At 69.2% G+C, this 57,671-nt stretch carries 48 protein-coding genes (1 of these 48 running past the window's edge); 24 read left to right on the top strand and 24 right to left on the bottom strand.

The window, feature by feature from the left end:
- The 5 genes from QQM39_RS45635 to QQM39_RS45615 form a co-directional block, all read right to left on the bottom strand.
- Positions 1-136: the start of an SAM-dependent methyltransferase gene (locus QQM39_RS45635; protein WP_302004016.1), read on the bottom strand. 668 nt of this gene lie to the left of the window's left edge; 136 of the gene's 804 nt are visible here — the first part of the coding sequence; it begins with the start codon at positions 134-136; its stop codon lies off the left edge, out of view.
- Between the two features lie 100 nt (positions 137-236).
- Entirely contained in the window at positions 237-722 is a 486-nt protein-coding gene (locus QQM39_RS45630) for a hypothetical protein (protein WP_302004015.1), read from the bottom strand.
- Positions 719-1,813: a helix-turn-helix transcriptional regulator gene (locus QQM39_RS45625; protein ID WP_302004014.1), complete on the bottom strand. Its 1,095-nt coding sequence runs from the start codon at positions 1,811-1,813 to the stop codon at positions 719-721. The genes QQM39_RS45630 and QQM39_RS45625 overlap by 4 nt, the downstream gene beginning before the upstream one ends.
- Positions 1,814-1,930: 117 nt before the next feature.
- A complete protein-coding gene (locus tag QQM39_RS45620) occupies positions 1,931-2,188 on the bottom strand; it encodes a hypothetical protein (protein WP_302004013.1) in 258 nt (85 codons plus the stop codon).
- 687 nt (positions 2,189-2,875) lie between these two features.
- On the bottom strand, positions 2,876-5,146 hold the full coding sequence (locus QQM39_RS45615; protein ID WP_302004012.1) for an NACHT domain-containing protein: 2,271 nt from the start codon (positions 5,144-5,146) through the stop codon (positions 2,876-2,878).
- Between the two features lie 472 nt (positions 5,147-5,618).
- Between QQM39_RS45615 and QQM39_RS45610 the strand changes: the two genes are divergently transcribed.
- From QQM39_RS45610 to QQM39_RS45600, 3 genes are read left to right on the top strand one after another with little or no spacing between them, the layout of a single operon-like run.
- Positions 5,619-6,218 (top strand): helix-turn-helix domain-containing protein, encoded by a 600-nt coding sequence (locus tag QQM39_RS45610; RefSeq protein ID WP_302004011.1) that lies wholly within the window; start codon positions 5,619-5,621, stop codon positions 6,216-6,218.
- Positions 6,219-6,241: 23 nt separating this feature from the next.
- Positions 6,242-8,314 (top strand): hypothetical protein, encoded by a 2,073-nt coding sequence (locus QQM39_RS45605; RefSeq protein ID WP_302004009.1) that lies wholly within the window; start codon positions 6,242-6,244, stop codon positions 8,312-8,314.
- Complete coding sequence (locus QQM39_RS45600; protein WP_302004008.1) at positions 8,314-9,033, top strand: helix-turn-helix domain containing protein; 720 nt, start codon at positions 8,314-8,316, stop codon at positions 9,031-9,033. Before QQM39_RS45605 ends, QQM39_RS45600 begins: the two co-directional genes overlap by 1 nt.
- Before the next feature lie 34 nt (positions 9,034-9,067).
- Here the strand turns inward: QQM39_RS45600 and QQM39_RS45595 are convergent, their stop codons facing one another.
- Complete coding sequence (locus QQM39_RS45595) at positions 9,068-9,700, bottom strand: hypothetical protein (RefSeq protein WP_302004007.1); 633 nt, start codon at positions 9,698-9,700, stop codon at positions 9,068-9,070.
- 192 nt (positions 9,701-9,892) lie between these two features.
- Complete coding sequence (locus tag QQM39_RS45590; RefSeq protein ID WP_302004006.1) at positions 9,893-10,489, bottom strand: hypothetical protein; 597 nt, start codon at positions 10,487-10,489, stop codon at positions 9,893-9,895.
- A gap of 647 nt (positions 10,490-11,136) precedes the next feature.
- Between QQM39_RS45590 and QQM39_RS45585 the strand changes: the two genes are divergently transcribed.
- The 3 genes from QQM39_RS45585 to QQM39_RS45575 all read left to right on the top strand — a co-directional run bounded on the left by QQM39_RS45585 (position 11,137) and on the right by QQM39_RS45575 (position 12,932).
- Entirely contained in the window at positions 11,137-11,400 is a 264-nt protein-coding gene (locus tag QQM39_RS45585) for a helix-turn-helix transcriptional regulator (RefSeq protein WP_302004005.1), read from the top strand.
- A gap of 171 nt (positions 11,401-11,571) precedes the next feature.
- Entirely contained in the window at positions 11,572-12,432 is an 861-nt protein-coding gene (locus QQM39_RS45580) for a DUF6083 domain-containing protein (RefSeq protein WP_302004004.1), read from the top strand.
- On the top strand, positions 12,429-12,932 hold the full coding sequence (locus QQM39_RS45575) for a hypothetical protein (RefSeq protein ID WP_302004003.1): 504 nt from the start codon (positions 12,429-12,431) through the stop codon (positions 12,930-12,932). The genes QQM39_RS45580 and QQM39_RS45575 overlap by 4 nt, the downstream gene beginning before the upstream one ends.
- On the opposite strand, the gene QQM39_RS45570 is transcribed toward QQM39_RS45575, so the two are convergent.
- Positions 12,916-14,106 carry an IS110 family transposase gene (locus tag QQM39_RS45570; protein ID WP_302004002.1) on the bottom strand — a complete coding sequence of 397 codons (1,191 nt, stop codon included), beginning with the start codon at positions 14,104-14,106 and terminating at the stop codon, positions 12,916-12,918. The genes QQM39_RS45575 and QQM39_RS45570 overlap by 17 nt on opposite strands.
- A 240-nt stretch (positions 14,107-14,346) precedes the next feature.
- On the opposite strand from QQM39_RS45570, the gene QQM39_RS45565 reads away from it, so the two are divergent.
- The 3 genes from QQM39_RS45565 (at position 14,347) to QQM39_RS45555 (ending at position 17,310) form a co-directional block, all read left to right on the top strand.
- On the top strand, positions 14,347-15,816 hold the full coding sequence (locus tag QQM39_RS45565) for a UvrD-helicase domain-containing protein (protein ID WP_302004001.1): 1,470 nt from the start codon (positions 14,347-14,349) through the stop codon (positions 15,814-15,816).
- A 276-nt stretch (positions 15,817-16,092) separates the two neighbouring features.
- Positions 16,093-16,863, top strand: a complete 771-nt coding sequence (locus QQM39_RS45560; protein ID WP_302004000.1) for a hypothetical protein — start codon at positions 16,093-16,095, stop codon at positions 16,861-16,863.
- 90 nt (positions 16,864-16,953) lie between these two features.
- On the top strand, positions 16,954-17,310 hold the full coding sequence (locus QQM39_RS45555) for a hypothetical protein (RefSeq protein ID WP_302003999.1): 357 nt from the start codon (positions 16,954-16,956) through the stop codon (positions 17,308-17,310).
- Between the two features lie 75 nt (positions 17,311-17,385).
- Here QQM39_RS45555 and QQM39_RS45550 read toward each other — a convergent pair whose 3' ends face one another.
- Entirely contained in the window at positions 17,386-18,315 is a 930-nt protein-coding gene (locus tag QQM39_RS45550) for a helix-turn-helix transcriptional regulator (RefSeq protein WP_302003998.1), read from the bottom strand.
- A gap of 10 nt (positions 18,316-18,325) precedes the next feature.
- Positions 18,326-18,589, bottom strand: a complete 264-nt coding sequence (locus tag QQM39_RS45545; RefSeq protein WP_302003997.1) for a hypothetical protein — start codon at positions 18,587-18,589, stop codon at positions 18,326-18,328.
- A 770-nt stretch (positions 18,590-19,359) separates the two neighbouring features.
- On the opposite strand from QQM39_RS45545, the gene QQM39_RS45540 reads away from it, so the two are divergent.
- Positions 19,360-19,548 carry a hypothetical protein gene (locus tag QQM39_RS45540; RefSeq protein WP_302003996.1) on the top strand — a complete coding sequence of 63 codons (189 nt, stop codon included), beginning with the start codon at positions 19,360-19,362 and terminating at the stop codon, positions 19,546-19,548.
- A gap of 235 nt (positions 19,549-19,783) precedes the next feature.
- Here QQM39_RS45540 and QQM39_RS45535 read toward each other — a convergent pair whose 3' ends face one another.
- Positions 19,784-19,933 (bottom strand): hypothetical protein, encoded by a 150-nt coding sequence (locus QQM39_RS45535; RefSeq protein ID WP_302003995.1) that lies wholly within the window; start codon positions 19,931-19,933, stop codon positions 19,784-19,786.
- 653 nt (positions 19,934-20,586) lie between these two features.
- On the opposite strand from QQM39_RS45535, the gene QQM39_RS45530 reads away from it, so the two are divergent.
- Positions 20,587-20,835 carry a hypothetical protein gene (locus QQM39_RS45530; RefSeq protein WP_302003994.1) on the top strand — a complete coding sequence of 83 codons (249 nt, stop codon included), beginning with the start codon at positions 20,587-20,589 and terminating at the stop codon, positions 20,833-20,835.
- Positions 20,836-20,899: 64 nt separating this feature from the next.
- Here the strand turns inward: QQM39_RS45530 and QQM39_RS45525 are convergent, their stop codons facing one another.
- The 3 genes from QQM39_RS45525 to QQM39_RS45515 form a co-directional block, all read right to left on the bottom strand.
- Positions 20,900-21,727: a hypothetical protein gene (locus QQM39_RS45525; RefSeq protein ID WP_302003993.1), complete on the bottom strand. Its 828-nt coding sequence runs from the start codon at positions 21,725-21,727 to the stop codon at positions 20,900-20,902.
- Between the two features lie 2 nt (positions 21,728-21,729).
- On the bottom strand, positions 21,730-22,005 hold the full coding sequence (locus QQM39_RS45520; protein WP_302003992.1) for a hypothetical protein: 276 nt from the start codon (positions 22,003-22,005) through the stop codon (positions 21,730-21,732).
- A 1,177-nt stretch (positions 22,006-23,182) separates the two neighbouring features.
- Positions 23,183-24,478: a helix-turn-helix transcriptional regulator gene (locus QQM39_RS45515; protein ID WP_302003991.1), complete on the bottom strand. Its 1,296-nt coding sequence runs from the start codon at positions 24,476-24,478 to the stop codon at positions 23,183-23,185.
- Between the two features lie 211 nt (positions 24,479-24,689).
- Here QQM39_RS45515 and rfbB point away from each other — a divergent pair, with 211 nt between their 5' ends.
- The 3 genes from rfbB to QQM39_RS45500 are packed head-to-tail and all read left to right on the top strand — an operon-like array spanning position 24,690 to position 27,452.
- Positions 24,690-25,688 carry a dTDP-glucose 4,6-dehydratase gene (gene rfbB, locus QQM39_RS45510; protein WP_302003990.1) on the top strand — a complete coding sequence of 333 codons (999 nt, stop codon included), beginning with the start codon at positions 24,690-24,692 and terminating at the stop codon, positions 25,686-25,688.
- Positions 25,681-26,814, top strand: coding sequence for a DegT/DnrJ/EryC1/StrS aminotransferase family protein (locus QQM39_RS45505; RefSeq protein WP_302003989.1), 1,134 nt, complete (start codon positions 25,681-25,683; stop codon positions 26,812-26,814). Before rfbB ends, QQM39_RS45505 begins: the two co-directional genes overlap by 8 nt.
- On the top strand, positions 26,811-27,452 hold the full coding sequence (locus QQM39_RS45500; RefSeq protein WP_302003988.1) for a formyltransferase family protein: 642 nt from the start codon (positions 26,811-26,813) through the stop codon (positions 27,450-27,452). The genes QQM39_RS45505 and QQM39_RS45500 overlap by 4 nt, the downstream gene beginning before the upstream one ends.
- Before the next feature lie 12 nt (positions 27,453-27,464).
- Here the strand turns inward: QQM39_RS45500 and QQM39_RS45495 are convergent, their stop codons facing one another.
- From QQM39_RS45495 to QQM39_RS45475, 5 genes are all read right to left on the bottom strand, one after another.
- Positions 27,465-28,652 (bottom strand): glycosyltransferase, encoded by a 1,188-nt coding sequence (locus QQM39_RS45495; protein WP_302003987.1) that lies wholly within the window; start codon positions 28,650-28,652, stop codon positions 27,465-27,467.
- Positions 28,653-28,767: 115 nt separating this feature from the next.
- A complete protein-coding gene (locus QQM39_RS45490; RefSeq protein ID WP_302003986.1) occupies positions 28,768-30,951 on the bottom strand; it encodes an RNA polymerase sigma factor in 2,184 nt (727 codons plus the stop codon).
- Positions 30,952-31,004: 53 nt separating this feature from the next.
- Entirely contained in the window at positions 31,005-31,655 is a 651-nt protein-coding gene (locus QQM39_RS45485) for a hypothetical protein (protein WP_302003985.1), read from the bottom strand.
- Positions 31,652-31,960 carry a hypothetical protein gene (locus QQM39_RS45480; RefSeq protein ID WP_302003984.1) on the bottom strand — a complete coding sequence of 103 codons (309 nt, stop codon included), beginning with the start codon at positions 31,958-31,960 and terminating at the stop codon, positions 31,652-31,654. Before QQM39_RS45480 ends, QQM39_RS45485 begins: the two co-directional genes overlap by 4 nt.
- Before the next feature lie 573 nt (positions 31,961-32,533).
- Positions 32,534-32,908, bottom strand: coding sequence for a hypothetical protein (locus QQM39_RS45475; protein WP_302003983.1), 375 nt, complete (start codon positions 32,906-32,908; stop codon positions 32,534-32,536).
- Between the two features lie 170 nt (positions 32,909-33,078).
- On the opposite strand from QQM39_RS45475, the gene QQM39_RS45470 reads away from it, so the two are divergent.
- Positions 33,079-33,219 (top strand): DUF6417 family protein, encoded by a 141-nt coding sequence (locus QQM39_RS45470; RefSeq protein WP_302003982.1) that lies wholly within the window; start codon positions 33,079-33,081, stop codon positions 33,217-33,219.
- A gap of 271 nt (positions 33,220-33,490) precedes the next feature.
- Here QQM39_RS45470 and QQM39_RS45465 read toward each other — a convergent pair whose 3' ends face one another.
- Entirely contained in the window at positions 33,491-36,682 is a 3,192-nt protein-coding gene (locus tag QQM39_RS45465; RefSeq protein ID WP_302003981.1) for an SMC family ATPase, read from the bottom strand.
- On the bottom strand, positions 36,679-37,962 hold the full coding sequence (locus QQM39_RS45460) for an exonuclease SbcCD subunit D (protein ID WP_302003980.1): 1,284 nt from the start codon (positions 37,960-37,962) through the stop codon (positions 36,679-36,681). Before QQM39_RS45460 ends, QQM39_RS45465 begins: the two co-directional genes overlap by 4 nt.
- 132 nt (positions 37,963-38,094) lie before the next feature.
- On the opposite strand from QQM39_RS45460, the gene QQM39_RS45455 reads away from it, so the two are divergent.
- From QQM39_RS45455 to QQM39_RS45415, 9 genes are all read left to right on the top strand, one after another.
- Complete coding sequence (locus QQM39_RS45455) at positions 38,095-38,937, top strand: hypothetical protein (protein ID WP_302003979.1); 843 nt, start codon at positions 38,095-38,097, stop codon at positions 38,935-38,937.
- Between the two features lie 40 nt (positions 38,938-38,977).
- Positions 38,978-40,126 carry a hypothetical protein gene (locus QQM39_RS45450; RefSeq protein ID WP_302003978.1) on the top strand — a complete coding sequence of 383 codons (1,149 nt, stop codon included), beginning with the start codon at positions 38,978-38,980 and terminating at the stop codon, positions 40,124-40,126.
- Complete coding sequence (locus tag QQM39_RS45445; RefSeq protein WP_302003977.1) at positions 40,123-41,595, top strand: hypothetical protein; 1,473 nt, start codon at positions 40,123-40,125, stop codon at positions 41,593-41,595. Before QQM39_RS45450 ends, QQM39_RS45445 begins: the two co-directional genes overlap by 4 nt.
- On the top strand, positions 41,592-42,926 hold the full coding sequence (locus QQM39_RS45440) for an AAA domain-containing protein (RefSeq protein WP_302003976.1): 1,335 nt from the start codon (positions 41,592-41,594) through the stop codon (positions 42,924-42,926). The genes QQM39_RS45445 and QQM39_RS45440 overlap by 4 nt, the downstream gene beginning before the upstream one ends.
- A gap of 16 nt (positions 42,927-42,942) precedes the next feature.
- The gene (locus QQM39_RS45435; protein ID WP_302003975.1) at positions 42,943-45,219 is read left to right on the top strand and encodes a DEAD/DEAH box helicase; all 2,277 of its coding nucleotides are present in this window, start codon (positions 42,943-42,945) and stop codon (positions 45,217-45,219) included.
- A 144-nt stretch (positions 45,220-45,363) separates the two neighbouring features.
- Positions 45,364-45,921 (top strand): restriction endonuclease, encoded by a 558-nt coding sequence (locus QQM39_RS45430; protein WP_302003974.1) that lies wholly within the window; start codon positions 45,364-45,366, stop codon positions 45,919-45,921.
- Between the two features lie 396 nt (positions 45,922-46,317).
- Positions 46,318-47,541: an ISAs1 family transposase gene (locus tag QQM39_RS45425; RefSeq protein ID WP_302003973.1), complete on the top strand. Its 1,224-nt coding sequence runs from the start codon at positions 46,318-46,320 to the stop codon at positions 47,539-47,541.
- 134 nt (positions 47,542-47,675) lie between these two features.
- The gene (locus tag QQM39_RS45420) at positions 47,676-49,490 is read left to right on the top strand and encodes a reverse transcriptase/maturase family protein (protein ID WP_302003972.1); all 1,815 of its coding nucleotides are present in this window, start codon (positions 47,676-47,678) and stop codon (positions 49,488-49,490) included.
- A 94-nt stretch (positions 49,491-49,584) separates the two neighbouring features.
- Positions 49,585-49,842: a restriction endonuclease gene (locus tag QQM39_RS45415; protein ID WP_302004087.1), complete on the top strand. Its 258-nt coding sequence runs from the start codon at positions 49,585-49,587 to the stop codon at positions 49,840-49,842.
- 171 nt (positions 49,843-50,013) lie between these two features.
- Here the strand turns inward: QQM39_RS45415 and QQM39_RS45410 are convergent, their stop codons facing one another.
- From QQM39_RS45410 to QQM39_RS45400, 3 genes are read right to left on the bottom strand one after another with little or no spacing between them, the layout of a single operon-like run.
- The gene (locus QQM39_RS45410) at positions 50,014-52,638 is read right to left on the bottom strand and encodes an RNaseH domain-containing protein (protein WP_302003971.1); all 2,625 of its coding nucleotides are present in this window, start codon (positions 52,636-52,638) and stop codon (positions 50,014-50,016) included.
- Positions 52,632-55,901 (bottom strand): hypothetical protein, encoded by a 3,270-nt coding sequence (locus QQM39_RS45405; protein ID WP_302003970.1) that lies wholly within the window; start codon positions 55,899-55,901, stop codon positions 52,632-52,634. Before QQM39_RS45405 ends, QQM39_RS45410 begins: the two co-directional genes overlap by 7 nt.
- Positions 55,898-57,055: a hypothetical protein gene (locus tag QQM39_RS45400; protein WP_302003969.1), complete on the bottom strand. Its 1,158-nt coding sequence runs from the start codon at positions 57,053-57,055 to the stop codon at positions 55,898-55,900. The genes QQM39_RS45405 and QQM39_RS45400 overlap by 4 nt, the downstream gene beginning before the upstream one ends.
- Positions 57,056-57,671: the final 616 nt, after the last annotated feature.

Below are 57,671 nucleotides of genomic sequence, written 5' to 3'. Positions count from 1 at the left end.
GCATGCTGGGGACGTGTTTGAGTAGCTCTTCGCAGGCCGCGCGGTCCGCGGGGTAGTTGTCCTGCCCGCCCAGGAGGCTGTCGTACATGCGGGCCACACTCGGAATCGTGACGTCCACCCCGTACGGCAAGCTCACGCGCGTTCTCCCCCTGCCCCCACACGCCCCGGTAGCGTGCGCCCTCAATTACGGAGTGTAGAGATAGATCGCAGTGGCACACCGTGCAACGGTCGGAAAATCACTCCTCGGGGGAGCGCGGCGGCAGACTGGGAAGGTCCCCCGGGCGTATCCCGAGTACCTCGGCGATGCGGTCACGGCTCAGGTGCATCTGCTCGTGCAGGAAGTGCGCGTCATGCTGCAGCCCTTGCACAACCTGACTGTCCGGAACGGCGGTTGGACCACATCCCAGCGCGCGGTCGACGTGGTCGTGCAGGATGCGCCAGGCGCATGCGGCAGGGCCGGCACTGCCCAGAATCACCGTCCAGGACACCGCCAGCTCGGTGAACGCGGCGGTGACGGCCCCTTCGGCCGCCCCGCGTCGGCCGATCCGCAACGAGGCGTACTGCAGGTACGGCTCGTAGTGGCGTTCACGGAAGGCGGTATAGGCCGCAAGCGCAGTGCGCGGGGCCCGATGATCCTGCACTTGGGCGGAAGCGGGCCGCCGTGCGATGACGGTTGCCGGTGCTGACTCCCTGGAGCGGGGCGCAGGGCGGGGGTCGCTCACGGCCCCTCTTCCGGCACGGCGATGTGCGCCGTGCCTTCCGGTAGACGGGGGTCATCGCACATCAGGAACGTGTAATGCACCGCTTCCCACAACGGCTTGAAATCGAGCGGTCGACCCCCCAGCGCGTACACGAGAGCGGCCAGCACTTCCCATTCCGGGACGTCGATGCCTGCCAGGACACGGCGCGCCGTAAGCGCGCTCACCGTTTTCGAGCTGAGGCGCTCGATCCGTTCCGCAGGAGGAGACTTTGCCGCCAGGTACAGTCCCCGCACTGCGGCGTGCAACTGCGCGATGGCGGCCGCAACAGGCTGGCGCCCGGGCGCCGTCATATCGTGCGCCGCCTCGAACAGCACACGCAGTTCGGCCGGATCAGCACCGAAGAGGACCGCCAGCGAGCACGTGAGATCCCAGGTCGGCAGGCGGTCTCCCGACAAGACGCGAGAGATGAACGACGGCGAGAGCATCGTGGAGTCGGCCACTTCCCGGATCGACAATCCGCTGGCCGCGTGCAGATGCGTCAGTGCCGACGCCAACTGGCCGACGGGAGAGATCACTTCAGCGCCTGGGCCGCTGACCGTGTCCTCCGGGGCATCGGCGAGCCGTGCGGGCTGAGAACCACGCCACCGGGCGGGGGCGGCCCGTTTCTCGTTGGCGTGGAGGTCCATCATCCGGGTTACCCGCTCGGGTGCCCATCGTGCGCGCGCTGTCTCCGGAGCGACGTGTGCGTCTCTGGCTACCGACTCCCATTTCTCACCCCGGTGGCGGGCATCTTGCACCGCAGCCGCGGTATAGATATCCAGCTCCCGGCGAATCGCTTCGGCCCTCTCCAGCAGGGTGCCCAGTTCCTCCTGGCGCATCTCGCTGTCCAGCAACTGCTGTGCCAGGCGGCGGACTTCCGCCGCCACCGGACCGCCCAAAGGTCCCTGCAGGGCGGCGACGGCCGGGGTCTTGCGCGCCTGCCGGTTGCGCTGGGCCCGCCGACGGCAGGTCGTGCTGCAGTAGCGGCGACGCCGCCCGGCCCCGATGTTCTGCACCAGTGGGCCCTCACACACCGGACACTGCTCCGGCCGCTGCGACGGATCAGTCGTCACGTTCGAAATCCTTCTCCTGTTTCCCACAAGAGCGGGCAGCACCCGCTGACACTTCTGAACACCGGGTCCGGGCGGGCTGGCGGCGGCTTTCACGGACCAGCCCACCCGGAGGCCGGGTCAGTCCAGTTGTGCCCAGAGGAATTCGATCCGCGAGGTGCGCGCTGCTGCCGCTGCTACAGCGGCGAACGCCACGCATGCGGCAGCGGGCCACTGGCCGGCGGACGGCAGGACAAAGGACAAAGCCAGCACCACGACAGGGCCCAAGCTGACCGTGACAGCGAAGGCACGCAGGCGTGCGTAATACCGGCCGGTATTGCTACCGTCCAGGCGCGTCCGGGACACCACGGTGCCGTGGACGACATTGGGGTCGGTCATCTTTCTCCTCACGGAATTGACGGCTGGTCAAAATGCGGAGGGGTCCTGGTCTGTTGGTGCCATCCTTAGGGCCAGGGCCCCCATTGGCGTGACCTTAGCGCGCCTGTGGATCGCACGGCCAACAGAGTGAGGCATTAACGGAAGATCCGGCCGCATCGATGTGCGAAAAATCCTCGGCAAGCAAGGATCTGCTCGAATAGGGCTGCACTGAACCGGAATGCGGCAATGCGTGATCGAAATTGACCGCTTCTGGTCGCGAGCTTTCTGATGCAGCGTTTCCCTGCGCGTGAAAAATCAGATGGGGCACACTCCGGCGCGCCCATGGGCGCACGCACGCCCCCGGTTGCATCCAACAGCTGACCGCGACGCAGGCGCGCCTGGGAAACCCTGTGGCGAGCAGTTCGTTGGCCGTGGGCCACGCACACCGCGACAGCACCCACTGCCCAACGCGCTTCCATGGACGGGTCAGCCGCTGAACCGCCCCCGCCGAGCGCCTACCGTATGCACGTCCGTATCGCCCGCACCAGCGCACCGGCCATCGCCCGTATGACGCTGGGACATCAGGACGTGGCACCGCACGCCAGCCGGGCCGCCAGGGAACAACCGAGTCCTCGTCTCACGCCCAGAACTCCAACTCGTCCGCTCCGGCGCACCGCTGCGGAACCTGGTTCCCCGCCTGCCGTTCGGTCAGGTCAGGCCATCGGCGGTAGAGGAAGACGGTGCTCCGCGGGTGGGGCTGGAGGTTGCACCGCTGCCCGGCACGCCGCCCCGGCTTCCCGGGTGAGCCGCCAAATGGTCCTGAAGCAGTGCGTGACGAAACTGGTAGACCGGCCCGACGCGGCGCAGGATGCCCAAACGATGGGCCTTCGTGAGGAACCGCATGGTGCGCAGGGGCAGTCGTTTACGCGTGAAGAGTTGGAGCCGAGCGGCGGTGAAGTATCCCCAACTGGTCGTGGATAGTGCCAAGATGATCCCGACTAATACCATGGCCAGCAGCTGCCAGCCCGCCGTCCGCGCCCCATCGAGCATGTTGTCCCAGGAACCAAAAAGAGGCAGAGGCGCACCAAGCAGTGACTGCAGCAGCATCAGAGCGGCTGCTGGGACGAGCATGATTGCTGCAGCGTATCGTCGGTCGGCCGCGAGAGCGGACTCTGGTGTGGCACTGCCGTCTGTGGCCAGGGGCACACGGATGAACCGCAGCAGCGCCAGACCGGCGGCGACGAAGCCGCCCAAGAGGAGCGGCGTGGTGTCAGCCGAGATCTTGCCCAAGACCTCCGCGAACCCGATGTGGGGGAGCAGGAACAGGAACGGCACGACGTTGAAGAGAAGGCCGAGGCCAACGGAGGCCGCAGGCACGGAAGCCAACTCGGCCATGAGTTGTCTTCCGCGCCCGTGCATCCTGAGCCGAGCCTGTGTGGGGAGAGCAGGCGGGCGCGGAGCACCGACCGCCAGCAGAGTCAGTGTGTAGGGGAGTGCACCCCATGCCATGCGATTGATCACGATCCATGGGTTTGGCGGGTAGGTGGGCTCGATCAATGGAATGCGGACCGCGATGTACAGGCTGCCATACACGATCCCGGCGATGCAGCCGGCTAACACGGCCACCCCGGGGGCCAACAGCCCAGCCCGACGGATGATCCGGTAGAGCCAGGGCGCTGTGCACGCCAGCAGGAAGACGGTGACCGTATGCGGAAGCGGTCGCAGCGTGAGCCATTGCAGGGACTCGGACAGCGAAGCGTTGGCCCATCGCTCTGGATCAGCCGCGTCAATGAGGGCCTGAACCAGGAACACGGCAAGCGCCAGCAGCAAGGCGCGGGGCAGCGTGCGGGCGAGCGCGGGGTTTGCCCGATACAGCTCCCACCAGGCGAAGTCGTAGGTGCCCCGGGACTGCAGGTGGGCAGCGAGGTGAGTGAGCCACCGTGGCATGTGGTCAAGCTGGCGGGCGCTTGGTGTGCGGGGATGCTGAGCGTCCCGGGAGATGAGCGCCGGTACGACCTCGGCGAGCAGGTGTGAAGCGATGCTGTCCGGGTCGGGGAAGCGGGCAGTGTCGGTGAGCTCATCGGGGGCGGACCGGTTCGCCGGCCCATATACAAGGCGAACCAGCGACACATTGAGGGGGCTTTGCAAGGCGAGAGCCACCGGGCTGCGCGGTTCCGCACGCAGACGGCGGGCCAACGTCCGCCAGCCTGGTTGCAGGTCACCGGGAGCGGCGGCCAGCATCAGAAAGTCTGCTGCCGACCCGCTGGTGACAGGCTCGGGCTCGATGACAGCGGTTCCGTTGAGAACGTCGCGACACTCGGCTACCGCCTGCTCGTAGGCAGCAGTACGGCAGGTCAGCACCAGAGGGCTGCCGTCCCCAAGAGCCTCGTTGAGCATGCTGAAGACACGTGCCTGGAATCGGGAGGGAATCTCGTCGAGGCCGTCGAGGACCGGCAGAACGCGACGGGAGGCAAGCAACTCACCTACGGCATCTGGCCCGTACGCCCCTGTATCGCGAAGGGCCGGATACTCGGAGACGATCTTCTGCAGTAACCAGGTTCTGAGGTGAGAGTGCTCCAGCACGTCCGAGGAGAGTGACAGGATCACGGGCACCGGTTCGCCCGGTTGGCGAGTGCGCAGCAGAACGAGGACGAGAAGTGCAGCCAGCGTTGTCTTCCCCGATCCGGCAGGGCCCAGGATGGCAAGTCGACGCCGCGGCAACCGGCGAAAGGCCGCAGCCGCACCGCTGGCATCATCCGTGCCGCAAACCAGGCCCTCTCCGATCAGGGCGGGGTGATCGGACAGGCCACGCGGCGTGTCGTTCCACCGCACTTCCAAGGGCCGGGGATCTTCCAACTGGCGCAGGGCCACCTCCCGCGCCCAGACGTGTTCAACCGCACGGCCCAGTGCATGCTCGGCAGCGTCGAGTTGCTCCCCAGTCGGCGGGACTTGCGTGCCGGAGTTCTGCCGCGCCCACACGATCAGAGCGGCAACGGCGGCCCAGGCTCCCAGGACGGAAGCGGCGTTGCCGGCATACTCCACACCGCGCCACACCCACATAGCGGCCATACCGGCCGCGATCAGAAGCGACGCTCCCGCCGTAACACCCCAGCGCCACCCCGGCATTGTGCACCTCGATCTGCCCCACGCCCGCGAACACCTGGCACAACGAGCCGGAAAACGGCAGGTGGCGGCCCGGGGGCGGTCAGCACGCCCAAGGCGTCTGCCAGGGTGCAGCCTGACGACCACCAGACGCAGGTCACCGAGCATGCGCCGTAGAACCCAGAACACGGTCCGCAGATCGCAACGCCCGCCGCCCCATCGAGGCGGGGGCCTGCCAGGGGCGCGTTCTCCAGCGTCCACGGTGGGAGTTTGACGCCCTTTCACTGACTGAGTAATTTACATTCCGAATCAGATATCAGAGTTCGCATGAACAAGGGGGATGGTGCGGATGCTGTTGACGACCGGGCAGGCGGCCGAAGAGCTCGGCTGCGCCGTCACGACCTTCCGGCGCCTCGTGCATGCCGGACTGATCCCCGGCCTCTCCCGCCGCGGAGTGCGCGTCATGATCCCCCTCAGCGCCGTGCAGGCCCTCAGCGCGCGCCGCGACGCCCCCCTGCACCACCTGGACAGCCAGGAGGTCGCTGTCTTGCGCGTGGACACTGCCCAGCCTGCCGACGATCCTGACCGCGACTGGATCGGCTTCGCCGCCGGCCTCGCTCCCGACAGCCTTTTGAAGGCCCTGCGCGGCTGGTGGCGGTGCGACGCGGCGAGCGTCGCGGGCGGGGGAGTGCTGCCGGTCACCTTGTCCGGCTATGTGGTGGCGGTGCTGACCGGGCTCCAGCACTGGGAGAAGAACGCCGAGGGCCGTCATGCCTTCCCTGACGCCCGCCTGGCCGGCTACGTCACCGACCTGACCACCCCCCACACCTCGATCACTTCTACCCTCGACAGCGACCGCCGGCTCGCCGAGCTACTGCTGGGCACCAGACTCGCCTCCCACTCGGGCGGGGCCATCGCCTACGTCACCACCCACACCACCGCCCGCTGAACGGTCCGGACAAGGAACACCCGATGGACGCACAGAGCTACAGCACCGCGCTTGCCGATCTGCGCGCCGTGCGGGACCAGATCAAGAAGACCCGGGCCACCCTGGCGAAGCAGGAAGCGGACCGTGACAAGCGGATCATCCAGCTGGCCTCCTACGAGAAGGCGAAGGCCGAGCGGATCGCCCCCGCGGCCGGACTGGGTGTGGCCGACATCGTCGCTCTCGCCCCGGCCCTGGCCCCCGACAGCCTGGCCGCGAACGACCCGCAGCCGCAGGCGCCTACGCCGCCCGCCGCCCAGGCCACCGCCGAATCCGCACCGCGCCCGCCGCAGCCCACTGCTTCCGCCAGCCGCGTTCCACGACCGGACCCGGCCGAGACGAGGGCCCCGCAGCTGCCTGGAGCCTCCGAGACGCCGCGGGATCTGCCCTCCATCCCCGCGGACAGCACCGGCGATGCCTGGTTCTCCCACACCTCGGGTCTCGCCTCCACCCGGCCGAACTTCACCCAGCAGGCTCGCTCCACCGTCTTCCTGGACACCACCACCGGCGTCCTGGTCCACCGCAACCAGACCCACCACCTTGACCTCGCCGACCGGTCGGCCGCAGACATCCTCACCGCCGTCTTCCACACCATCCCCGAGGGCGTGGAACGTATCTACATCACCGCCGGCGACCCCTGGCACCGCGACACCGGCCGCTACCCCTACCTGCGCGACGCAGTCTCCGCCTGGCTGAACGCCCCCACCCCCGGCTGGCGCACCGACACCGGCCGCGGCCGCGACCGCATGGCCGGACACTTCGTCCACGCCCGCAACCCGGTCGGCCGCTACCAGCGCGACAAAGGCGAGCAACACGTGGAGATCCGCTCGGTGGGGGAGTGGTTCGACATCGACGGCGACGACCCGCACACGATCCGCGACGCATTCGTGCTGCTGTGGCAGGCCCTGCGCCGCCACTGGAACGACGCCGTCCTCATGGGCTCCCCCTCCCAGACCGGCCGCGACCTGTGGACCCGCACCATCCCGCAGCGCGGCCAGTACTCCGACGGCTTCCCCGTGCTGTCAGAAGAACTACGCGGCCTGCTGCACGCCACCGCAGGCCAGGGCCGCAACGAACTCATCACCCCGCCCCGGGTCCCGGAGCAGCTGCCCCAACTCGTCGAATACGACCGCACTTTCGCCTACGCCAAGCACACCTGGAAGTCCCCGGTCGGCACCCCCCGCCGCATCACCGCACACACCTTCGCCGCCTGGTCTCAGAAGGAGCAGATGCGCGCCCTTTACGGGTGCGGGCACTGGCAGATCCGCGTGACCGTCCCCGACACCTGGAACCACGTCGGCCTCCTCCCGGCCCCCGCACCCGGAGACCGCGCCTGGCACTACCCGGCCGAACCCGGCACGACCTTCACCACCTGGGCCGGCGGCCCAGAAATCCACACCGCCCTGACCAACCCCCTGACGCCGTGGAAGATCGAAATCCTCGACGGCATCCTGTGGGACGACGGCAAACCCCTGGACGACTGGGCCAAAAAGCTCAAGGAGACCTGGACCAACCTCTCCGCCCAGGCCCACTTCCACGGCGCCGCCCAGCAAGCCCGCGCCGCCCACCTCGCCTCCCGAGCAGTGCGCTCCATCCTCCTGTACGGCATCGGAGCCTTCGCCCAGCGCCCCCGCATGGTCACCGGCACCACCCCCCGCAGCCTGGAACGCGACGTGCCGCCGGACGCCGAAATCATCGGCTTCAACGACGAGTTGATCACCTGGCAGAAGCCCACCGGCTTCGCCCGCGACCCCAACGCCCACCCCGAATGGGCCGCCGCGATCTGGTCCGGCGCCCGCGCCGCCCTCCTCTACCAGCGCCACCGCGACGACGACACCCACGCCGGAGCCCTGCACACCCCGCCCGGCACCGTCGTCGCCTTCCGCACCGACGCCCTCTACCTCACCCAGCCCCACAACTGGCCCTACCACCACCAGCCCGGCGACTACCTCCTGCGCGGCCACCTCACCGGCCCCGTCACCGCCCCCACCGCCGAAGAAGAACTCCTCACACTGCGCGATGCCGGACGCGCGGCCCTCACCACGGAACGGGAGGCCTGATGCCGCCCCGCCGCCGCAACCAGACAGGACGCCAGAGCGAGTTGAACGAGGCAGCACAGCTGGCCAATCGGCTCCAGCAGGCCGGCTACACCAAACGCGACATCGCCTGCATCATCAACCGCGACCCCTCCCTGGTCTCGCAGTTCTACACCAAGAACAAAGGCGCCGCCTTCGTCCCCGCCCTCCAGCAGGTCCTGGCCGCAGTCGAGACAGGCGGCATCACCGACCTGCCCGAACTCACCGCCATCGCAGCCCGCCACACCCAACGACGCACCACCGCCTCCGGCGCCCGCGCCCGGGTCCGCACCAAGGCCGTCCTCATCACCCCCGCCGGATCCGGCACCGGCCGCGTCAGCGCCCAGGCCATCGCCTCCGGCGCAGCCCGCCTGCGCCCCCTGATCGCCGAAGCCGCCCGCCTGGGCCTGCGCCTGGCCTTCACCGTCCGCCTAGCCAAGACCGGCTACATGCACCCCTCCGGCAGCCGCACCGACTCACCCGGCATCCGCCGCGACGTCATCCAGCGCGCCGACCACACCGAGGAACGCTCCTACGGCTCCGCCCAGACCGGCGGCTTCGACGCCGCCGACTTCGCCCGCCGCGTGGATGCCGCGGGCGGCGACGTCACCGCCGCCGTGCACCAGTGGCTGGTCGAGACCGGACGCATCCATCCGGACGCTCAGATCATCCACCTCGAGGTCCGCACCTGGCGCCCCCGCTGACAGCGCGAGGGGCAGCGCCACCCTGCATAGGCTTTCAGAGGTCAGCCTCTTCGGACTGCGAGTCGGCGTCAGACGCACCCGCTGACTCGGTTGCAGGGGCGGTGTAGAAGACGGACCTGCCCTGCTTGGTGCGCTCCGCCTGGCTCTTGGCCACGAGCCCTTCGAGCGTGACCCGCACGACCTTGGTCGCGATCTGACGCTCAGGGTGGGTCTGCTCGAGCGCCGCAGAGATCTCCGCAGCTGAGCGCGGTTCCTTCAGCTCGACAAGGTGGCGGCGAATGAGCTCGACCAGGGTGGGCTGGGCCGCCTTCGTGGCGCCCTCCGCCTTAGCCGCGGACTTCTTGACTGCTGCCTTTCCCTGCGCGGCTGTGGGCTTCCGCGTCCTGGACTTCCCGCCACGCGCGGCAGCAGCCTTCCGCCGCGGAGCGGGCACTGCGGCACTTTCGGACTCTGCCACAGGCTGAACCGGCGCTTCGGTGACGCCAAGCGCCTGCCGCATGTTCACCAGCACAGTGTGGTCGCGCTGCAGCGCGGCAAGCTGCTCCTGCAGGGAGGCGAGCTCCGCACTGATACGTTCCTGCTCCTTGGCGTTGCGTTCGAGATCACCGGTCACCTGGGCGACGTACTGCGATGTCAGTTCGGTGGCGGGAGCCGTTGACTCAGGCATGATGCTGACCTTTCCTCGGCGAATGACCGTGCTGCGGGGCTGCACCGCATGCGAGTGCTGCCCCTCTTGGGCGAGGGATCGGCGGCCCGGCGGGGAGCCGCAAGTGCCGCAAGATGCCTCGGCGTACAGATGGTACGGACAAACAGGGCCGGTTGTTCCTACCCAGTGCTGTCTTCTCGCCGTGAGACAGTCTCAGCGCTGCGGTGTTCTGTCCCGGCGAGGCAGTGCGGCGGGCCGAGTTGGTGCCTGCGGCTGCAGTTGCCAGAACACTTCGTTGGAATCGCGGTTGCAGCGCCAGGTGGACAGCGTGCGGATGCGCACGAGTTGGTCGAGCATGTCCGCGGTCTGCTGGGGGGAGTGCCCACACAGGCGGGCAAGGATGTCCATGTCGACGCCGCGGTGGTCATGAGCGCAGGTGTGAGCAGCGAGCACGAGTGCCGTCAGACGCATGGCTGGCGGTGCGGTGGCCGGCAAGGCCAATGGCGCGGGGTGCAGGGCCCAGTGAGCGGCGTGGCGGCGTGTGCGGCGACCGGGCACCTGGTCCAGGAGCGTGGCATCGCGCAGTTGCACCTCCACCGGCGCCGATTTGAGATCGGGCAGGTCGAGCCAGTGGGCCTGAGCCAGTTCCTGCCACAGTTCTCTGCACCCGTACAACCGCATGCCCCGCAGCAGGCCGTGCGGCACCCGCAGGTGCCCGAGGGCATCGGCGCGCAGGGCGCACTGCAGGGCGAGCAGTCGGGCGGCGGGAGAGGTGAACCTGGGCAGTGCAGTGGCCAGGTAGGTCAGCATCTCCTGTACACGCAGCCGCTCTTGGGATGCCGCTGGCCGCGGCCTGACGGGTGTGGGGGCCGACGCGCAGTTGGAAGGCCGAAGCCTGCGTGTCCCAAGGACCGTGTCCGGCACGATGGCAGTGTGACTGGTTGCAGCCGCGCAAGCGGCGCAGGCATCAGCCAGCCGCCATGTGCGGCCGCTGTGGTCGCGGGTGAGGGCAAGCAGAACGGGGCCGGCGCAACCGCGGTGACGCGGATGCCATGAGCACCCTCTTTCCCGGCACTGGCAGGTCCGCAGATGTCCCGGCAGCACATCGGTGCTGGCATGACAGGCCAGATGCGCCAGGACGGCGGACCTCGCGGACGCAGCCCTGAGGGGAGAGGTGTGCGCGGTGCAGTGGGCACAGACAAGACTTGGCCCACCTGCCCGTGAACGCAGTTCCACCGTCCAGATACGCCGCACTGCGACGTGCCCACCGGCAAGCCTCATCGGCTGGCTGCCCTCCTGTCGTTCAGCGCGACCGTGGCCGGTGCGCTCCATCGGAGGCACCTGAGACGGACGCACAGTAGTGCAGATTCCCACACCGCAAACCGCACCCTCCCACAGAGCCGAAAGTGCAGAAATTCGCACTGACAGGGCAGGTGGCTGCACCGTCGGATGATGGGGTGCCGATCTTGCAGCCCGAACCCGACCTCACCGCCCTGCGCGTAACGCTGGCGCGCCTGAGGGACGAACGCGGCTGGACCTTCGACCAACTCGCCGAACGCAGCGGCCTGGCCCGGCGCACCCTCATCGACCTCGAACACGGCCGTGCCGCCGGCAACGTCACCACCTGGCACGCCCTCGCGCACGCCTTCGACGTCCCCATCCAGGAACTGCTCGGTGCCCTCTGTGGCAACCACACCCCACCGGGTTCACAGGACGTCTGAAGACCGCCCCCTTCCCGCCGAGTACGGCACCGAAGAAATCACCCGAACGGCAAGCAGCCATAGAACGCGCGACCGTCACCTGGTTCGTGTGTTCGAGGGTGTAGGGCCAGTCGAGGGACACGACAGTCGCCATGTGCCCGATGACGAGTGCCGCCTGGCACCGTCCCCGCCATGTGCCCCAACCACACCCCCACCGGCTGCCACTGGGACGGCAGCCCACGTCTCCTGCATCCTCGCCGCCCCCTCCAAGTGGCCGCAAACAGCCCCAGCCGCCTGCTGCGCCACGGCCAAAACGGCCGCTGCCGCCAGTGCGGCAACCGCATCGACCTCTACCAGCGCGCCGACCAGCGGCCCATCGCCCTACACCCCGCCGAACTGACCGCCGCTCACGTCCCCGAATCCTGCCGCTGGCACCTCAGCAGCGGCATCGCCCACCCGCACGATGACGACAGCCCCTGGTGCCGCATCCCGCACGCCGTCCTCTGCCCGGCCCGCACCCCCACCTGCCAGACCAGCCCCTACCTCGAGGCGATCCGTCGCCAACTCGCCGTCCGCACCCGCCGCCTGACCGACACCGGCGCTATCACCCCCGCCCCGACCCCCGCATGCGGACAGGCAGACGACCCCGACACCCCCGAGCGTCCCATCGTGCAGCTGCTGCTGTGCCGCTACCTCGCCAAGCACGCCGTCGAACACATCCGCTGCGTGGCCCAGACCCGCCACCGTCACCGCTGCCCCCACCCCATCCGCGCCCTCACCGGACCCGCCGGCACCTGGAGACTGCTGCCCACCGGACCCCGCCACGGCCAACTGGCCCTGCCCGACGTACTGATGGCCGTCTACGACCTGGGCCACCTGCCCTACCGCGAGCAACTGCGCTGGCGCGCCCAACGCTGCCCCCAACATGACGCCACCCCCGGCGCCGCCGACCTCGCCCTGGCCGAATGGCAGCCCTTCGACCCCCTCCAGCATGCAGCACACATCCGAACCCGCCTGCCCCACCCTGAGGGCCGCCAACTCGGAAACCAGTGACGATGCCCCACCACGCCCTGGAAATCACGCTGACCCGGCCCCTGACATCGGCCGAACTCCGCCACGCCGCCCAAGCCTGGCCGCTCGCCGCCAACCACAACGCCACCCGCCTCATGGCCCTCGCACACGCCAAAACCGACGAACGCGCCGCCCACCGCCTGCGCCAGCGCCTCACCACCCGGCTGCCCATCGACGTGATCACCACCCACTACCCGGACGCCCACGGCCGCGTTCTGCTCAACGTCGCCTTCCCGCTCGCCGCTCACACCGCCCTGCAACGGAACGCCCGCCGCGCAGGCCTGACCTCCGAACGCTTCGTACGCGAGGCCCTCCACCGAGCCCTGGCTGAGCACGCCGACCGGGAGGCCGACCGACTCGACTACGCCGTACGCCAACTCCTCGCCAGTACCACTCCCGCGCACCTGCTGTCCGCCGTCGGGCACGCCCTCACCCTCCCCCTGAAAGGACTTCCCAATCGTGATGTCAAGCCGCTCCCGTGACGGGAGGTGAACCTTGATAGCACTCTCCGTCACGGAGCATCGCCCACAGGACGTTGAGCCTGCGGCGGGCGAGCGCGAGCAAGGCCTGCTTGTGTCCCTTCCCCTCGCTCCTCTTGCGCTGGTGGAACGCCTTCGAGGCCGGACAGCCCTTGAGGCTGGGCATGGCCGACAAGTACATCGTCCGCTGCAACCCTCGGTGGTAGCGCCTGGGCCTGCGCAGGTTGCCGCTGACACGGCCGGAGTCACGGGGTCTGGGAGCGAGGCCGGCGAAGCCGGCCAGGCGGTCGGCACTGCCGAAGGCGTCCATGTCGCCGCCGGTGGCGGTTATGAACTCGGCGCCGAGTTTCGGTCCCATGCCGGGCAGGCTGCGGATCACCTCGGCGTGCGGATGCTCGCGAAACCGGGCCTCGATCAGGGCGTCGAGTTCGGCGATCTCCTCATCGAGGGCCATCACCCCCTTCGCGAGGCGGGCCACCATGACGGCGGCCAGCTTCTCGCCCGGCAGTGCCGTCAGCTGTGCCTGAGCGGCATCCACGGCTGTCCGGGCCAGTCCGGTGGCACCGCGGACCTTGCGGTTCTTCAGCCAGGTCTCGATCCGCTTGGCGCCGGCGCGGCGGATCGCGGTCGGGGTCTGGTAGCCGGTCAGCAGCATGACCGGGCCCTTGTTGACCAGGTCCAGCGACCGTTCCAACGCGGGGAAGATCTCCAACAGTTGGGCGCGCAGGCGGTTGATCTGCCGGGTGCGGTCAAAGACAACGTCCAGGCGCCTGGTGGTCAGGATGCGCAGATCGACGGCGATCTCGTCGCCGGGCCGCAGCAGGCCGAGATCGCGACGGACACGGGCCTGGTCGGCGATGACGAAGGCGTCCTTGGCGTCGGTCTTGCCCTCGCCCTTGTAGGTGGCCGAGGCGCGGTGGACCGCCAGGCCGGTGAGGTAGGCCATCGGCTGGCCGTGGCTGAGGAGGAGGCCGATGAGCAGGGCGGCGCCGCCGTGGTTGAGGTCGACGGCCCACAGCGCGTCGGTGGATATCTCCAGCACGTCGCCGATGAGCTGGAGCAGCTCGGTCTCGTCGTTCAGGACGCGGCGGGACAGCAGCCGCTGACCGTCCGCGTCGATCACCACGCAGTGGTGGTGTTCCTTGCCGATGTCCACCCCGGCCCAGATCTCGGGCACGTTCCCTCCGCCAGCTCGTCGTCACATCAATCCCGCAGACGACCTCGCCGACGTTGTCCTACAGCAGCGATCGAGTCGCGTCTCCCAATTGGCGGTCGAGTCGTCGCGGGGCTCCGGGCGGCCAAGTCCTTTGAGCCTTGCCAACGGCACCCGCATGACAGCCATACCCAGAACCCCTGGGCCATCCGATCTTACGAATGACCAGATCAGACCCATGCCTTGAAAGGTAGGACTCACCCCATGAACCCCACCGACGAACAGACCGCAGCAGCCGACGCCTTCCACGCCGGCAACCACCTCGCCCTGCAGGCAGGCGCCGGCACCGGAAAAACCACCACACTCACCCTGCTCGCCCACGCCACCACACGCCGCGGCCGCTACCTCGCCTACAACCGCGCCATCGCCCAGGACGCACGCGCCCGCTTCCCGAACACCGTCCAATGCAAAACCGCCCACGCCCTCGCCTACGCAGCCGTCGGCCACCGCTACACCCGCCGCCTGAACGCACCCCGCCGCCCGGCCTGGCAGACCGGACAGGCCCTCGGTATCACCAAAGCCCTCCGCATCGGAGAACGCGAAGTCACCCAAAAAGCACTCTCCAACGCCACCCTGCGCACCGTCACCCAGTTCTGCCACACCGCCGACGAGGCCATCACCCGCCACCACGTCCCACGCCTGCGCGGCCTGGATGACACCGACCTCCACGCCCAACTCGCAGCCCACATCGTTCCGTTCGCCCGCAAAGCCTGGGCCGACCTGCAGCACCCGGAAGACGGCGCCGTCCGCTACGACCACGACCACTACCTCAAGGCCTGGGCCCTCACCCAGCCGCGCATCCAGGCCGACTTCCTGCTGCTGGACGAGGCCCAGGACACCAACCCCGTCGTCGAACAGATCTTCCTCGCCCAGCGCGACCACGCCCAGCTCGTCATGGTCGGCGACTCAGCCCAGGCCATCTACCAATGGCGCGGCGCCAAAGACGTCATGACCGGCTTCGACGGCACCCAACTGACCCTGTCCCAGTCCTTCCGCTTCGGCCCCGACCTCGCCGCGGAAGCCAACCGCTGGCTGCACCTTGCCGACGCCCCGATCCGCCTCACCGGCACCCCTGCCGTGCCCACCGAACTCGGCCCCGTCACCCACCCGGACGCCGTACTGTGCCGCACCAACGTCGGCGCCATGGCCCAGGTCATGACCCTCATGACCGCCGGATGCCGGGTCGCCCTCGCCGGCGGAGGCGACAGCCTCCAAGCCCTGGCCCTCGCCGCCCGCGACCTGAAAGAAGGCCGCCGCACCCACCACCCCGAACTGATCCTCTTCCCCAGCTGGGGCGACCTGCAGGACTACGCAGCCCACGACCCGGCCGGAAGAGACCTGCAGCCCCTGGTCAACCTCGTCGACACCCACGGCACCGACGCCATCCTCGACGCCGTCGCCCGCCTCGCACCCGAACCGCACGCCCAGGTCACCGTCTCCACCGCCCACAAGGCGAAAGGACGCGAATGGGCCCGTGTCCTCATCGCAGACGACTTCGCCCGCCCCAACGACAACGCCGCTGACGAACAGACAGGCGCCACGAGACCACCCGACCCCATCGACGACGCAGAAGCCCGCCTGGCCTACGTAGCTGTCACCCGTACCCGCCAGCGCCTCGACCTGGGAGGCCTGTCCTGGATCCACGATCACCCCGACGGCGTACCGCCCCGCTAGAAGCTCGCGGACCCCGCCTACCCCGGGATCTCCTCCTTCAGCGAGTTCCGTATCCACGGAACGCGGGCGGAGGTGCCGCTGACGGGCTCGTGATCCGAGGCGTCCTGCGGGCCGCGCAACGCGGTCTGTCGGAAGGCCGGTTGAGATCTTTACGCTCTGCCCATGTCGAAACAGCAGCGGGGTAAGAAGCACCGGACACCGCAGAAGCGGGTCGCCCATCCCTCCTTACCGCGTCCGCGCAGGGCGGCTCCAGCGCTGCCGGGGAGCATGGATCACATGGCGCGGATGCTGGAACACGCCAAGCCGGACCAGATCGTGGAACTGGTGCTGCCCTTCCTGTGGGCGGCCCTCTCCGACGGCCGCGCGCCAGCGAACATCTGTGTCGATGCGTGCCTGACGCTGCGGAACGCCTACGGCCAGCTGGGAGTGCGGGCCGAACTGCTGCCGGTCACCGTGGCCATCCGGAAGAAGAACGGCGCCGGAACCCTCTACGGCTCGCTCACGCCGAGCTGGACGGGAACCTCGTGGAACGGGCACTGCGCCCTGGTGCTCCCCGACTCCGAGCGGTTCGTGGACCCGACGATCGAGCAGTTCGACGAGGTCCGGAAGATCGGCATGGGCCCGATGGTCGGCAAGGTGGCCATGTCGACCCGCGAAGACGGCTCGCTGGTGGAGCCGGGAGCGCAGGTGATGCTGCAGCGCGGTGACCTGGTGCTGACGTACACCGTCGCCGGTCCCGAGGCCCTGGCCTCCATCGTGGAACACCCGGAGGCGATCGCTCACGCCGACGGCCACCGACGTACCGGAGTGAACACCGCCTCCCTCACGCTGGCCGCCCTGCGCGCCGAGGGCGTACGCGGCCGGGCGATGCAGGCCCCTCACCCGAGGCTGCACGCTCTGCTGCGGGCTGTTGGAGACGCCCCGTACGAGTCGGACGAGGCGCAGGACGTGCGGTTCCACCTGCCGGATCAGAGCGGCCGGGAACAGTGGCTGCGGCTGGACGAGATCCCGCTGCCGCCGAGCACTCCGGCCGCCTGGCCGCGCTGAGCCGGGACGGACCTACCGATCCCGAACGGCCTGTTTGTCGGCACCCCCAGTCACGATGGCCACACCCAACGATCTCCGGGAGGGGACAGCGTGACGCACGTCTGGATCATGCGGAAGAAGAACAGGCCGTCCGTCGGGACCTCCAAGTCCGCCCTGGTGCGGGCCGACGCCATCACCCACCTGAGCATGTACGAGAGCCAGGTCCGGGCCTCCGAACTCGGCTCCGACGAGGTCGCAGTGCTGGTCGACACCGCAGACGGCGGACACGAAGCCCCGCCGCTGCCGGACGACTTCCACCTCACCCTGCTGTTCGCGGTCAGCGCGGCGCAATGCGCGGGATGCCACCGACGCGAACGAAGAGGATCGCGTCCTGGTCGCTCAGCTGGACGACGGGAACTGGGCCTGCGGGAGTTCCGGCCGTCCGAGCCGGAACCGGAGCCGAGCTGACGACGCGAACCGCACCCGTACGGAGCCCCAGGGTGGCCCCGGGGCTCCGTACGTGCAACGGTCGCCCTCCAGCTGTCAGAAGAGGGCGCCGGGTGCTGGCTCCCGCTCCAGCTCCGAGTACGGGATGGCGAAGGACAGCTGCTGCTCGGACGGTTCGGAGTACTTGCCGAGAACCCGTCCCATCTGAGGCGGCCGTAGGCGCCCCGGCACCTCGCGGCGCTTCACCACCTGGACGGGCATCCGGCGGCCCGAGCCGGCGCGGACGATGAGGATCTCCCCATCGGCGTCGGCGACGACGCGGTACTCCTTCTGGAAACGCTCGCGTAGCCGCTTGTCCACGCGCGCCGTCGCGAGGATGTCCTTCGGCGTCAGCGCCATCGCCTCGAGGATGTCCACGTCCGCTGTGGAGCTGCCCAGCGCAGCGAAGTCGTCGTGCTTCTCGTGGCGCCATGCACGCGTCCAGGCGTTCTCCCAGTCAGGCCAGTCCGCCTCCGGCACCTCGCAGGCCCTCAAGTACGCCTGGAACTGCGACAGGCCGTGCGGCATCGCCTGCTTGGTCCTGATGCGGCGCGCAGTGCTGCTCGGTAGGGAGCCGAATCCGCCCGCCCGCTGTTCCATGGTGCGCAGCGCCGGGGAGCCTGCCTTCTCGTACAGGTCGACCAGGGCGGCACCCAGGTCGGCGAAGTCGCGGATGAGCTCTGGACGCGGGGCGGGCAGGCTGCGGCCGCCGCGCGCCAGGCGGGTCTCCTCATGGCGGGCCCGCTTCCACAGTCGCCGCGCTTCGTCGGGCGAGGCGTCGCACGCCCGGGCGTAGTTGAGCACCGTCGGCAATTTGGGCACGGTCTCGCTGGAGGCAGCCCGCTGCAGCGTCGTTGCGTGGCAGCCGGCCCGCACCGACAGGGCGCGGTAGCCCTGTCCGGTGCGGGCCCGCTGGTCGCGCAGCCACTCCTGCAGCTCGCGCAGCGCGGTGTTGCTGGTGGTGATCGGCTTCTCGGGACGGCACACGACCGTCACCTCACGCAGCCGGACCCAGCAGGGCGTGCAGCGCGGCGCGCAGCCCTCGGACCGGCGCCCCAGTGACCAGGCCGACCACCAGGACGGCGGTCAGCCCGGCGCCCGCAAGCACCTGCAGCACGACCGGCACGGTCATGCCCGCGACCGCGGCCAGGACCGCCGCCACGGTGACGATCACGATGATGACGATGGCCTCGGCGCTGCTCAGGCGACGGCGGGACGAGGATCCGGTCTCCACGCAGGAGACGGACTGGGACTTGGGCACGGGGCCTCCCTGCTCTTCGGGTCCGGCGACCCACGGGCCGCCGGACACCAGCTGCTGACTCCAACTCGGCGAACCACGCGGGCGGTTGCAGCCGCCCTCGGCGTGGTTCGCCGAGGACAAGATGGTGGCAGCCGCAAGAGGCTGTAAGTCCCTCCCCAGGGTCTTTCGGGGGGTGTTGATGCGTGCGCGTGTCAACGCATCCATAGATGCGTTGACACGGAATGTGTCACGTAGCGTCAACTCCTTGCCCCGTACGTAACGGTGACTTGGGGTTCTCTCACCCAAATCGAGATCGCCGACGGTGTCAGTCACCCGTGGTAGTGAACGAGTTGATGCAGCCGTGCGCCAATCGCGGTTGCGTTGATAAGAGACTCGCTGCGACTATCCGCGCACCCGGGCTTGCACCGAGAGGGGCGGGCCCTGCCCTGATTGCTGCTGACTCCAACCACAAGCCGAACAGGGACCCCACGGACTCGCGTTGCAGCGCGAGACCTGCCGAGAGCCGGTAACCGCAGCGCGGTGCCGGCTCTTTCGGTATGTACGGGTTCAGACGGCGGCGAGGGCGTCCACCAGCTGCCGCAGCGCACGCAGCGCGTCCCGTGCGCCGGAGGCGTCCACCAGTTCCAGGAGCGCCGTTGCTAGGGCGAGGACGTCGATCAGGCGCCCGGACCGGACGGAGGAACCTCGCGCAGCGCGGCCCAGAAGGCGGACCCTCGACGAGATCCCTGGCCTGACCGACCGCTATGCCCAGGCCCTCGTCGAGGTCGTCGATGCCAAGCTGCACGCCCGCGACCTCGCCCGCCCGGGGGCCGCATCCGGTCGACCTGATGGACATGCTCCAGCAGTCCGTACGCGAGGCCCACGTCGACCGCGTCGAGACCGAGGACACCCCGTCGACCTCGCAGACCAGACCACCACGGCATAGGCCGGGCGGGGGCCCACCGAGGGCGCGCGTGTAGAAGGGCGGCGTCACCAATCCGGGAGTCTGTAGGCCAGGTTATAGACCGGCGTGCCTTTTCCCGTACGATTGATCCACGTGGATGACGCGTAAAACTTGACGCAGAGGGCCCCTTTCCCGGGCTCCACCCCAGGTCCAGGGCCCTCCATCCGCGACACAGCCGGTGAGCCCGGTCGTCCATCAAGCGGCCGGGCTTACTGCTGCTCCGGCACTAACGCCCCCCTCACAGTTCTCCCTCAGGAGAAGTGCTGCACCACGAGGTTGGCGATGCCCGCGAGCACCGGCGACCAGTCGATCAGAAGCTGCCGGGCGAACCGGCGCCGTTCCCGGCGCCGCTTGGCGGCTTCCTCCTCGTCACCGTCTTCGACGGGTGTCTTGCCTTCCATGTGGCCTCCGTGGCGTCCGAAGAAGCCCGGCAGGGCTGCCGGGCCTTCACCAGGTGGTGAAGTACGAGGCAGACGCCACGAAGGAACGTCTCTAAGCATAGAGGGGGGCCTGACAACCGAAGACCCGGGCAACCACAACTTCTGGGCTCCCAGGCGAGCCTGATGAGCACTCAAATACGTCCTCGACCTGCGCCGAAGCTCGCAGTGGGGGATTTGTGAGCTTCACGAGAAGACACAACGTGTAGTGCCAGGAACGGTGTTGCAGACCCGCCAAAGGGTCCAGTTTCGGCACCCCGGCGAGGAGCAGGTCGTGCGTCCAGCACCGTCCGGAGCAGCAGCAGACGGCGGCTGTCACACCAAGTTCGGCCCAGCGCGGGAGGCCGCCGACCGGGGCAGGTGATTCACCTCTTTTCATTCGAGCGTATGTTTGGCGCAACCTTTCGAAAGTAGCTGCCGTTGCGCGGCCTTGTCCGTCCAGCGTGATTGAGGGCTCGACCACCTCGTACGAGGCCACCGTCACGGCCCGGCATCGGCCAGGAGTCGAGACGTACGTCCCGTCCGTCGTGAATCCCGGATAACGCCAACTCGCCCGCCGAATCGGTCTCAACAGCCAAGGACAGCCACCTGCCGGCGCGAAGTTCGTCTCCCGCAGCGTGCCCGCCGGTACGACGGTCCGCAGCTACCGCGGTACCGACGCGACCGTGGACGTCTGGTGCAGCACCGTGTTCGGGTTGACCGGTCAGGGCGTCAAGGAGATCCCCATCGCAGACGGGTGGGTCACCATGTCCGTCTCCATACGCTGGACCAAGGCCAAGCGGTGGCTGGTCACCGACCTGCCCCAGCACGACGGGCCGGAGCCGTCCGACGCAGGAACGGACGTCGGCCAGGCCCCGGACCTGTAGTTCTCGTGCCGACACGGCGAAGCGGGCCGGAGGGGCAATCTCCGGCCCGAGTCAGATGACGGTGTTACCCAGACTTCGTGGAGCCGGAACCGTCGTGGTCGGGCATCCAGGGCGGAGTCTCCCGCGCTTCCGACGCCTTGAGCCGACGCCAGATAAACGCCCACGCGGGGTCGCGGATGCCGCAGGCATCAAGGAACACCATCATGCGGTCGTAGTCCGGAAGTTCCTTGCCGCGCAGCATGTCACTGATCGTGCTGCGCTTGAGGACTCCATTACTCCGGACTTCCAGTTCGCGCAGCGAAGGGGACCCGGCCCCCTCGTGTACCGCGCGCAGCGCCTCGATGAGTTCCTCCGGCTCGGACACCAGGATGGGGTCCGGCTCGCCGGGCATTGGCAGCGGCGGCCCATCGACGCGGGATCGCCGCTTTCGCATAGGGGCCGATGCGGCTTCCGAGGCCAGGGCCCCGGCAACCCCCGGTGCAGCCTTCTGGTCCTGGGCGCGTGCTTCCTGTTGCTTCCGGAACTCTGCTTCGGCTTTCACCCGTAGCCGCTGGAGACGGTCACGGTCTGTCGGCGGCAGTCCCATCGCCAAGCTGAGCAGGTCCAGTTCCGCGCGTGCAGGCACACGTGTGCCGGAGAGGACCCCCGCCACCTTCGCCGGCGGCAGCCCCGAGGATTCCGCGAGGCCGCGCACATTGAGGCGTTCTCCCGTGGCGTCCACTCGCTCGGTGATGTGCTGGAGGAGCGCCTGGGAGAGGGTCGGCCGCTCGAAGTCGTTGGCGTCCGAGTCGGACGATGCGACGGGCTGGTTGGCACCGAGCCTCTTGAAGCCCGCCGAGAGGGCCGGCCCCGCAGCATGGCTCACGAGCGTGGCGACTTCGAAAGCGCCCATGCTCACACACCCCCATGAGCGGAAGCTGCCCGCAGACGGCGCGGGCGGAGGATGCGCCGGACGTCCGCGTTGAGGTTGGCGAGACCGCCGAGGAAGACGCCGGCCGCCACGGCTCCGAGTGCTTCAACGCCGTGTCCCACCAAGCACATCCAGATCAGGGCCGCCGACCCGAGGCCGCCGGCCATAGCGTGGAGGAAGGGCACGACGTGCAGCGCACGGCGAACGAGGAGACGGATACGGCGGAAGCCGAATCCCTTCGAGACTTCGGGGGTGATCACGCACCCCGGGGAGACCGGGAGAGGCTAGAGAACCCAGCCGGTACCCGGGACGTAACGCCACAACGACGTCATGAGCCACGCTCCTGTGGATCTTGAGTTGTAAGCCTGGACGGGTCACGCGGATGTGCAGGAGGTTGACGGGCCTCCACACGGCGACCGGGAATCCGGCTGCCATGCACCTTGAGTCTGGACTGCTCATGTCGCGGAATCAACTCCCGCCGTCGCAGGGACGGTCTGACCTAGCAGCCCGGCAACAGCGTTCAAGAGGAACGCTCCTGACGCCCCGAAGGGTGATCCGTGCGAACGCCGTGCCCTAGTTGAAAATTGAAGGGAATTCGCGTCCGCCACGCCTCTGTCGCTGTCCGGGCAAGTGGCACCGGACGGAGCGGAGACCCTGCTCCAGCGGGTGGCTGTCCGGTGAGTCGCCGAATCGTGTCCGAGAATCTGAAAAGGGCGCGAAGAGGCGTCACGGTGGAATCCGAGCCCGCGCCTTTAGCCTGGACGGGACTCACGGAGCGTGTTTGACGGCACGACTCCACGTGACCTATGTCACACGGCAGGCCCGCCCCCTTCGGGACGGGCCTCTGCTGTATCCCGTGATCGGACTTCGTTCGACAGTCTGCGGTGGATGAGCGGCCGCCGTACGCGCTGGCTCAGAACGGCGCGTCGTCGGCCCATGGCGCGGTGGATGACCCCCACGGTTCCGCTGTCGCGAACCGCCCCCTGGATCGTCATCCATGAGCCGCCATCCCAACGGCGATCGTGGCGGCGATGGCCAGGACGAGGACCCGGCGGACCGGCGGCGACCATCCCGACAGCAGGGATACGCGTCAAAGGAGCCATGGATGATCTTGCTCGATGAGTGATCAGCCGAATTCCGATGTCCAGACCGGCTTTTGGGCCGTTGCCTCGTACGTCTGCGGGAGGCGTGGCGTCGTCGCCAGGCGGTGAGGCTGCCTCTGCACGAGGTCGCAGAGCGCGCCGCCGCGGATCTGGAGGGGCGGTAGGCGTCTGGTCCCGTCTCCCTGTACCCCTCAATGGCGGGGCCGCCAGCGGGTGAACATGCTCTGGCCGTCGCCTGGCCGATCTCGTTGAGCGCCGTACTGTGCGCCTTCGATCCGGTCGAGCCGCAGGTCGAGTGCGGCTACACGGTGGGCGTGGGGGCGTTGAACGGTTGTCAGGTGGCGTTGATGCGGTGGGCGAAGGCTTTGATGCCGTGAGTGGGGGCGGGGGTGGAGAGCATGGTGCGGGTGAGGGTGCGCACGGCGGGGCGGCGGACTTCCTGCGGTGCGATTCGCTCGATGGCTTCGAGTTCGGACAGGCACTGGCTCCAGCGGTTCCACTCGGCGTAGGCGCGCGCGGTCTCCCAGCGGACCCTGACCAGCCGCTCTTTGGGCAGGCCGAGGGGGGAGATGCTGCGGGCGATCCCGATGGCTTTGCCTGCATCCCCGAGCAGGTAGTGGACCGAGACCTCGTGCAGGGCGACCTGCGGTGGGCCGAACACCGTGCCGGGGGCGGCGGCGGGTGTGGCCAGCGCGCCGACTTCCGTGGCGTGGCCGCGGGCCTCGGTGATGAGTGCGAGGGCGCTGTCGCGGTCGCCGGCCTTGGCGGCGGCGTAGGCGGCGGTCGCGTACAGGTTGCCGCGTGCCGACAGCGTGGCGGGATCGTGTGCGGACGGCAGTGCGTCGGCGGCGCGTACCGCGATCACGGCGGACTTGGCGTGCAGGCCGTGGCGCCGGTACGCGCTGGCGACCATGCGGCGCGCCTCGGCCTGGATGAGGGGCGCGTCCACGGCGGTGGCCGCGGCGACGGCCCGGTCGGCGGTGACGGCGGTGAGCCGGTCGTCGCCGGCCTTGATACACAACCGGGTGGCGAGGCTCCACAGCTGCGCGAGCGCGGTCGCCCCCACGTCGCCTCCGAGGGCCTGGGCGAGCGCGAGGCGTTTCGGCAACGCGGTGGCGAGCCGGGTGTACTGGCAGGCGAGGAACTCAGTGCGGGAGGCCGCGACCGTGCCGCGCACTACGTCGGCGGTGACGCGGCGGGTGGGGGAGGGCGGCCCATACACCAGGAGGTCCTCAAGCCCGTCCAGAGGGCGGCCACTGGCGGCGGAGGCGGCGGGAAGACCGGTCAGGGCGGCGCCCACGGCCGTGGCTCCTGCGAGAAGAGTCCGACGTCGCACTGCGTCCTCCTGGTCCTGTGACGCCTCGTTGCCGGACACGATAGTGGTCTTGCCCGCCTCGCATGGGTGAGGCTGCGGGGTGAGATCGGCGGCCTGCAGGCCGAGGGCGTCCGCGAGCTTGACCAGCGCCGGCCAACTGGGCTGCAGCCGGTTCGCCTCGACCCGGCACACCCACGACGTCGAGTAGCCGACAAGACGGCCCAGTTCAGCCTGGTGCATCCGCTTGGCCTGCCGGCGGCCGCGAATGACCGCACCGAGGTCGGACACGAGGCTCAGGGGTGCTGGACGGGGCATCGCCACCTCCACGCCGCACCGGTCGGTGGGCGCACGGCCCGAAGAGTCGAGACCTTCCACCCTAGGCCGCCGCGTCAAGGCCTCGCGCCGCACACGCACCGCATTTGCGGATCCCGCAACCCGGTTGCCGCGACCCCCTGCCGCCGGGCCCAACAGCCGCTGTCCGCGCTGTCCTTGACCCATCCTCTCACCGGAAAGGACCACCCCTGTGATGGACAAGATCCTGGTGACCGGCGGAGCCGGGTTCATCGGCTCCCACTTCGTACGCCGCCTGCTGGCCGCACCCGACATCACCACCGTGACCGTGCTCGACAGCCTCACCTACGCGGGCCACCGCGAAAACCTGGGCGAGGCCTTCCTCAGCCCCAAGCTGGACTTCGTCCACGGCGACATCTGCGACGCCGCCCTGGTCGACACGCTCGTCGCCCACCACGACACGGTGGTGCACTTCGCCGCCGAGTCGCACGTCGACCGCTCCTTCCTCGCGGCCGGCCGCTTCCTGGCCACCAACATCACCGGAACCCACACCCTGCTGGCCGCCGCCACCCGCCACCACGTGACGAAGTTCGTGCACGTCTCCACCGACGAGGTGTACGGGCCCATGGCCACCGGGCGGGCGAACGAGGACGCGCCGCTGCGCCCCACCGTTCCCTACGCTGCCTCCAAGGCCGCCGCCGACCTGATCACCCTCTCCTACCACCGCACCTTCGGCCTGCCGGTGTGCATCACCCGCTCCTCCAACAACTACGGGCCCCGCCAGCACCCCGAGAAGATCATCCCGCTGTTCGTGACCCGCCTCCTGCAGGGCGAAAGCGTCACCGTGCACGGACACGGCCAGCACGTACGCAACTGGCTGCACGTGGACGACAACTGCCACGGCATCGAACTTGTGCTGCGCGCCGGCGAGCCCGGATGCGTCTACAACCTCGGCGGCGGCACCGACCTGACCGGCCTGGCGCTGACCGGCCGCATCCTCGCCGCCTGCGACGCCGGAGCCGACCGCATCGAGTACGTGCCCGACCGACCCAGCAACGATCTCCGCTACGCCATGGACTGCACCCGGGCCACCGCCCTCGGCTACCGCCCCGAGCGGGACTTCGACCAGGGCCTGACCGAGACCGTGGCTTGGTACCGCAACCACCCCGAACGCTGGGCACCCCTGCTGCACGCCGAGCAGGCGACAACTGAGGCGGGAGCCTGCCGTGTCTGAGCCCACCCTCGCTTCCGCGACTGCGGCGCACGCCCGCAACGCCCGGCCCCACCTGTTCGGCGACGAACTCGCCGCCGTCGAAGAAGCCCTGGCCAGCGGCCAGTTCGGGCACGGCCCGATCACCGAGCAGTTCGAACGGGACCTGGCCGACTTCCTCGGCGTCCCCGAGACCGTCGCCGTCGCCTCGGGCACCGCCGCCCTGCACATCGCGCTCCTGGCCGCCCGGATCGGCCTCGGCGACGACGTCGTCGTCCCCTCCTTCACGTTCTGCGCCACCGTGCGCGCCATCGAGGCCTGCGGCGCGAACATCCGCTTCGCCGACATCGACCCGACGACCCTGTGCACGGGCAGCACCCAGATCCGCGAGGCGCTCACCGAGAACACCCAGGCCGTGCTGCCCGTCCTGTACGGCGGCCGCCCCGTGCCGCTCGGCGACCTGGAGGACGAACTCGCCGAGCGGAACATCACGATCGTGGAAGACGCCGCGCACGCCTTCGGCTCCTACCAGGGCCCAGATAGGGTCGGCGCCACCGGCCGTGCCACCTGCTTCTCCTTCGGCCCGATCAAGAACCTCACCTGCGGCCAGGGCGGCGCCCTGGTGCCCCGCACCCGCGAGGAGGCCGAACGAGCCCGCCGCATCCGGCTGCTGGGCATCGCCGAATCAGCCGCCCGCCGCCAGAACACCACCACCTACCGCGTGACCGGCCCCGGCCTGCGCGCCCACCTCTCCCAGATCAACGCCGCGATCGGCCGCGCCCAACTCCCGCACTTCCCCACCGTCCAGACCCAGCGGCGCGCCCTGTGGCACACATACGCCCGCCACCTGAGCGATCTGCCCGAGGCGGTCCGGCTCGTCGACGTCGACATCGACCATGCCGTGCCCTCCCTGTGCGCGATCCTCGTCGACGACCGCGACCGCGTCTTTACGACCCTGCGCGAGCGGGGCATCGGGGCCGGTGTGCACTATCCGCCCAACCACCTGCAAGAGGCGTTCGCTGCCTGGCACCGGCCGCTTCCCGCCACCGAGCACGTCGCAGCCCGCGTCATCACGCTGCCCTTCCACCACGCCATGACCGAGCGCGACGTCCACGTCGTCACCACGGCCGTGAAGGAGGCCCTGCGATGAAGCGCGCCGCCGTCCTGGGCAAGGGCCAACTTGCCGCGCACGCCTGCGATGTGCTCGCCGCCCTGCCGGACACCGTCCTGGACACGGTGATCCCCAACCGGTGCGAACCCGACTGGGACCTGCGCCTGTCGCAGCACGTCGCCGAACACCACCCCGACGCCCGGCTGATCTCCTCCGGCCGCTGGCACGACCTCGAACCCGGCCGATGTGACCTCGTCGTCAGCGTCCTCTACGACGAGATCATCGGCAACGAGCTGATCGACGCCACCGACACGATCGTCAACTGCCACCCCGGCCGCCTGCCCCAGTACCGCGGGGCGCGACCCGTCAACTGGGCGCTGCGCAACGGCGAACCCCTGCACGGCGCCACCCTCCACGTCATCGAGACGGGCATCGACACCGGTCCGATCCTCGGCGAAGTCGCCTTCTCGATCTGGCCGGACACCGACGAAGTACGCGACGTCTGGCAGCGCACCATGCGCCACGCGGCGCTCCTGCTCTCCGACACCCTGCCGCGCCTCAACGAGATCACGCCCCGCCCCCAGGACGAGGCCCTCGCCGTGACGCACTACCTGCGCGACAGCCACCAACTCGGCAGTCGCAGCAACTGGACCCGGGCCACCAGCACCAGTCTGTGAACCGCCGCCCTCCTACACGGCGGCGCCGGCGGCGTCCAGAAGGACATCGACGAGCCGTTGTGCCGCGTCAGGCCGCCCATGCGCGCGGGCGGCCCGCGCCATGTCCGCCCGCCGGACCGGATCCGTCAGCAGCGGACCGAGCGCAAGCCGCAACCTGTCCGCGCTCACCTCCCCGGCCAGAGCGACCGCGGCGCCCGCCTCCTCCAGGTGCCGGGCATTGTGGGTCTGCTCGTCGCCCGCCGACGTGGCGAGCGGAATGAACACGGCGGCCTTCCCGAGCGCGGTGAGCTCCGCGAGGGTACCCGCCCCGCTGCGGGAGACGACGACGTCGGCCAGGGCAAGCACATCCGGCAACTCGCTGCCGACATACCCGGTCAGGTGGTAGCGGGCCGCCGCACCCCGGGGCAACTGCGCGGTGAGCGAGGCCAGGTGCTCCACGTGGTCCGGTCCGCACTGGTGGATGACGTTGGCCCGCTCCAGCAGCCACGGCAGCGCCCCGCCCACCACGGTGTTGATCTGCTGCGCGCCCTGGGCGCCGCCGGTGACGTACAGGGTGGGCAGCCGCCGGTCGAAACCGGTGAGCCCCAAAGTTGTGACGGCTTTGTCCGCGTCACCGGTGAGGATCTCCGGCCGCACCGGATTGCCGGTGACCACGGCGGCTGCGCGTACCTCCTTGGGCAGCAGCTCCAGGGTGGATGGTGAGGACACGGCGATCCGCGAGGCTGATCCGGCGAGCTTGCGGTTCGCCAGCCCCAGGCGCACCGTCTGCTCGTGCAGCACGAGCGGGCGTCGGCACAGCCAGGCGGCCAGCCCGGCCGGGACCGCAACGTACCCGCCGGTGGCCAGGACCACGTCCGGAGTGAACTCGGCGATCTTCGACCGCGCTTGTGCGACCCCGAGCGGTACGCGCGCCATGTCCTTGACGTTCGCCGGGCCGAGCATCTTCAGCGGATTCGACGAGCGGCGGATTTTGCCCGTTGCCACGGTGGTGAACGGGATGCCCTCGGCCGGGGCGACCCGCGCCTCCAAACCCTCCGCCGTACCGATCCACAACACCTCCAGGCCGCGCCCCTGCCCGGTGAGCCGGTCCCGCAGTGCGCGGATCGCGGTGAGCGCCGGGTAGGTGTGGCCACCTGTCCCGCCACCGGTCACGATCAGGCGGAACGAAGCATGCGGAGCACGGTTGATGGCGCTGGTCACGAGACATCCCATCTGACTCAACTCCCGCCCGAGCAAGGACGGCCTGCGAGGTGCAGCCTTCCACACCGCCACCGAGCGATCGCCCCTCGCCGCTCAACGGATTCCCTTCTGCTTCCTAGGCGCGGAAGGCGTACACCTGCAGCGGGTCTGCATGGCTGTGTTCTCGCGGGATGGGATGGCCAGAAGGGGGTGAGGCTTTTGCAGTGGTTGGCTGGGCTGGCTCCTCCGTGTTGTCTGGTGGGCTGCTGACGATGGTGGGAACGGCGAGCCGCGGCTCCTCCGGGTCGCCCAGGCCGACGCGCGGGTCGGTGAAGAGATAGAGGCGTTGGGTTTCGTCGCGGACCATGTGGAGGCTGGGGCGGTACAGCTCGATTCCTGTCGCCAGCTTCGTGATGCTCAAGCTGGCATTGAGCAGGGAGGCGGCGACCTGCTCGGCGTGGCTGCTGCCGGCGTCGTCACACAGTGCCGTGGCCAGCAGGAGTGCCCTGTCCGCTGCCCGTTGTTCTCGCAGCCGCTCAGCCCGCAGGCGCCCACGAAAGGCTGAGCGTGCGGCTGCGGGCGTCGGTGATGTATCCATGCTGCCGCGCAGGTACGCATGGAAGGTGCGGTGCGTGAAGTCCGTGATCCGGGCAGGGCTTGAACGCGGATGCTGTGCACGCCCCGCCACAGGTGCCTCGGTGCTGAGGGCATGCGGATCGTCCCACAGAAGCGCGGTGTGAGAACCTCGCCCGACTCCACAAGGCAGGGACGTCGGCTCATGGACGCATGTTGGGCATTCCCTCTGGCTCCCACCACGGACCCATGGCGTACTGGCCGCTTCGCAACGCGCGCACTGGCGGGACCACAGCACGATGGGATGGCGCATCGAGAACCACTGCTGCTCCCAAGCGTTGTCAGCGACGAGGGTGGCGTTGGCATGGGCCTGGAGGTAGGCCTGCTTGAGGCCCTCGCGGGCGCGGCTGGCGAGCACGCGCGTGCCGTTGGCGTCCAGCCCGAAGAGTGTGGCGACCTCGCTGGGAGACTCGTCCTCGACCTCGGTGTGCCACAGCATGGCCTGCCAGCGCTCCGGCAGCGACCGGAAGGCCTGCATGGCCATGGACTGCTCGGCCTCGTGCATCGCGCACACGGCGGCACCGAGATTGCGTGTGTCGTCATCGGAGACCTCGGAGGAGTGCACGGCCTGCGCCGCGAACACCGCGAAGTCGTCGACCAGTTGCTCCCGCCGGGCCGACTTCGTCCAAGTGGCGGCCACGCGCCGCACGGAGGCAAGCAGATACGCGCGTACGGCGCGCTCGGGGCCGGAGTCCCCGCGCACCGCCTGGAGCATGCGGGCGAAGACCTCGGCGGTGAGGTCGTCCGCGGTGTGGGCGTCGCGGCAGCAGGTGCGGGCGTAGCGGCGCACGGCGTCCGCGTGGCGCCGGTACAGCTCCTCGTATGCGGTGTCGTCGCCCAAGCGCATCTGCTCGATCAGACCGGCGTCGGACAGCGGCAGCTTCCACGACGGCGGCAGGACGCCGTCCTCGCACCGGTCAAGCTGTGCGGGCACACCACCCGGTGCGGGGTCCTCCCACTGGCGCTCGGCCACGCCTGGCTGCCGTTCAGGGCATGTAGGCGGCTGCTTTGCGGGTTGGCGGGGGGCAAAGCACTGTCGGAGCAACGCCTGCGTGATGGGGTAGAACTCGGCGTCCTGCGGCGCGTAGGGGGCGGTGTCCGCCATCAGCACCATGCCAGTGAGGTCATCATCGGCAGTGACAGTCACCTCCCCGAGTGACGAGGCGGCGTCGGTGACACAGTGTCCGTTACCAGTACGCAGACGGCCGATGAGGTGCGCCGCGTCTGCGTGGCCCCACCTGGCGGCTGTTGTCAGAAGAATGAACGCGCGGGTTTTGCCGCTCCCAACCTGGCCACGGAGTATGCAGGTTGTGCCTCTCCTCGTCTGAGCGACCATCTGAGCAGCGACGGCATGGCTTTTACCGCTGCCGACCTGGCCGCGCAGGACGGTCGTGTCGGATGTCATGGCCAGCAGCCGCGCCAGTGCGGCCCGGAAGGCCGCACCGGGGTGCTGCTGATCGCAGGCGGCCGCGAACCACCCCTCGGCGCTGTCGAGGTCGTTGCGGCGCAGCGCCTTGGTTCCCAGCAGGTAGGCGGCGTTGGCATCCTGCCGTGCTTCTCGCACACCAGGCTGGATGCCAGCGGTAGCGCCGGTGCGCGCTGGCCAGTCACCGGCAGGCCGGTCCCAGAAATCAGCCGGCCCTGCCAGCAACGCGAGCAGCTCGTCGTACCCTCCAGACTTGTTCACACCCGTCGCCCCTTCCGGCCCGTTTGTCCTCCAGCTCTGCATTTCGTCGCCTGTCACTGCTCACCGCCCAAGGTCCGCCGCGGCTTCAGGTGCCCCGGCCGGATGTACTGCCCCAGTTGGGCCTGCACGGACTGCACCCCGCGTGCGCGGCCCTGGTAGGTCGCATTCTTCGTCCTACCGGTCTCTGCTGCGATCGTGTCGTCGTCTTGTCCCGTGCTCTGCCGCCGCAATACGTCCCGCTCGCGCGGTCTAGGGAGGCGGTCGATGATGTCATCGACGAGGTCCCACAGGTCCGCGTCCTGCGGGGCTCGGCCTGAACTGGCCCCCTGCTCGCTCACGGAACACGGACTCGGCATGGAGAGGCATTCCTCGGGGTAATCCCCGACAAGAACCTCTGGGGACTTCTTGTCTTGACGTTTCCGAGCTAGCCGAATTGCTGTCGCCTTACAGTACGCCAATGGCTGTTTAGAGGGATCAATTTGACCGCTGCGCAGGGCTGCGGCGATTGCAGCACCGGAAATCTCATAGCGCTCGTCTTCGCTGATATGAAAAGGAAGTGTCGCCAGACACTCGGCGATCTTGCGCTGGTATGCTTGGTACTTGGCGCGCCCGCCGTGGGGATCCAGGAAGCCGAGGGCTTGCGCGCTCGCATGCGCGGTGTCCGCCGGTGTCGCCTCCGGGATCCCGCGTTGAGCTTCGCTCACCACAGGGCATATCCCTCCGACCCGCTGCCGGCAGCGGGCGGAGCCGTTATCCACCAGACCGTCACCTTGCTGCCGTCCGGCGCCTCGTAGTGTGCGGCGGCTCCCAGCGGCAGAGACCGCAGCAGCTCGGCCGCCACGCCGGCAGGCGATGTCGACGAGACCGAGGGGATCGGCTCAGACGGTGCCGGGGCCGGGAGGCGGCGCAGACGGGTCCGAAGCCGCGCGACACCGGGGAGGTTCCAGAGGTTGCACGCGACGGGGATCAGATTGACTGCACCCATCACGTACTCGGACAAGGACGTCATCTCGGTGGTACCTCGGCGGTCTGGTGGGCGGATGTGTGAGTGGCCTTCACCTCTTATAGGGACTGCGTGGACTGCTTCTTACGCGATCCGGGATTTTTCTTCGCCGGCGACTAGCGAGACACACGGGTATCCATGACCCAGCTGCCGGCCCTGCTCGTGCTGCAGGAGACCCGACGCCCGGGCCGCCCGATGTCCCGCGCCGATTGAAGGATGAGTGAGGTTCGGGGCGAGTGCGGTCGGGCACGAGGCCTGGGGCCTGGGATAGTCGCGCGTCGGCGGATCCTGATCGCAGCGCCAGACGCAGCTCGCCGACAGCCCGCTCGTCGCGACGTTCCGAAAGCTGCTGAATAACCGTCATTACCCTGCGCCAAATTTGGCTCGGGTCCGTGGGTGCAGAGAGCGGCTCGCCGGACTCCTCGCCCAAGCGTGTACATCCCTGTACACACCGAGGTACTCGTCCGTGGCTGGGCAGGTCAGTTCCCTCCGGAAGCGGTAGAAGTCGACCGTCCAGGAACCCGGTCCGTTGTGCAATGCAGCACTCTCTCCGCCCCAGAACCGACAGTTCAAGGAAGGCTAGAGAAGCGTTGGCCTGACGAGGCCTGTGATCCGGCCGCCGTCGACCCGCCCAGCGCGAAGGTGTCGGAGGAGGAGATGGAGGGTGCGCTCGCCCTCATCGACCGCATGACCCGGGACCACCTTCAGGGCCCCGAGTTCACCGACGCCTACACCGACGCCATGGCGAAGATCATGGAGGTGAAACGGGAAGACAAGCCCCTCCTCGAAGCCCCGGAGCCCGAGCAGCCGGGCCACGTCCTCGATCTCATGGCCGCCCTCAACGAGTCCGTCCAGCAGGCCAAGGCCTCCCGTGGCGAGGACGCCGACGTCCACGAGATGCCTCAGAAGAAGACTACGAAGAAGACCGCGGCGAAGAGCCGGGGCGTCGGCCACGCAGCGCCTGATGCACCTTGTCCGGCCGTACGGAGGGATACTGGCGCTGGGCTGCCGCCCCGAGATCCCCGAGCCGGGGCGGGAGCCCGCTGGCCAGTCCCTGCGCGCGCGGCCCGGCGATGTCCTCACCTGTTTGTGACCCGGCATTTGCGGATCACGTTGCGCCGGACATGGACGACTACAACCACCTCGATCTCGACGAGATCGACTTCGCGCCCCGCCACGGCACCGCCGAACGGCTGGCCCTGCTCACCCTGGAAGAGGCACATAACCTGCTCCGACTGCTGCTGGCCGTCGCGCAATCGACATGACCGTCGCCTCGGTGGGGCCGCTCAACGCCGCCCTGGCCATCTGACCGATCCTGCGCCGAGGTCGCCCTGGCGAGCCCGGCCCACCGCCGCACCGCACCGACACGATCTCACTCACACACATGGTGGGTCTCCGTGCAACCGGCGCGGGGACCCAAGGCGCCGTGCCTCAGGGGCGCTGGATCAAACGGCTGGCTGGCGCCGCGCGGCCGGTGGTCGCCCGAGCGATTTGCGCGGACACCGGCCGTCTGTTTCGGCGTCTCACCGGAAGAGTTCAGGTGAGGTCTGCGAGGTTGTGGAAGTCGCTGCGGATGAGGGTGTGATGCTCTTGCGGGGTGAGCCAGCGGGCAGTAGATCCGGATGCGTCTTTCTCCACCCACAGGACGTCGTTGACACTCTCCGCGACGGGGCGGAGGTGGCTGATGACGGCCAGGAGCCTGTCGTTGCCGACGTGGGTGCGCAGCACGGACAGGGCGCTGTCGAGTGCTCCGGCATCTAGGGTGGCGAACCCTTCGTCGAGGAAGAGGCTCTCCAGTCGGGCGTTGGTGCGGCTGTGCAGCTCGACCAGGGCCAGCGACAGGGCGAGTGAGGCCTGGAAGGTCTCCCCGCCCGAGAGGGTCCGGGGGTTGCGGGCGGTGTTGTTGTCGAGAGCGGCGATGCCGAAGTCGTCACTGAAGCCGAACCGGCCCGCTGACAGGTCCATGAGTAGCTTGCTTCCCAGAATGAACAGGGAACGGGTCCGTTGCTCGGTCAGATGACGGGGGAAATGGGAATCGCTCAGCTGTTCGTACAGTCCGGCCCAGGCGGACCGCTCCTGCTTGCCGGCCGTGATCGCTGCCTGGAGCTTGAGAGCGTGCGGGATCTGGGACAGCGCCTCGTCGCGGCCTGCTGCTGCCTGGACAGCTTCCGCCTGTAGAGCCCCCTCGTATTTGTGGAAGGGGGTCATGACATCGGGATCGAACAGTAGATCCGTGGCGGCCGCGGGAAGTGTCGGCGCCTGAGGGGTGAGGGGGGCGAGGGCCTGGAATGCCGAAGTGGCTTTGGACGCCAGTGCGTTGATGGTCTCCTGGGTGCCCCGGTGTAGGGCGTCGAGGGCTTCGCGAAGCGCTGAGCAGGCCGTGTCGAGGGCGGTGGCGTAGGCCGCGACGTCGTGCGGGTTGTCCCATGTGCCGGGGGTGTCTGGCAGGCTGACCGCGTTGTCCGGGAGCAGCCGCACCGCTGTGGTGGCGGCGTCGGCGCGCAGTTCGAGCGTGGTCTGCTGCCGGCGTAGCGGTTCGGCGACGCGTCGGCGGTGTTCGCCGGTCAGTCCTTCCTTTTGTTCGGCCAGCTTCTGCAGGTCCGTGAGGGCCTGAGTGTGGTCGCGCTCGAGTTCGCCGAGGCGGCTGAGGTGGGCGGTCACCGCCGATGTGCAGGCGGCAATGGCTTCCAGGGACGGCAGCGTGTCCGGGTCCGTGACGCTGACCTGCACTGGGTGCGGCAGCGCTGCCAGCCGGGTGAGGAACTGCCGGCGTGCCTCATCGAGGCGCTTCTGTTCCCGCCGGGCCTTCCTACGGCCGGCCTCCAGGGTTTTGCGCCGCTCGGCGATCACCGACTGCTCGGCCTGGACCTCACCCGCGGCCGACCGGGCGGCATCGCCGGCGGCCTCGGCCAAGCGCTGTGCCTCCTCGATGCGCAGCCGGGCGTCCGGCAGCAGGGTGTCCAGCAGGGCCAGGCGTTCGGCGGCGCTCGGCGACTTCTGGGCGAGCAGTTCCTCTACGGCGGTGTTGACCGCGGCGAGCAGATGCGCGGCGAAGGACTCCGGGGCGGTGTGGCCGGTCAGGGCCGCCACGTCCCGGGCCTGCTGCTGTACGGGGGAGAGCTGGTCGGCCAGGCGGGCGCGGGCGGCTTCGGCCTTCCTGTGGCGCTCCTGTTCGTCCTGTTCGGCCTTGCGGATGTCGGCCTGGATCTCCTGCAGGGCGGCCAGGGCGTTGTTGGAGGCATCGGCGGCCGCCTTCTTGGCCTTCTTGGCCTGCCGCATGGCCCTGGGATCCTGCGGTTCGGGAGCGGTGTAGGCGGCATCGAGGGTGTGGGTGCAGACGGGGCACGCATCACCCGGGGCCAGTCCCATTCCCGCGGTGTAGGCGGCGTCACCGCGCTGGCGGTCCTCCACCGTCTGGGAGGCCTGCTCCAGCAGGCCGCGCTGCTGCTCGGCAGCGGCAGCGGCCTCGGTTTCCGCGGCGGCGAGTTCCTCCCGCCGCTCCCGGGCGGCAGCCTGCCCGGTGCGGTGCTCGGCGGCGGCTGCGCCTTCCTCGAGCAGGACACGCACAGCGCCCGTCAGCCGTTCCAGCGCTGCCTCGGCACCGTCCGCCTGAGCGCGGGCCTTGTCGGCACTCTCCTTGAGCCCGTCAAGTCCGGCCGCCTGTTCCGCGAGGCGTTCCTCGTCCTCCTTGACGGACCGTTCGTCCGTCTCGAGGCGGTCCAGGTCCTGCCGCAGGTCCTGCTGCTGCTCGCCGAGACCGTTCAGCACCCCCGGGGCGCTCTCAAGCACTTCCGCTGCCGCGGAGAGCGCGGCGACGGTCATGCCGGTGGCGCGGTCCGCGTCCAGCGTCGTCTGCAACCGGTCACGCCGCAGCGTGGCTTCCTCCTGCGCGCGGTCGACGTCGTCCAGCTGCTCCCGCAGGAGGTGGTCGTCGGCGACGAGCGCGGTGAGCGGTGCGTGGACATCGGCAATGGTGCGCTCGGCCAGGGCGGCCGCCGCGCGGGCGGTCTGCGTGCTGTGCTGCTGCAGGCCGTCGGCCTGGTGGCGCAGTTGGCGCAGCGTGTCCAGGTGCCCGGACAGGTCGGCTGTGGCCTTTTCGATCTCGGCCTGACGGATGCCCAGACGGTGGGCATCGCCTTCCGGATCCTTGCGCAGGTCGTTGCGGGCCTCGGTCGCCTTGAGCAGCAGGTCGTCGAGCCGCGTCCGCTGGTCGGCGGCGCGCTGGCGCACTCGCTGGAGTTCGTCGATGCCGAGCAGGGATCTCAACAGCTTGGTGCGGTCGGTGTCGTTGGAGTTGAGGAGGGTGTCGAACTTGCCCTGGGGCAGCACGACGGCGCTTTTGAAGCTCCCAAAGTCCAGGTTCAGCAGTTCCTCGATGCGCGCGTTGACCCTTGTGGCGCCGTTGACTGTCGTGCCCTCGGTGCTCAGGCTCACCTGGGGGGTGTTGCTGTTTTTGTGGAAGACGCGGGTCACGCGCCAGGGCGTGCCGTCGACGGCGAAGGTGAAGTCGACCGACATCTTTTCGCAGCCGTCGGCGATCAGCTGTGATCCGTACGCGCCCCAGGACGTCCTGCCGTAGAGGGCGTAGAGGATGACCTCGAGCAGCGTCGACTTGCCCGCGCCGGTGTCGCCGAGAATGCCGACCAGGTTCTTGTCGGTGAAGTCCAGGGGCCCGCAGGTGTCGGTGTAGCTGCGGACTCCGGACAGGGTGATGCTGAGCGGCCTCATGCCGTCTCCGATCCGGTGCTGCTGGGCGTCCAGGGGTGTGCGAGGGCTTCCTGCAGCCCGAGTTCGGCCGGGCAGGGCGGCGGCTCGTCGCTGTCGGGATGGTGCAGCAGGGAGGCGAAGGCGGCCAGGACCTCGTCGGCGACCCGGCCCGGTGTGCCGTGTTCGGTGAGGTAGGCGCGGAAGGATTCCGTGATTTCCGGCTCCTCTTCGGGCAGGTCGCTGGTGTCCAGTGGGGTGATTCGGGTCTCGGCGCAGTCTTCGGTCAGGTAGACGACGTCGGCGTCGGGTACCGCGGTGGCGACCTTCCGGGAGAGTTGCGGGATCAGGGTCTGGCTGGTGACGGTCACATCCAGGAAGGTGTTGCTGAACTCCTCTGCTCTGGAGGCGAGTTCTTCCAGCGTGCCGGTGAACTTCTTCAGGCGCCGCCCGGCCGTGAGCCGTTGGGGGTCGGTGCGGGTGGGGCGCTGCGGGTCGGCCTCGACCAGGACGACGCTCTTGGCGTCGTCGCATTCGCCGAAGTCGAATTGCAGGGGACTGCCGGCGTAGCGGGCGGTGGCCCTGCTGGAAGTGAGGGCCTGCGGCTTGTGGATGTGGCCGAGCGCGCAGTAGTCGACGGGCGGCAGATCGTCCGGTGCGGTGGCGTAGGCGTCGTTGACGTCGAGGTGGCGCTCGCTGCCGGACAGCAGCGCACCGCTGAGATAGAGGTGGGTGGCGAAGACGAGGACGTCCTGCTGCGGGGAGTAGCCCTCACGCAGCTGTGTGATGAGTTCTTCCTGCAGGCCGCGCAGGCCCTGGGCGTAGGCGCCGTGCGTGGTGCCGAGCCCCGGGAACAGGTGCATGAACCGGTTGGGGTGGATGAAGGGCAGCGCCGCCAGCCGGATGCGCTGGGTCTTGTCGCGGGTGGGGAAGTCGAGGACCCGGCCGCCGCCGGAGCCGTCCGCCGCGGTGTGCACGAAGGTGACCGTGTGGGCGCCGGGCTCGGCGCTGTTTTGGAAGACATGGTCGAGCACGTCGAACCAGTGCGGCGAGTCGTGGTTTCCGCCGACGACCACGACGGGGGCCGTCGACCGTAACGCGCTCAGGGACGTCATGGCCCGCATGAGGTCACCGGGGGAGAGGCTGTAACGGTCGAAGAGATCCCCGCTGTGCACGATCAGATCAGGCTGGGTCCGACGGGCGATCTCGACGATCTCGGCGAGGACGGCGTCGAACTCGCCGTCCCGGGAACGGCGTTGCAGCCTCTTTCCCAGATGCCAGTCGGAGGTGTGCAGAAGCTTCATGAGAGATGGATGTCTCCAGGCAGGGGGAACCAACACCCGCTGTCATCAGGGCAGTTGGTAGAGTGACAGGCACTCTACACGGCAATCTCAGGGAAACTTCGGGAAACTTGGGAACCTGCTAGGGTGCTCCGCATGCAGGAGCACCTGGACGCCCTCGAAAAGCACATGCAGCAGCTGCAGCAGGCCATGCGGCACGCCCAAATGCACCGCGACCAGCCCCTGCTGGACCACCTCCGCGCTGAACTGCGCCGGGCCCAGCGCTCCTACGACGCCCTCTTCGACACCGGCGACGCAGCGCCCGGCGGGGAAGAACCCGCCGCCGGGCGCACCCCGCCGCGGACCGCCCGGATGCCGGCACGCGAGCAGGTCCACCAGATCCTCACCCTGCTCACCGTGCCCGCGGCGCCCAAACTGATCAGCCAGGTCCACGACGCCCTCTTCGCAGGATCGCTGCCCACCACCCGCCTGGCCACCCTGCGCCGCGACGAGGAACGCTCCTACCGCTCCGCACCAGGGGCACGCCCCTACTACCTGTGTCCCGCCCTGACCTCGGATCACCTCTCGCCCGCCAGGGCCCTGTTCACCATCAGCGTCTGGCCGCTGGAAGACCGCATCGTGGGACCACTCAGCGCCCGCGTCCACTTCCTGACCGGCGCGATGAAATTCGTCGAAGCCGTCGAACGCCTCACCCCCGACCCCGAGACGATGACCCTCGGCACACGCCAGCTCCTGCACCGCTACGCCGCCAACATCCCCCACGCCCTGGCCGCAGACCACCCCCAAGGCCCCGACGCAGTCCCCGACCGGGAGCTACTGCACGACGCGGCCCAGCAGGAACTGGCCATCCACGCCACCCCCGACAGCGCCGACCGGCGCGAGGCGGCAGAGCGCGCCCGCACGCAACTCGACGAAGCGGGCCGCCTGTTCGGCTCCGCCCCCACCGAGACGGCCCGGCGCCTGCGCTCCGTCACCTGACCATCCCCTGTTCACCGCCGTTGCCCCTGCAAGGAACCCCGTGAGCTCGTTAAGCAGCAGACTCGACGCCCTGCGCGGCCCCGTACCCGCCACACCGCACAACGCTCGCAGCCTCGCCGCCCTCACCGCCAACCCCGGGTGCCGACGCCGCCTGCTCCTGGACGCCGCCGGCATCGACAAGGACGCCCTCGCCGTCCACCTCGGCCACCCGCTGCCGCCCGCCAAGTCCCCCCGCGCCATGACCCGCGGTGCCCAGTTCGAGGCCCAGGTCAAGGATCAGGGAGGCGCCGAACTGCTGAGCCTGCTGCGCGACGTGCTCGACCTGCCGCTGGCCGAAGCCGCCCACAACGACCTGTCCGTCGGGGGCACTAACGACAAGTCCCTGCCCCTGCGCCACGACCGCACCCGCCGCCTCGTCCTCGAGGCGGCCCGCGGCGACGGCACGAAACGGACGATGCTCGACCACCCGGTGCTCAAGCTGACCGTCGCCGGCCATCCCGTCTTCCTCGAACCCGACCTCGTCGCCTTCCAGTCCCAAGGCGTCTTCCACGTCGTGGAGATCAAGTCCTTCGCCGTGATCGACGGCCAGGCACCCGGCGACAAAATCGCCGGTGCCGTCCTGCAGGGCGCCGCCTACATCATCGCCCTGCAAGACCTCCTGGCCGACGCCGGACTCAGCCCCAGCCACGTGTCCACCACCCTGCTGCTCATCACCCCCCACAACTTCTCCCGCCGTCCCGTGGCCTCCACCATCGACGCGCGCCAGCACATCAAGTCCCTACGCCGCCAGCTCAATCGCCTGGAACGCGTCGAGGACCTCCTCGCCCAGCTCCCGGACGGCACCACGTTCGACCTCGTCTACGACCGCAAGGACCCCCGCACCCGCACGGCCACTCGGGACCGGGACGAACTGACCAAGGCAGTGAACACCACCGAGGCCCGCTACCGGTCCACCTGCCGCCTCCACTGCCAGCTGACCTACTTCTGCCGGGCCCAGGCACGTGATGGCCAGCTGGTCGACGTCCTGGGCAGCACCGCCCGCGAGAACCTGGGCAGCGTCGAGGCGATCCCCACCGCCCTCGGCTTGGCCGAGGGACGGCTCGCGGCGGCCCCCGACCAGGAAGACCTCGCCGCGGCCCTGCGGCACGCCGAAAACATCCGCAACGAGCTGTTCGGAGACGCAGCATGAGCCTGCTGACCACCCTCCAGCAGCTACGGGCCGCCGAAACCCAGTACGCCCAGCCACTCAGCCGCCTGCGCTACCTGCACGTCGCCGATCAGCCACTAGTGTTCCTGCCGCTGAACCGGCCGGGGGAGACCGCCCGCCCCCTCGCCGTCATGGCGGGCAGCGACCCCCACCACCCGCACCTCTTCCTGGCGCCCCCCGGCGGCGACGACCTGTTCCTCGCCGCCCTCGCCGAGTACCTGCACGCCTACATCCGCGGCTTCCAGAAGGACAAGCGCATCCGGCCAGCCAAGGATGACCGGCCCGAGCGCCGCGAATACGTCGATGCCCCGCAACTCGTGGTCACCGGTACCGCCTCGGTGGACTACCTCAAAATCCTCGGGCGCCGCCTGCGCTACCGGCCCATCCCCGACGACACCGACCCCGCCACCAGCGTGGCCCACATCGGCCGCTGGCTCACCTTCTTCACCGAACGCGCCGAGTACACCGCCTCCTCCCTCCTGCTGAACCTCACCCGCCTCTTGAGCACACACTGGGCCACCGGGCAGAGCCCGCTGGAAGATGCCCGCCTGGCCCCCCTCATGGCCTGGATCTTCCCGCCCGCCGGCCAGACCGGCCTTGAGGCGGCGCTGGCGGCCGAAAACCCCCTCGTGCATCCGCCTGACGGCCCCACCATCGACCCCTCCTTCGAGACCGCCCGGCTCACTGGCCTGTTCGCCGGCCTCAAGTCCGCCCGCGGTGCGCGCCGACACCAGCACGTCGAACGCCTGCGGCAGGCCGCGGACGACTATCTGACACCCACCTGGAAGCTCACCTGGCAGGCGCTGTCCACCCTGCGGGGCATGTCTCCCATCCCCAGCACCACGGCCCGCTGGGGCACCGACATCCGCCAGTTCACGCACCACAGCGACCGCCTCGACGCCGGCGCCCCGCCCCAGCCCAAACGGGACAACGCCGTCGCCGCGGCCATCGGCCTGGCCGAACTGGAACACGCAGCCGCCGCCCTCGAATCCCACCGCGCGCTGGAAGACTCCTTCGTCATGGCGGAACGGCGCACTACAGGCGAAGCGTTCAGTGGCCTCGTCACCCATACCGAGCCCGACCGCATCATCGAACCCCAAGGCCCTAGACAACGGGCCAAGCTCCGGCCCCGGTTCACCATCCACACCACCGACCCGGTCCGGCTGGAGGCCAACCGCCGCCTCGCAGGCCCCCACGATCCGGCAGTCCATATGAGCGTCTGCGACATCACCTACACCCCCGACGGCACCGACATCGTCCTGGAAGTCATCACCCGCACCGGAACCGTGACCAAGCCCAACCGCCGCTCGGTCCCGGCTGTCGGCACCACCCTGCTGCTCACCACCGCACCCGAGCATTTCCCCCGGCCCCAGTTCCCCGACTGGGACCAGATCCCCTGGACCCACGCAGGCCCCGACGCCGCAGCGGCCGGACAGGAGCAGCCGGCATGACCGAGACATCCGCCGCCGACCTCTCCCGCCAGGCCGTCGACCACATCCTCACCGCCCTGACCGCCACCTCCCACCGAGGTGTCGTGGTCGACTCGCCGCCGGGCGCCGGCAAGACCACCCTGGTCGTCGACGCGGCCCAGAACCTGATCCGTCCGCGCCACCCCTGCATGATCGTCGCCCAGACCAATGCCCAGGTCGACGACCTCGCCACCCGCCTCGCCCGGCGCGCGCCCGAGCTGACCGTGGCCCGCCTGAGCGGCCAGTCCTACCGGCTGCCCGCCCGGCTGCACGACTGGCTGCACGTCCTACCGAACCTGACCATCACCACCGACGCCCCCCGCGCCGCGTCCGCCGACGTGGTGGTGGCGACCGCGAGTAAGTGGGCCACCGTCCAGGGCTGGCACCGGGAATGGGCCATCGTGGACGAGGCCTACCAGATGCGCTCCGACGCCCTCCTGAAGATCGCCCACCTCTCTGACCGGTCTCTCTTCGTCGGCGACCCCGGCCAGCTCGACCCCTTCTCCGCCATCCCCACCGAGCGCTGGATGGGCCTGCCGCACGACCCGATGGCCAGCGCCGTGGCGGTGCTGCTGAAAATGAACCCCGACCTGCCCGTCCTGAGCCTGCCCGTCTCCTGGCGCCTGCCCGCCTCCGCCGCCGCCCTGATCTCCGACGCCTTCTACCTCACCCCCTTCCGCGCCGGCACCGATGCCGGTACCCGCCGGCTCACCTTCGCCATCGCAGGTGTGCGCGGCGGCGCCGTCGACCAAACCGTGGAGCTCGCCGCCCGCACCGGATGGGCCCTGCACGAACTACCCGCCTGCCACACTGGCCGCATCGACTCCCAGGCAGCCCACGCCGCGATCAGCATCGCGCAGCGCCTGCTGGCCCGCGAGGCCACCGCCTACTGCGAAGACCACCCCGCCGGCCGGCCTCTTGAGGCTCGCGACATCGCCATCGGCACCGCCCACCGCGACCAGGCCGGATACCTTCAGCAACTCCTGCGCGCCGATCCCCGCCTGGACGGGATCGACGTCGACACCGCCAACCGTCTCCAGGGACGCGAGTACGCCGTCACCATCGTGCTGCACCCGCTGTCCGGACGCCGCGACACCTCAAGCTTCCACCTCGAAGCCGGCCGCCTGTGCGTACTGACCTCACGCCACCGGCATGCCTGCATCGTCGTCGCCCGCGCCGGCATCGACCGCCTCCTGGACGACCACCCCACCAACGAACCCGTCCACCTCGGCGTCGACGCCAAATTCCCCGACGGCTGGGAAGCCCACCAGCACGTCCTCCACCACCTCACCGGCCACCGCATCCGCGCCTGACCACCGGCGGGAGACCATGCCCACCCCACCCCTAGTCCTGCGGCCCCATCAGAAGGAAGCCGTCGGCGCAGCCGTCCGCACCCTCACCCAGCACCCCCGCGCGAGCGTGATCGCGGCCTGCGGCACCGGAAAGACCCTCATCGCGGCCCGCACCGCGGCCCGCATCGCCCCGCTCGGACGCATCCTGGTGCTGCTGCCGACCCTGGACCTGTTGTCCCAGACGATCCGTTCATGGCGCCTGGCCGGCCGCAAAGGCACCGCCATCGCCGTGTGCTCCCAACGCCAGGCCCTGGCCCACGAGCCCTTCGGCAGCGACATCCCCCTCACCACTGACCCCACCGAACTGGCCGCCCTGGTCGGGCAGTCCAGTCCCGGCCCGGTCACCGTCTACGCCACCTACGCCTCCCTGCCCGCCGTCATCGCCGCCCACCGCGACCACCGTCTGCTCGCCTGGGGCCTGGTGGTCGTCGACGAAGCCCACCGCACCGCGGGCCGCCTGGGCAAGGCCTGGGCCGCCGTCCACCACGACGACCAGGTGCCCGCCGCCCGCCGCCTCTACCTGACCGCCACCCCCCGCATCTGGGACCCCGACGACGCCCCGGACGGTGACGAAGCACAGGCAGCGGCCTCCATGGACGACGAAACCATCTTCGGCCCCGTCGCCTACCACCTCAACCTCTCCGACGCCATCGATCTCGGGCTGCTCGCCGACTACCAGATCCTCGTCCCCGTCGTCACCGATGCGGATCTGCGTGACTGGCTGGCCACCGGAGCCGGCGCGGGCGTCGACGGCCTGCACCTGGCCGGCCGCCAGGTCGCCGCCCTGCGCGCCATCCACGACCACAAGCTGCGCCGCATCCTGACCTTCCATCACCGTGTCGCCGACGCCCGAGCCTTCGCCACCACCCTGACCGAGACAGCCGCCGCCCTCCCCGCACTCCTGCGCCCCCAAGGGTTGTGGGCGGACTGGGTCAGCGGCAGCCACGCCCCGCAGGTCCGCCGCCGTCTCCTGCTCGAATTCACCTCCCACACCAGCCCCGACACTCCGGCCGTCCTGTCCAACGCCCGCGTGCTGGGGGAAGGCATCGACGTCCCCGACATCGACGCCGTGGTCTTCGTCGACCCCAAGAACAGCCCCGTCGACACCGTCCAGGCCGTCGGCCGCGCCCTGCGCCAGCACCCCGGCGCCGGCAAGAAAGCCACCCTCGTCGTCCCCGTCTACCTCACCCCCGACGAAGACCCCGACGACCTCCTCGGCGCCGACGCCTACACCCCGCTCTGGCGCACCATCCAGGCCCTGCGCTCCCACGACGACCGCCTCGACGCCCGCCTGTCCGACCCGCGCACCCACCGCCCCACCATCCTTGCCGAGGACCCCGAAGCCTGGCTGCGCTTCGATCACCCGGTCCAGGCCGAGGAAGTCGCCCTCGCCCTGTCCCTGCGCGTCCTGGCCCCCAAGAGCGCCGAATGGCGCCGCGGCCTCACCGCGGCCCGCCGCTTCCGCCACACCCACCACCACCTCGACGTCCCCCAGACCTACGAAGACCCCACCGGCTACCCCCTGGGACGCTGGCTGACCTGGCAACGCCACCTGCACACCAAGGACACGCTCGACGCCGTACGCGTCCAGGCCCTCGAGCGCCTCGGCATCATCTGGGACCCCCGCCAGCAGGCCTTCGACCGCGCACTGGCCCACGCCACCGCCTACGCCGCCCGCCACGGCCACCTCGCCGCCCCCGTCGACGAGATCCACGACGGCTTCCCCCTCGGCCGCTGGCTGGCCGCCCAGCGCACCCGCGCCGAGACCCTCACCGACCAGCGCGCCACCGCCCTCACCGCCCTGGACCGGTGGTGGAACCCGCCCTGGCCGATCACCTGGCAACGGGCCTGCCACGCCGCCCGTCAGAGCCGGGCAGCGAACAAGACGACCGCCGAGACAGAGAGATGGCTGGCCACCCAGCGCGCCCGCTCCGACCGCCTGCGCCCTGAACAGAAGTCACTGCTCAAGGAGTTGGGACTTCTCGAACTGCCCGACACGTCCGCCCTCCCGGCAACGGAGAGCCGCCTGCCGGCGCGCGAGCGTGCCTTCCAGCGCGGGCTGGCCGCCGCACGGGCTTTCCGCGCACGCGAAGGCCATCTCAACGTCCCCCAGCGTCACATCGAGAAGATCGAGGGCGACCCCGTGCGCCTGGGCCAGTGGCTGAGCAACCTGCGCCGCCGCCGCTCCGGCCTCACCCCGCAGAGGCAAGCAGCCCTGGCCGAACTCGGCCTGCAAGCAGGCGAATCCACCTGATCGAGGAGAACGGCCAGATACCGGCCCGACAGCAGGACGGGGAGGTTCAAGCCAATGGCCTGACTGCGCCCTGGCGGGACCGCTAGCCATGCCCACACTGCACAACAGGGAGGAATCCTCCCGCTGGTGCAAGAGGGGGCAGAAATGGCGGCCAAACGCAAGGGCAAGGTGGCGCGCAGACGGCGCACCGCCTGGAACAAAGCGGCAGCAGGAGCGCTTGCCGCGCTGGTCCTGCTAGGTCTGCTGCGGCCGACGTTGTTGCTGTACCTCGGCGCCCCGCTTGCCGCCGCAGGAATCGGCTGGATGGTATGGCGGCTGTGGCGTACCGACCGGCTGCTGCGCAGCAGGGACACTGCCTGGAGGCGGGAGGAGGAGATCGCGGCGGGACAGCGGACGCTGGCTGCCATCGACGTCATGTCCGGCACGGAGTTCGAGGAAGTGGTGGCCGAGTTATGCCGCCGTGACGGTTGCACGCAGGTGCGCCGGGTGGGCGGGAGCGGGGACAACGGAGCCGACGTGCTCGGCTCGCTGCCCGATGGCCGGACCATGGTGATCCAGTGCAATTGCGCCGTGTGGCGCTTCGATGTATCCCCAGCTCAATTGGGAGGAATTTGGAGAAACATTCCTGGGTCGCCTGGCTTACTTGATCGCGAAAGCGGGAGAGGACAACAGCATGCCAGGAAAGCGGAGGCTGCCCTGTGACGTTCAAAGGCGACGCTCCGCGAGACCCGCGCGATATGGTCAAAGCTGAACTGCCTGAAGCCCAATCTCCAGTTGGAGAAAGTATCCCTCCCGTCGGAATAACGTCTGAAACCGGCGTCACGGCATGCCCTGGATGGCTTGCATGTCCGGGGTAATCTCCAGGCCGTGAAACGTCTCCCAACGAGGGAGGTTAAGGAGATGAGTGGGCGGCCTACGTCGCGCTCGATACGTACATCGAAGACGTACCACGGGATCGCCTAAGGGGCGCGAGCCCTAAGGTGACGGAGCAGGCGTGATGCGTGCTCGGATCTTGGACAGGGGGCGGGTGAACGGCGAAGGGCGCGACCGTCCATGATCACGTGATTCCACTCGCATGATCGTGAAGGCCGCGCCCGCATGCCATCCTGCCCGACCCTGCCCACGCCGCGTCAACTCGCCGAGCAGCAGGGCCTCGTTCTCGAGGAGTTGTGCACGTCCGAGCGGCTGCCGTCGCTGCTGGAGGCGGTCCGGGCCGTGCCCGACCCGCGCACATCGCACCTGGTCACGTACGCCTGGCCGATGCTGCTGGGCCTGGTCGCCTGCGCCATGCTGTGCGGGGTGCGCTCGGTGCGCGGAGTGGTCCGCTGGGCGAGCGGGCAGGGCGCGGGCATCCTGTCCGCGCTCGAAGTCCCCGCCGGCGACCCGGACAGGCTGCCGGTGGCCACCACCCTCACCCGCGCGCTGGCCCGGGTGGACGCCGACGCGCTGGACGCCGCCGTCGGTGCGTTCGTCCAGGCCCACTCCGCCGACCCGCTGGCCGGCATCGCCGGAGATCCGCCCGTGCTGCAGCTGGCCGCGGACGGCAAGACCGTGCGCGGCGCCCGCGACAGCGAGGGCCTGCAGCTGCACCTGCTCGGCGTCTACCAGGTCGACCCCGGCGTGATGCTCGCCCAGCGCGAAATGCGCCACAAACCGCACGAGACCCTCCACTTCACCGCCGCCCTGGACCTGATCGCCGACATCACCGGCGCGATCGTCACCGCCGACGCCCTGCACACCGTCGCCGACCACGCCCGCTACCTGCACTCACGCGGCGCCTTCGGCCTCTTCCCCGTCAAGGAGAACCGCGCCGCCCTGTTCGCCCGGCTCGACGCGCTCGGCTGGGACGAGACCACCAACGCGGCCATCACCGTGCACCGCACCGAGGAGGCCAACTCGGGTCGGCATGAGATCAGGATCGTGCGCGTGCAGCCCCTCGCACCGGGCCAGGTGAACTTCCCACACGCCACGCGGGCCCTGCTCGTGGAGCGGTACACCACCGGCCGCGGCGACGGGAAGATCCACGCAGACGCCGAACTCGGCATCACCACCGCCCTGTCCACCGTCGCCGACACGTCCGTCCTCGCCCGCTGCGTACGTGGCCAGTGGGCCATCGAGGCCCAGCACTTCGTCCGCGACGTGACCTTCGGGGAGGACGCCTGCCGGGCCCGCACCGGCAGCCTGCCCCGCGCCCTCGCGACCTTCCGCAGCCTGGCGATCAGCCTCGCCCACCTCGCCGGATGGACCAACAACGCCGCCGCCCACGACCACTACCGCAACCACCCCGCCGACGCCCTACGCGAACTCGGTCTCACCACATGAGCACGCATCACGCCTGGGTGACGGAGTGCCCGTAGTAGTCGCAGGAGTAACGACCTGCCAAGGAGACCGGGAAAGCCGGTCGCAGGGCAAAGGGGCACAGGTAACTGGGGCATTCAGCAAGGGAGGCATGCGTAATGCAGAACGCCGAAACTGTGCTGGAAGTCATCCGGGAACGCGGCAAGAAGGGTATGCCGCTTGAGAGGCTGTACCGACAACTTTTCAACTCGCAGTTGTTCCTGATGGCCTACGGGCGCATCTACGCCAACAAGGGTGCGATGACGCCAGGGGTCACAGGAGAGACCGTGGACGGCATGTCGCTGGCGAAGATCGAGACGATCATCCAAGCCCTGCGCTCGGAAACGTACCGGTGGACGCCAGTGAAGCGGATCAAGATCCCCAAGAAGAACCGGGGGTCAAGGCCGCTTGGTCTGCCGATCTGGTCGGACAAACTGGTGGCGGAGGTAGTCCGGCTGTTGCTGGACGCGTACTACGACCCTCAGTTTTCCGACCGGTCACACGGCTTCCGTCCCCGACGGGGATGCCATACAGCATTGTCTGAGGTGGCCAATACCTGGACCGGGACACGCTGGTTCATCGAGGGCGATATATCGGACTGCTTCGGCAGCCTGGATCACGAGATATTACTCGCGATCCTTGGAGAGAAAATCCACGATGGACGGTTCCTGCGACTGATCGACCGGATGCTTAAAGCCGGGTATTTGGAGGACTGGCGATGGAACGCAACGCTCAGTGGTGCGCCACAGGGTGGGATCGTTTCGCCGTTACTTTCCAACATATACCTGGACCGGCTGGACAGGTTCGTGGAACAGGAGTTGATGCCGGATTACAACCGGGGAGACCATCGAGAAAGCAACCCTGAGTACTTGAGTGTCTGTGCCGCGATCAAACGGGCCAAGCGCCGTAAGGATGTTTCGGCGGTTCGGGAGTTGAAGCGGCAACGCCGTCGCCTGCCGAGCAATGACCCAAACGATCCAGGGTATCGGAGGCTCAAGTACATTAGGTACGCTGACGATTGGCTCCTCGGGTTTGCGGGACCAAGATCTGAAGCTGAGGAGATCAAGGAGAGGGTTCGAGAATTCCTGAGAGCTGAGCTCAGGTTGGAACTCTCGGTTCCGAAGACATTGATCACGCACGCTGTCAGCCAGGCCGCGCGCTTCCTTGGGTATGACGTGAAGGTCCAGCATGAGGACAGCAAGGTGACTGGTACGCGCCGTTCAGTGAACGGGTGTATCGGTCTTTTTGTTCCTCGTGAGGTGATTCGGCAACGCTGCATGCTGTACATGCGCCGAGGGAAACCTGCGTGCCGTTCGATTCTGATTCATGACAGCGACTACACCATCATGATGAAGTATCAGACCGAATATCGCGGGTTCGTTCAGTACTACTTCCTGGCGCAGGACGTGTGGCGCCTACACACCCTGCACTGGGTCATGGGCGCGTCTCTGCTCAGGACCATGGCTGCGAAGTACCACTCCACCGTGGCCAAGATGGCTCGACGATTCAACGCAATGGTCGAGACCCCCTTGGGCCCGCGGCGGTGCTTTCAGGTCACGGTCGCCCGGGAAGGGAAGAAGCCGCTGATCGCCCGCTTCGGCGGGATTCCCCTGCAACGACAGCGCGGAGCCTTCCTCTCGGACAAGAAGCCGGTCATGCAGCACACATGGGCGAACGAGCTCATTCGTCGGCTGCTGGCCGGGCACTGCGAGATCTGCGAATCCCAGATGGGGCTGCAAGTCCACCACATCCGGAAGATGGCTGATCTCAACAAGCCCGGCAGGCCGGAGACTTCCGAGTGGGTCCGCCGGATGGCACAACGGCGACGCAAGACGCTGGTGGTCTGCGAAGCCTGTCACCGTGCCATTCACGCAGGTCGGCTCACAACCTCAATCCGGAATCAGTCACTGGAGAGCGGGATGTTGCGAAAGTGACCTGTCCCGTTCGGGGAGGGGCCGACGGAAAAGGACCCGCACCACGGGCACCTCGCCGGCGGCCTACTCCACGCGGTATGCACCGCATCGGACGATCGCCAGTCGCGAAGTGCGTGATCTGCTGGGCGCGAAGGTGCATTTCGCTGCGGATGTGGCCATCTTCGTCGCCACCACACGCTTCAGCCCTCAGGCCGAGGCGTTCGCGGTCGAGAACTGCATCCTCACCCTGCACCGTGACTTCTTTGGTCTGTGGAACAACGGGACACCGTTGCTGTCTCTGGCCGAAGTCAACGGACGCGGACAGGGAGAAGCCCGCCACCGAGCACGCTGGAAACAGACGTACTCCAAGTAACCAGCCGCACGCTCCAGTTGGACGGTCTGTTCGGATCGTGGCAGGTGAGGGGGAGCGGCACAGCGCACCGGCCCCGCCACCCTGAGCCCCCGGGTGGGCACGACAGCAGCCCACAGCCCATTGGCCGCGCCGACACCGGGCCTGAAGCCGCCGTGCCCGCCGTCACCGTACCTACTCGCTGAGCCCTTCCTGGTCGACGAAGCCGGGATGCTTTTCATCAGCGCTCTTGGCGAGGTGCAGGGGCGCAGGCAGGTTGGTGCGCCCGTCCCACATGGCGGCCTGTTCCGAGGTCCGTGCGGCAAGGCCTGCCAGCTGTTCCTCGCGCCAGCCGCCGGGGTGGGCGATGACGTATTCGGTGCGGGTCATGGCATGGAACGGGGCGCCCATTTGGGCCAGTTGACCGCCGGGCAGGGTGCGGCGCGTGTACTGGGTGCCGGTGCGCTGGCCGCCGGCGTGCTGGCGGGACTGCCCGGAAAACAGCCAGGACACCACGGCCCCCTGATTGTGACGGTAGAGGATCTTCTCCGGCATGACCGGCTGCAGTGGGTTGGCCGGCAGCTTGCCCCCGCCGCCGGTACGCCGTGACGGCTGGGGTGTGCCCTGCCCGTTACCGACCCGCACGACTGCCACATCCCACCCCTGGGCGATCAGGCTTTGCCCGGGAACAGCGCCGTCCCCGAGCCGGTCGTTGCACAGTCCGGGCCAGATCCGCTCACGTTCCTCGGCGAACACGATGATCGGGAACTGGTTCCTGAGCGCGGCCAGGGCCCCGTCCACATAGGTGCGCACGTTGTCCGGGCCGCCGTGGTCGTCCCGCAGGTGATGTCCTCTTTTGCCGATGGGACCGGCATGGTGCAGGGCCCGGGCCTGGGCCAGGGGGAGCCAGCCCCGGTCGCTGTACATGAGGGTGGGCCAGTAGGCGTCTTCGCCGAGCGGGATGCGCATGGCGACCAGCGTGATGGCCAGCACGGCCGGCTTGCGCGGGCGGCCGGGACGGTCATCGAAACGGTGGTAGCGGGTCCACAGCCCCACCGCCACGGCCTCCCGGTCCAGGACAGTGTCCTTGGCATTGCGGTGGAAGGCGGTGGCGGCCAGGCGGTTGTCGATGATGCCGGAGTCGGAGTGCAGGCTGCCGAGTCCGATCTGCACCGCGTGGTCGTCCTTGTAGGCGACGTCCGGCTCCGGCAGACCCGCTTTGAGAGCCCTGGACCGCGCGACCTTCTCGGGCGTGTTCAGCCGGTAGGGATCGCCGGGATCGGAGTCCATGGTGATGAACTGCGAGGGGATGCCGCGCTCGGCGAAGAGCCCTTTGAGCGCGTGCTTGGCATCCGTCACCCCCGCCTCCTTCTCCTGCTCGCTGGGGTAGCGGGTCTCGCACAGGGCGGTGACCAGCGCCCGCCCGGCACCGGGCTTGAACCAGGGCAGGCTGTTCAGGATCAGGCTGCGGTCGTGGCTGCCGTGGCGCACCAGTTCGGGCAGCCGCACCGTCACGAGCTCGTAGCCGGGCGCCAGGACCACCGGCTGCTCGTCGGGCAGATCGGCAAGTTCGGGCCGCGCGTAGTCGCGGGCCAGCTGCCCCATCACCCGCGTGTGCCACTCGGCCGACTCGTACAGCACGACGGTGCGCACCGTATCGAGGCGGGCGGTGGCCATGGCGGCGGCCATCTTGCCGGCCGGCACGTAGGGCGGCAGGCTCCCGCCCGGCTTGCTGATCTTGATAGGGGTGCCGGTGTAGACGACGGGCTCCTGGCCAAGGACGCGTGCGGCGTGTTCCTCGAGCCGGGCGTGGAACATCGCCCCGGCACCCTTGTCGATCGGGTGCTTGCCCGTGCGGTGCACCCCGCGCACCTCGGTCAGTTCGTCCAGCCCCGTCAGGGGCGGCTGGGGCAGCCGGCCGACGCCGCAGGCCTCGACGATCTGCGCCGTCGCCCCGCGGTAGCGGACCTCCTTGGGCTGCATGAACCCGTCCGGGCCCTTCTCCCACCGGGCGGTGATCGGGGCCTTGAGGATGATGTCCGGGTTGACGGGATGGCGCAGCAGCACGTTGCGGATGCCCTTGTAGTGGGTGGCGACGCGCGAGATCCGCGCCGACAGATGCGCGATCAGCGTCTTTCCGCCCGGGACGGCCTCGACCTCGATATGGATGCGTTCCATGGCGTAGCCGGCAATGCGCCGGCGCTTGCCGCTCTCCTCGTCGATCCACGTCCGCTCGTGGACCAGCGGGGCCTGCCACGCCAGCAGGTCACCCTCACTGTCGAGGTGGAACCGCAGCGCAGGCAGCGACTCGTCGAGGGGGAGAGGCTGGGCGGCCAGCATGCCCGCCAGCCGCCACCCGGCCACCCGAAACGCCCAGCGGGGACCGGTGATCCGCCCCATGGCGTCGCGGTGCAGCAGCGAACTGAGCGGCTGGGGCCCGTCGTCGTCCAGCCGCAGCAGGGCGGCGAGGGTATTACGGCTGTCATGCCCGTCCAGCCGCGTCTCCCACTCCCGCATCAGGGTGCGCACCACTACCTCGTCCAGCGGCCCGGGCGTGACGATCACACTCCGCCCGGCCCAGCGGCCGGTCCTGGCGGGCCGGTCGGGGTTGGTGAACACCAGCCGCTCACCGGTCACGGCGCGCGCCGCCGTCTGCAGGGACGCGATCGGCTGCACGGCGTCCTTGCCCCGCGGCCTGGGCAGCCGCCGCCAGGCCGGCGCGAACGCCTCGCCCTGCGGATAGACGTGCACCGTGCCCAGCAGCCGGTCATCCAGCGGGAAAGACAGAGTGAACAGGCGGCCGCGGTCGTCACTCACCATTCGCCCAACTCCTCGTCCTCGATCTCGTGTCCGTATCCGGTGGGGGAGTGCTCCGCCAGCCCCAGCAGGGCGTCGGTCATGGTGGTGCCGTAGACGGCGTCGATCAGCGGCATGTGGCCCTCGTCCTGCCATTTCCCGCGCAGCTGCTTCAACAGGGCGGGCAGGGTGGAGTCGGCGGCGGTGCGGGTGAAGGCGGCGTCCAGCAGCCGCAGCCGCCCGTGGTCGCCGCCGCGGCGGGTGCGCCCGCCCAGCTGGATCAGCCGGGTCAGGATCTCCGCGACGACGGCGAGTTTGACGTCCTCGCCCAGCGACTTGAAGTAGCCCTGGCCGCTGCGGATGTCGTCGAAGATCTGGCCCGCCGCAATCCGCAGCCGCTCCAGCTCTGCCGCAGGATTCGGGCCGGGCCGCCGTCGGCGGTAGGCGAGGGAGTTGACCAGGGACAGCAGCACCGGGGGGTCTTCCATCACCGGGATGGGCCGGTTGACCAGGCAGGCCACATGCAGCAGGGAGCGCCCGTCATGGTCGACGATGTTCAGGCCGCGCTCGACCCGTGCCATGGGGGCGATCAGGTACCGGCACCGGCCGTGGCCCACGGCGTGGGGGAACTGCTCGAGCCGGTTGCTGGAGATGGGCACCCAGCCGGGCGGCATCCGCTCCAGCGCAGCCATCTTCTGCGGGTGCACCGCTACGCAGATCTCGGATGCCGCGACCCCTGCGTCGATCATGCCGCGGGCGAGAGCCGGGCCGGCGTTGTAGGCGGTCGGCGCGAGCAGCGCATACGCGCGGTGTGCGGTGGCTGGATTGGCGGTCACTGTGTCGAGCTGTGCGGGAAGGTCCTTGCCGACGCTGCGCCCCATGGCCGTGTAGGCGCGCTCCCGGCTGACCCCCTCGGTGCCGGACACCACGATGCCCGCGCCGTCGTCCTGGCCGGCCTGCAGCTCGACGGTGAGGCTTCCGTTGACGTCGTCCGGCACGTACCAGGTCGGCTCCGGCAGGAGGTGATGACGCGGCGCGTACGGCATGAACGCCGTTGCGGACATCCCGATCACCGCTCGGCGGGTGCCGGTATGGGCGAGCGCGGTCATCTCGCCCAGGTAGGCCAGGTGGGTGTGCGGATCCCCGACATAGGACTTCAGCCGCAGCGCCGTCTGATGCCGGTCGGCCGGGTCGAACGTCTCGGAGAACGCGAACAGCGCCCGCCCCAAAGGGCCGTAGGGAGCGGCCCGCCACGGCACGTGCGAAGCCAGCGCGTCCACCAGGCTGTTGCCGGCGGAGATCCCCGCTCCCTGCAGCGGCGCCGCGACCCCGACGATGCGGTGCAGGATGCTGGCCATCTCCTCCAGATACGCACGCCGGGCCGCGAGCAGTGCCAGGGAGGACAGCCGCTTGTCGCCTGTCTCACCGGTGATCCCCGCGAAAGCTTCCCCGATGCGCTGCAAGGTGGCGTGGGTGAGCCGGTCCAGCCCGCCGGCCAGGTCCGTGACCGAGGACAGCAGCTCCCTCAACTCGGTCAGCCCCTCGATCTCATCGGCGAACTCCAGCGGGCCCTCCCGCTTGTAGAGCTGGTTGACCGCCTGCATCTGCTGCGCGGTGGGCCGTTCACCCGCCTCCAGGTGGAAGATCCGGGAGGCGAACATGGCGTCCCAGCGCCGCGGGACGACCATGTTGCGCCGTTCCCGGTCGGGCTGGATGACACCGCCGACGAGGTGGGACACGTAGGACTCGGCCAGCCACATCAGATGGTTGATCAGCGGCCGCAAGTGCTGTTCGAGGCTCATCGGCAGCCGGTGGCAGTGGCGCCGGAACTGGCTGTCGAGATCGCGTACCGGGGTGTGCTCCGCCCCGTCCTGGGCCAGCAGTACCTGACGGGCCGCCCGGTCGAAGGCCTGCGCCTGCAGTGCATCGGCCTCGTCGATGATGACCAGGTGGCTGCGGTGCAGTAGGAGTTGCTCGGTGGTCATGCGCCGCCCCGGGGTGGGTCGGCCCGCCACCGGCGCGTGGATGTGCCCGGTGAGGAAGTTCGCATGGTTGGTGACGAGGATGTCCGCCGAAGCTGCGGCCCGGTGGTGGCGGAACTTCCCGCATCCGCCGCGCCACGGGCAGGCCAGGGTCTTGTCTGCTTTGGCCCCGTTGGGCTTGAGCTGGTCGCACGGCTCCTGGCCCGGCGTCCAGGCATCCACCGCTTCGGAAGAGGTGGTGGCGTGCCCGGTCAGGGGGCAGCTGTAGGACATCTCCCGGTACACCCAGGTCCTGAAGTCCGCGTCGTCCTGCGGGTTGCCGGCCGTCTGCTCGGCCAGCTCCATCATGGAGGCGGGGGAGACGACCGGCGTGACCTGTGCGGAGATCTCCAAGGCGGCCAGGTCCTGCTCCAGCCGGTACACCGTGGCCAGGACCTGCGCGCTCTGCGGAACGACCAGCGAGATCACCCGGCCCTGCCGGGCGCACCACACCGCGACGAGTTCACTCAGGACGTTCTTGCCCATGCCGGTGGGGGCGTGGAAGACCCGCAGCGGCCCGGCCTCAACGCTCAGGAACTTGCCCACGTCCGTGCCGTCGCGGCTGCGGGCGTGCTGCTGGATGTCCGCGACCGCCTTGCGCCGGTAGTCCTGCCCGCGCAGGGTATCGAGCCGGCCCGCGATCTCGTCCAGGTCGGCGAAGGGGATCACCACCTCGTCCGCGACCGGGGCCTCACCCAGCTCCTGCACCACGCTGGGAGCAGGGGAACCTTGGTAGTCGAGGTCGTAGAAGACGTCCACCACCCGGCCCGACGGGCTGAGCGGATCCCTGATCCGCAAGTCGCTGACGTAGGAGCCGGGCGGTGCAGGCCTGGGCTGGGACTGCCCCTTGGCCGCGTTGTCCTCGAGTTCGTCCAGCAAGGCATCGATGAGGGCTTCCTCGTCGCCGGCGGGCAGGATCAGCACCTGCTCCTCCCCGTCGGCCGGGGCGAACTCGACCGCCTCACCGCCCTCCAGGACCGCCGCTGTCTCCGTGACAAACACCGAATGGGAAGCCAGTACCGCCGGCCGCTGCCGCAGCATCCGCGTGATCCGCACCTGATCGGGCAGAGCAAGATCGGGCCAGCCGTCCCACAGATGCATCTGCCCCGTGGCCAGGAAGTGCGCATCAGCAAGATCCACCACACGCCGCCACGTGGCCTGCTCCTGCGGCGCCCGGTTGGGGAACACCCGCGCGGCCAGCAGAACCGCCGCCCGCAGCGTCAGCGGCACGCTGACCGAGTACCTCGCGTTCTTCGACGACGTCATGCACCCACCCCCTTCAGCCGCTTCGTCACGGCCGCCTTGAAACGGCTGACCGTGAACACGCTGTAGCGCCGCGCATCAGCAGTCCGCAGCGCATCGAGCCCGGACTGCAACTGATTCACCTGGCTACGCCGGTAGTTGGGCACGACCACCGTCTCCCCGGCAGGCGGCCGGTCGATGATCGTCTGCGGATCCTGATGGTCCTTGACGTCCACCCGCCAGGAGTGCCCGTCCGCCAGGTAGACGCCGATATCCCACTCATCCAGGTTCTCCCAGCGCTCGACCCGCACCCCCTCCTGCTTCTCCAGCCACTGCATCAGGCCCACCTCACTCAGCCCCGGACAGGTGATGTACCGCCACACCCCCCAGTCCAGGCACAACACGCCCTCCGCCGGCTCCGCAGCCGTCACCAACGGGCCCCGCCCACCCGTCAATTCGGGCGGCCCACCCCGCTTGCCACTGCCCGCGACCAGACCGAACCGGCTCTGATGCGGCGGATACTCACACCGCAACTGCCCACCCCGCAGCACCATCGGATACCGGCACTGCGGACACGGCCACAACCACGACGACGCCCCCACCCACACTCGGTCCGAGGGAACAGGCCAATACACGTCCATCCGTGCCACGCCACGCCGCGAATACTCCTCGACCAACGCCCGCTCCGTGCCGAACGCCACCTCAGTCAGCATCGTCCGCGCCGCCACATAGCCGGCCTGCCCGCCGGAACGGATATGCCGAAAGGCAGCCCGCTCCGTCTGCTCAGCCGTCTGCCGAACCCACGCCGGAAGCCACGTCCCACCGAGATCGAAGTACCCGTCGTCCCCATACAGGGCCTCCAGATAGTTCATCCCCGCCTCGAAAGCCTCCTCGGTCAGCTCACAGTTGTCCGCCAGGACAACCAAATCCCCCATCGCTGCAGGCAGTTCGTCCCACGCCAAAGGCACCCACTCCCGCAGGCGCACCGGCAGCAAATCGATCATCTCGGCAGGTGTCGAAGGACCGGCCCCCACCGGCAGACTCGACAAGAGCACCCCATGCATACGCGACAGCTCCCGCCACGCCCGAGGCTCCTCAACCCGGTTGATCCACGCCGCACCGGCCCGCAGAACAGCGGTAATGATCCTCCGAGCGGCAACATGTTGACTTACAGGCACAGCTCACCACCCCTCCACGCCCCACCAGTGGTATTCGGGGCCATTCCAGACGGGCCAACAACTCCGGGAACCTACACGCCCGCTCTGACAACGCCCCCGAAAACCAACCAAGATGGGCCCCGCGACAGCGGGGCACCACAAGAAACCGGACACGCTGGCAGGCAATGCCGCGGGGCCACCAGGCCCCGCCTCACACGGTTCTGTCGGCCCGTCAGGGCCGAGGCCTCCGGCACACCAAGGGGGGAGGGGAACCGGATAACTGTCTAACAAACCCTTACGACATCACGGCGCCGCAGGCGCCGACACGCACTCAATCCCTGCCCGGCAGGGCAGGGAACTCACCCCATTCCAACACCCAACTGTCATGCCGCCAGGCATGACACATTCAGACACATGACAGCGGGGCCGCCAGGCCCCGCTTCGTCTGTTCCTGTTGGCCCGTCAGGGCCAACCCCAGCCAACACACAGTCATGCCGCCAGGCATGACGACGCGTCACCTTACGGGCCGTCAGGCCCGTCAGTTGGCCGCCAGGCCAACTTAAGAGCCGCCAGGCTCTCCGCCCCCAGGTGCTGTAGAGAACGGACAATGAGAGGCTCTTAACCTTAGCAATACGTA

It is taken from the genome of Streptomyces sp. DT2A-34, from assembly GCF_030499515.1.
Taxonomy (GTDB): domain Bacteria; phylum Actinomycetota; class Actinomycetes; order Streptomycetales; family Streptomycetaceae; genus Streptomyces.
The sequence above is the reverse complement of the archived record's forward strand: the minus strand, read 5'-3'. Positions and strand labels throughout refer to the sequence as shown.

Excerpts from the sequence above, each read along its gene's own strand:
- QQM39_RS45620 (WP_302004013.1), bottom strand. The coding sequence starts at position 2,188 with ATGACCGACCCCAATGTCGTCCACGGCACCGTGGTGTCCCGGACGCGC.
- QQM39_RS45610 (WP_302004011.1), top strand. The coding sequence starts at position 5,619 with ATGCTGTTGACGACCGGGCAGGCGGCCGAAGAGCTCGGCTGCGCCGTC.
- QQM39_RS45605 (WP_302004009.1), top strand. The coding sequence starts at position 6,242 with ATGGACGCACAGAGCTACAGCACCGCGCTTGCCGATCTGCGCGCCGTG.
- QQM39_RS45600 (WP_302004008.1), top strand. The coding sequence starts at position 8,314 with ATGCCGCCCCGCCGCCGCAACCAGACAGGACGCCAGAGCGAGTTGAAC.
- QQM39_RS45595 (WP_302004007.1), bottom strand. The coding sequence starts at position 9,700 with ATGCCTGAGTCAACGGCTCCCGCCACCGAACTGACATCGCAGTACGTC.
- QQM39_RS45590 (WP_302004006.1), bottom strand. The coding sequence starts at position 10,489 with ATGCTGACCTACCTGGCCACTGCACTGCCCAGGTTCACCTCTCCCGCC.
- QQM39_RS45580 (WP_302004004.1), top strand. The coding sequence starts at position 11,572 with ATGTGCCCCAACCACACCCCCACCGGCTGCCACTGGGACGGCAGCCCA.
- QQM39_RS45565 (WP_302004001.1), top strand. The coding sequence starts at position 14,347 with ATGAACCCCACCGACGAACAGACCGCAGCAGCCGACGCCTTCCACGCC.
- QQM39_RS45560 (WP_302004000.1), top strand. The coding sequence starts at position 16,093 with ATGGCGCGGATGCTGGAACACGCCAAGCCGGACCAGATCGTGGAACTG.
- QQM39_RS45540 (WP_302003996.1), top strand. The coding sequence starts at position 19,360 with ATGCCAAGCTGCACGCCCGCGACCTCGCCCGCCCGGGGGCCGCATCCG.
- QQM39_RS45535 (WP_302003995.1), bottom strand. The coding sequence starts at position 19,933 with ATGGAAGGCAAGACACCCGTCGAAGACGGTGACGAGGAGGAAGCCGCC.
- QQM39_RS45525 (WP_302003993.1), bottom strand. The coding sequence starts at position 21,727 with ATGGGCGCTTTCGAAGTCGCCACGCTCGTGAGCCATGCTGCGGGGCCG.
- QQM39_RS45515 (WP_302003991.1), bottom strand. The coding sequence starts at position 24,478 with ATGCCCCGTCCAGCACCCCTGAGCCTCGTGTCCGACCTCGGTGCGGTC.
- rfbB (WP_302003990.1), top strand. The coding sequence starts at position 24,690 with ATGGACAAGATCCTGGTGACCGGCGGAGCCGGGTTCATCGGCTCCCAC.
- QQM39_RS45500 (WP_302003988.1), top strand. The coding sequence starts at position 26,811 with ATGAAGCGCGCCGCCGTCCTGGGCAAGGGCCAACTTGCCGCGCACGCC.
- QQM39_RS45480 (WP_302003984.1), bottom strand. The coding sequence starts at position 31,960 with ATGACGTCCTTGTCCGAGTACGTGATGGGTGCAGTCAATCTGATCCCC.
- QQM39_RS45470 (WP_302003982.1), top strand. The coding sequence starts at position 33,079 with ATGGACGACTACAACCACCTCGATCTCGACGAGATCGACTTCGCGCCC.
- QQM39_RS45465 (WP_302003981.1), bottom strand. The coding sequence starts at position 36,682 with ATGAGGCCGCTCAGCATCACCCTGTCCGGAGTCCGCAGCTACACCGAC.
- QQM39_RS45460 (WP_302003980.1), bottom strand. The coding sequence starts at position 37,962 with ATGAAGCTTCTGCACACCTCCGACTGGCATCTGGGAAAGAGGCTGCAA.
- QQM39_RS45455 (WP_302003979.1), top strand. The coding sequence starts at position 38,095 with ATGCAGGAGCACCTGGACGCCCTCGAAAAGCACATGCAGCAGCTGCAG.
- QQM39_RS45445 (WP_302003977.1), top strand. The coding sequence starts at position 40,123 with ATGAGCCTGCTGACCACCCTCCAGCAGCTACGGGCCGCCGAAACCCAG.
- QQM39_RS45440 (WP_302003976.1), top strand. The coding sequence starts at position 41,592 with ATGACCGAGACATCCGCCGCCGACCTCTCCCGCCAGGCCGTCGACCAC.
- QQM39_RS45435 (WP_302003975.1), top strand. The coding sequence starts at position 42,943 with ATGCCCACCCCACCCCTAGTCCTGCGGCCCCATCAGAAGGAAGCCGTC.
- QQM39_RS45430 (WP_302003974.1), top strand. The coding sequence starts at position 45,364 with ATGGCGGCCAAACGCAAGGGCAAGGTGGCGCGCAGACGGCGCACCGCC.
- QQM39_RS45425 (WP_302003973.1), top strand. The coding sequence starts at position 46,318 with ATGCCATCCTGCCCGACCCTGCCCACGCCGCGTCAACTCGCCGAGCAG.
- QQM39_RS45420 (WP_302003972.1), top strand. The coding sequence starts at position 47,676 with ATGCAGAACGCCGAAACTGTGCTGGAAGTCATCCGGGAACGCGGCAAG.
- QQM39_RS45410 (WP_302003971.1), bottom strand. The coding sequence starts at position 52,638 with ATGGTGAGTGACGACCGCGGCCGCCTGTTCACTCTGTCTTTCCCGCTG.
- QQM39_RS45405 (WP_302003970.1), bottom strand. The coding sequence starts at position 55,901 with ATGACGTCGTCGAAGAACGCGAGGTACTCGGTCAGCGTGCCGCTGACG.